General features: G+C 65.1%; 52 protein-coding genes (2 of these 52 only partly in view). 29 read left to right on the top strand and 23 right to left on the bottom strand.

Annotated features, from left to right (window positions below; all coding sequences use genetic code 11):
* Positions 1 to 2,065, top strand: the 3' portion of a protein-coding gene (gene uvrD / locus Q5Z11_RS00860; RefSeq protein ID WP_303748276.1) for a DNA helicase II. Its footprint begins 131 nt before the window's first position; only the last 2,065 of its 2,196 coding nucleotides appear in the window; the start codon falls outside the window, past its left edge; it ends in the stop codon at positions 2,063 to 2,065.
* Between the two features lie 98 nt (positions 2,066 to 2,163).
* Here the strand turns inward: uvrD and rtcR are convergent, their stop codons facing one another.
* Positions 2,164 to 3,765, bottom strand: a complete 1,602-nt coding sequence (gene rtcR / locus Q5Z11_RS00865; RefSeq protein ID WP_303748277.1) for an RNA repair transcriptional activator RtcR — start codon at positions 3,763 to 3,765, stop codon at positions 2,164 to 2,166.
* Positions 3,766 to 3,952: 187 nt separating this feature from the next.
* On the opposite strand from rtcR, the gene Q5Z11_RS00870 reads away from it, so the two are divergent.
* The 4 genes from Q5Z11_RS00870 (at position 3,953) to Q5Z11_RS00885 (ending at position 9,024) form a co-directional block, all read left to right on the top strand.
* Positions 3,953 to 5,500 (top strand): vWA domain-containing protein, encoded by a 1,548-nt coding sequence (locus Q5Z11_RS00870; RefSeq protein WP_303748278.1) that lies wholly within the window; start codon positions 3,953 to 3,955, stop codon positions 5,498 to 5,500.
* A gap of 693 nt (positions 5,501 to 6,193) precedes the next feature.
* A complete protein-coding gene (locus tag Q5Z11_RS00875; RefSeq protein ID WP_303748279.1) occupies positions 6,194 to 7,420 on the top strand; it encodes an RtcB family protein in 1,227 nt (408 codons plus the stop codon).
* Between the two features lie 6 nt (positions 7,421 to 7,426).
* Positions 7,427 to 8,485, top strand: coding sequence for an RNA 3'-terminal phosphate cyclase (gene rtcA, locus Q5Z11_RS00880; protein WP_303748280.1), 1,059 nt, complete (start codon positions 7,427 to 7,429; stop codon positions 8,483 to 8,485).
* 89 nt (positions 8,486 to 8,574) lie between these two features.
* Positions 8,575 to 9,024, top strand: coding sequence for a universal stress protein (locus Q5Z11_RS00885; protein WP_282270134.1), 450 nt, complete (start codon positions 8,575 to 8,577; stop codon positions 9,022 to 9,024).
* A 223-nt stretch (positions 9,025 to 9,247) separates the two neighbouring features.
* Here Q5Z11_RS00885 and Q5Z11_RS00890 read toward each other — a convergent pair whose 3' ends face one another.
* Positions 9,248 to 9,529, bottom strand: coding sequence for a DUF2782 domain-containing protein (locus tag Q5Z11_RS00890; RefSeq protein ID WP_303748281.1), 282 nt, complete (start codon positions 9,527 to 9,529; stop codon positions 9,248 to 9,250).
* Positions 9,530 to 9,607: 78 nt separating this feature from the next.
* On the opposite strand from Q5Z11_RS00890, the gene polA reads away from it, so the two are divergent.
* Both polA and Q5Z11_RS00900 read left to right on the top strand, forming a co-directional pair.
* Complete coding sequence (gene polA, locus Q5Z11_RS00895; protein WP_303748282.1) at positions 9,608 to 12,376, top strand: DNA polymerase I; 2,769 nt, start codon at positions 9,608 to 9,610, stop codon at positions 12,374 to 12,376.
* A 400-nt stretch (positions 12,377 to 12,776) separates the two neighbouring features.
* The gene (locus tag Q5Z11_RS00900; protein WP_303748283.1) at positions 12,777 to 13,259 is read left to right on the top strand and encodes a DUF421 domain-containing protein; all 483 of its coding nucleotides are present in this window, start codon (positions 12,777 to 12,779) and stop codon (positions 13,257 to 13,259) included.
* A 196-nt stretch (positions 13,260 to 13,455) separates the two neighbouring features.
* Here Q5Z11_RS00900 and hemF read toward each other — a convergent pair whose 3' ends face one another.
* From hemF to Q5Z11_RS00925, 5 genes are all read right to left on the bottom strand, one after another.
* A complete protein-coding gene (gene hemF, locus Q5Z11_RS00905) occupies positions 13,456 to 14,358 on the bottom strand; it encodes an oxygen-dependent coproporphyrinogen oxidase (protein WP_303748284.1) in 903 nt (300 codons plus the stop codon).
* Between the two features lie 46 nt (positions 14,359 to 14,404).
* Positions 14,405 to 15,961, bottom strand: coding sequence for a hypothetical protein (locus tag Q5Z11_RS00910; RefSeq protein ID WP_303748285.1), 1,557 nt, complete (start codon positions 15,959 to 15,961; stop codon positions 14,405 to 14,407).
* Between the two features lie 16 nt (positions 15,962 to 15,977).
* Positions 15,978 to 16,556, bottom strand: coding sequence for a hypothetical protein (locus Q5Z11_RS00915; protein WP_303748286.1), 579 nt, complete (start codon positions 16,554 to 16,556; stop codon positions 15,978 to 15,980).
* Between the two features lie 40 nt (positions 16,557 to 16,596).
* Positions 16,597 to 17,028: an NUDIX hydrolase gene (locus tag Q5Z11_RS00920; protein WP_303748287.1), complete on the bottom strand. Its 432-nt coding sequence runs from the start codon at positions 17,026 to 17,028 to the stop codon at positions 16,597 to 16,599.
* 179 nt (positions 17,029 to 17,207) lie between these two features.
* Positions 17,208 to 19,574 carry a S9 family peptidase gene (locus Q5Z11_RS00925; RefSeq protein ID WP_303748288.1) on the bottom strand — a complete coding sequence of 789 codons (2,367 nt, stop codon included), beginning with the start codon at positions 19,572 to 19,574 and terminating at the stop codon, positions 17,208 to 17,210.
* A gap of 338 nt (positions 19,575 to 19,912) precedes the next feature.
* Here Q5Z11_RS00925 and Q5Z11_RS00930 point away from each other — a divergent pair, with 338 nt between their 5' ends.
* The 3 genes from Q5Z11_RS00930 (at position 19,913) to Q5Z11_RS00940 (ending at position 23,780) form a co-directional block, all read left to right on the top strand.
* Positions 19,913 to 21,307 carry a cytochrome ubiquinol oxidase subunit I gene (locus Q5Z11_RS00930; protein ID WP_303748289.1) on the top strand — a complete coding sequence of 465 codons (1,395 nt, stop codon included), beginning with the start codon at positions 19,913 to 19,915 and terminating at the stop codon, positions 21,305 to 21,307.
* A gap of 1 nt (position 21,308) precedes the next feature.
* Positions 21,309 to 22,322, top strand: coding sequence for a cytochrome d ubiquinol oxidase subunit II (cydB, locus tag Q5Z11_RS00935; protein ID WP_303748290.1), 1,014 nt, complete (start codon positions 21,309 to 21,311; stop codon positions 22,320 to 22,322).
* A 111-nt stretch (positions 22,323 to 22,433) separates the two neighbouring features.
* Entirely contained in the window at positions 22,434 to 23,780 is a 1,347-nt protein-coding gene (locus tag Q5Z11_RS00940; protein WP_303748291.1) for an AMP-binding protein, read from the top strand.
* A gap of 42 nt (positions 23,781 to 23,822) precedes the next feature.
* Here the strand turns inward: Q5Z11_RS00940 and Q5Z11_RS00945 are convergent, their stop codons facing one another.
* Entirely contained in the window at positions 23,823 to 24,833 is a 1,011-nt protein-coding gene (locus tag Q5Z11_RS00945; protein WP_303748292.1) for a chorismate transformation enzyme, FkbO/Hyg5 family, read from the bottom strand.
* A gap of 196 nt (positions 24,834 to 25,029) precedes the next feature.
* Here Q5Z11_RS00945 and Q5Z11_RS00950 point away from each other — a divergent pair, with 196 nt between their 5' ends.
* The 8 genes from Q5Z11_RS00950 (at position 25,030) to fabG (ending at position 31,426) form a co-directional block, all read left to right on the top strand.
* Positions 25,030 to 25,299, top strand: coding sequence for a phosphopantetheine-binding protein (locus tag Q5Z11_RS00950; protein WP_303748293.1), 270 nt, complete (start codon positions 25,030 to 25,032; stop codon positions 25,297 to 25,299).
* Positions 25,300 to 25,304: 5 nt separating this feature from the next.
* On the top strand, positions 25,305 to 26,027 hold the full coding sequence (locus Q5Z11_RS00955) for a ketosynthase (RefSeq protein ID WP_303748294.1): 723 nt from the start codon (positions 25,305 to 25,307) through the stop codon (positions 26,025 to 26,027).
* Between the two features lie 50 nt (positions 26,028 to 26,077).
* On the top strand, positions 26,078 to 26,377 hold the full coding sequence (locus Q5Z11_RS00960) for a 3-hydroxyacyl-ACP dehydratase FabZ family protein (protein WP_303748295.1): 300 nt from the start codon (positions 26,078 to 26,080) through the stop codon (positions 26,375 to 26,377).
* Positions 26,374 to 27,321 (top strand): LpxL/LpxP family acyltransferase, encoded by a 948-nt coding sequence (locus Q5Z11_RS00965; RefSeq protein WP_303748296.1) that lies wholly within the window; start codon positions 26,374 to 26,376, stop codon positions 27,319 to 27,321. Before Q5Z11_RS00960 ends, Q5Z11_RS00965 begins: the two co-directional genes overlap by 4 nt.
* Positions 27,254 to 27,910, top strand: a complete 657-nt coding sequence (locus Q5Z11_RS00970) for a LolA-related protein (RefSeq protein WP_405051640.1) — start codon at positions 27,254 to 27,256, stop codon at positions 27,908 to 27,910. Before Q5Z11_RS00965 ends, Q5Z11_RS00970 begins: the two co-directional genes overlap by 68 nt.
* A 65-nt stretch (positions 27,911 to 27,975) precedes the next feature.
* A complete protein-coding gene (locus Q5Z11_RS00975; protein ID WP_303749940.1) occupies positions 27,976 to 30,246 on the top strand; it encodes an MMPL family transporter in 2,271 nt (756 codons plus the stop codon).
* On the top strand, positions 30,233 to 30,664 hold the full coding sequence (locus Q5Z11_RS00980) for a phosphotransferase (RefSeq protein ID WP_303748297.1): 432 nt from the start codon (positions 30,233 to 30,235) through the stop codon (positions 30,662 to 30,664). Before Q5Z11_RS00975 ends, Q5Z11_RS00980 begins: the two co-directional genes overlap by 14 nt.
* 30 nt (positions 30,665 to 30,694) lie before the next feature.
* On the top strand, positions 30,695 to 31,426 hold the full coding sequence (fabG, locus tag Q5Z11_RS00985) for a 3-oxoacyl-ACP reductase FabG (RefSeq protein ID WP_303749941.1): 732 nt from the start codon (positions 30,695 to 30,697) through the stop codon (positions 31,424 to 31,426).
* A 6-nt stretch (positions 31,427 to 31,432) separates the two neighbouring features.
* Here the strand turns inward: fabG and Q5Z11_RS00990 are convergent, their stop codons facing one another.
* From Q5Z11_RS00990 to Q5Z11_RS01000, 3 genes are read right to left on the bottom strand one after another with little or no spacing between them, the layout of a single operon-like run.
* Positions 31,433 to 32,221, bottom strand: a complete 789-nt coding sequence (locus tag Q5Z11_RS00990) for a glycosyltransferase family 2 protein (protein WP_303748298.1) — start codon at positions 32,219 to 32,221, stop codon at positions 31,433 to 31,435.
* Complete coding sequence (locus tag Q5Z11_RS00995) at positions 32,214 to 33,002, bottom strand: beta-ketoacyl synthase chain length factor (RefSeq protein WP_303748299.1); 789 nt, start codon at positions 33,000 to 33,002, stop codon at positions 32,214 to 32,216. Before Q5Z11_RS00995 ends, Q5Z11_RS00990 begins: the two co-directional genes overlap by 8 nt.
* A 5-nt stretch (positions 33,003 to 33,007) precedes the next feature.
* On the bottom strand, positions 33,008 to 34,207 hold the full coding sequence (locus tag Q5Z11_RS01000; protein ID WP_303749942.1) for a beta-ketoacyl-[acyl-carrier-protein] synthase family protein: 1,200 nt from the start codon (positions 34,205 to 34,207) through the stop codon (positions 33,008 to 33,010).
* A gap of 241 nt (positions 34,208 to 34,448) precedes the next feature.
* On the opposite strand from Q5Z11_RS01000, the gene Q5Z11_RS01005 reads away from it, so the two are divergent.
* Positions 34,449 to 34,724 carry a YcgL domain-containing protein gene (locus Q5Z11_RS01005; RefSeq protein ID WP_303748300.1) on the top strand — a complete coding sequence of 92 codons (276 nt, stop codon included), beginning with the start codon at positions 34,449 to 34,451 and terminating at the stop codon, positions 34,722 to 34,724.
* On the top strand, positions 34,717 to 38,052 hold the full coding sequence (locus tag Q5Z11_RS01010; RefSeq protein WP_303748301.1) for an ankyrin repeat domain-containing protein: 3,336 nt from the start codon (positions 34,717 to 34,719) through the stop codon (positions 38,050 to 38,052). Before Q5Z11_RS01005 ends, Q5Z11_RS01010 begins: the two co-directional genes overlap by 8 nt.
* A gap of 66 nt (positions 38,053 to 38,118) precedes the next feature.
* Here Q5Z11_RS01010 and Q5Z11_RS01015 read toward each other — a convergent pair whose 3' ends face one another.
* Positions 38,119 to 38,547, bottom strand: coding sequence for a hypothetical protein (locus tag Q5Z11_RS01015; RefSeq protein ID WP_303748302.1), 429 nt, complete (start codon positions 38,545 to 38,547; stop codon positions 38,119 to 38,121).
* Between the two features lie 143 nt (positions 38,548 to 38,690).
* Between Q5Z11_RS01015 and Q5Z11_RS01020 the strand changes: the two genes are divergently transcribed.
* The 4 genes from Q5Z11_RS01020 (at position 38,691) to Q5Z11_RS01035 (ending at position 41,276) form a co-directional block, all read left to right on the top strand.
* Positions 38,691 to 38,939, top strand: coding sequence for a hypothetical protein (locus tag Q5Z11_RS01020; RefSeq protein ID WP_303748303.1), 249 nt, complete (start codon positions 38,691 to 38,693; stop codon positions 38,937 to 38,939).
* Positions 38,940 to 39,058: 119 nt separating this feature from the next.
* Complete coding sequence (locus Q5Z11_RS01025) at positions 39,059 to 39,973, top strand: bestrophin family protein (RefSeq protein ID WP_303748304.1); 915 nt, start codon at positions 39,059 to 39,061, stop codon at positions 39,971 to 39,973.
* Positions 39,974 to 40,003: 30 nt separating this feature from the next.
* The gene (gene hemB, locus Q5Z11_RS01030; protein ID WP_303748305.1) at positions 40,004 to 40,993 is read left to right on the top strand and encodes a porphobilinogen synthase; all 990 of its coding nucleotides are present in this window, start codon (positions 40,004 to 40,006) and stop codon (positions 40,991 to 40,993) included.
* 1 nt (position 40,994) lies between these two features.
* A complete protein-coding gene (locus Q5Z11_RS01035) occupies positions 40,995 to 41,276 on the top strand; it encodes an SHOCT domain-containing protein (protein WP_303748306.1) in 282 nt (93 codons plus the stop codon).
* A gap of 130 nt (positions 41,277 to 41,406) precedes the next feature.
* On the opposite strand, the gene Q5Z11_RS01040 is transcribed toward Q5Z11_RS01035, so the two are convergent.
* Entirely contained in the window at positions 41,407 to 42,285 is an 879-nt protein-coding gene (locus Q5Z11_RS01040; RefSeq protein WP_303748307.1) for a TolB family protein, read from the bottom strand.
* A gap of 52 nt (positions 42,286 to 42,337) precedes the next feature.
* Between Q5Z11_RS01040 and aroE the strand changes: the two genes are divergently transcribed.
* From aroE to Q5Z11_RS01060, 4 genes are all read left to right on the top strand, one after another.
* On the top strand, positions 42,338 to 43,186 hold the full coding sequence (gene aroE / locus Q5Z11_RS01045) for a shikimate dehydrogenase (RefSeq protein WP_303748308.1): 849 nt from the start codon (positions 42,338 to 42,340) through the stop codon (positions 43,184 to 43,186).
* An 8-nt stretch (positions 43,187 to 43,194) separates the two neighbouring features.
* Positions 43,195 to 43,551 carry a hypothetical protein gene (locus Q5Z11_RS01050; RefSeq protein WP_303748309.1) on the top strand — a complete coding sequence of 119 codons (357 nt, stop codon included), beginning with the start codon at positions 43,195 to 43,197 and terminating at the stop codon, positions 43,549 to 43,551.
* A 74-nt stretch (positions 43,552 to 43,625) separates the two neighbouring features.
* Positions 43,626 to 45,725 (top strand): ATP-dependent DNA helicase DinG, encoded by a 2,100-nt coding sequence (dinG, locus tag Q5Z11_RS01055; protein WP_303748310.1) that lies wholly within the window; start codon positions 43,626 to 43,628, stop codon positions 45,723 to 45,725.
* A gap of 77 nt (positions 45,726 to 45,802) precedes the next feature.
* Positions 45,803 to 46,231 (top strand): hypothetical protein, encoded by a 429-nt coding sequence (locus tag Q5Z11_RS01060; RefSeq protein ID WP_303748311.1) that lies wholly within the window; start codon positions 45,803 to 45,805, stop codon positions 46,229 to 46,231.
* A 141-nt stretch (positions 46,232 to 46,372) separates the two neighbouring features.
* Here Q5Z11_RS01060 and Q5Z11_RS01065 read toward each other — a convergent pair whose 3' ends face one another.
* The 7 genes from Q5Z11_RS01065 to Q5Z11_RS01095 all read right to left on the bottom strand — a co-directional run bounded on the left by Q5Z11_RS01065 (position 46,373) and on the right by Q5Z11_RS01095 (position 52,802).
* Positions 46,373 to 47,038: a LysE family translocator gene (locus Q5Z11_RS01065; protein ID WP_303748312.1), complete on the bottom strand. Its 666-nt coding sequence runs from the start codon at positions 47,036 to 47,038 to the stop codon at positions 46,373 to 46,375.
* Positions 47,039 to 47,041: 3 nt separating this feature from the next.
* On the bottom strand, positions 47,042 to 47,779 hold the full coding sequence (locus Q5Z11_RS01070) for a 2OG-Fe(II) oxygenase (protein ID WP_303748313.1): 738 nt from the start codon (positions 47,777 to 47,779) through the stop codon (positions 47,042 to 47,044).
* A 674-nt stretch (positions 47,780 to 48,453) separates the two neighbouring features.
* The gene (locus Q5Z11_RS01075; protein WP_303748314.1) at positions 48,454 to 48,834 is read right to left on the bottom strand and encodes a DUF1761 domain-containing protein; all 381 of its coding nucleotides are present in this window, start codon (positions 48,832 to 48,834) and stop codon (positions 48,454 to 48,456) included.
* Positions 48,835 to 48,964: 130 nt separating this feature from the next.
* Positions 48,965 to 50,146 carry an NO-inducible flavohemoprotein gene (gene hmpA / locus Q5Z11_RS01080; protein ID WP_303748315.1) on the bottom strand — a complete coding sequence of 394 codons (1,182 nt, stop codon included), beginning with the start codon at positions 50,144 to 50,146 and terminating at the stop codon, positions 48,965 to 48,967.
* Between the two features lie 265 nt (positions 50,147 to 50,411).
* Positions 50,412 to 50,678, bottom strand: a complete 267-nt coding sequence (locus Q5Z11_RS01085) for a hypothetical protein (protein WP_303748316.1) — start codon at positions 50,676 to 50,678, stop codon at positions 50,412 to 50,414.
* Positions 50,679 to 50,741: 63 nt separating this feature from the next.
* Positions 50,742 to 51,326 carry a YdeI/OmpD-associated family protein gene (locus tag Q5Z11_RS01090; RefSeq protein ID WP_303748317.1) on the bottom strand — a complete coding sequence of 195 codons (585 nt, stop codon included), beginning with the start codon at positions 51,324 to 51,326 and terminating at the stop codon, positions 50,742 to 50,744.
* A gap of 93 nt (positions 51,327 to 51,419) precedes the next feature.
* A complete protein-coding gene (locus Q5Z11_RS01095) occupies positions 51,420 to 52,802 on the bottom strand; it encodes an amino acid permease (protein ID WP_303749943.1) in 1,383 nt (460 codons plus the stop codon).
* A 135-nt stretch (positions 52,803 to 52,937) separates the two neighbouring features.
* On the opposite strand from Q5Z11_RS01095, the gene Q5Z11_RS01100 reads away from it, so the two are divergent.
* Entirely contained in the window at positions 52,938 to 53,675 is a 738-nt protein-coding gene (locus Q5Z11_RS01100; RefSeq protein ID WP_303748318.1) for a hypothetical protein, read from the top strand.
* A 60-nt stretch (positions 53,676 to 53,735) separates the two neighbouring features.
* On the opposite strand, the gene Q5Z11_RS01105 is transcribed toward Q5Z11_RS01100, so the two are convergent.
* From Q5Z11_RS01105 to Q5Z11_RS01115, 3 genes are all read right to left on the bottom strand, one after another.
* Positions 53,736 to 54,305, bottom strand: coding sequence for a hypothetical protein (locus tag Q5Z11_RS01105; protein WP_303748319.1), 570 nt, complete (start codon positions 54,303 to 54,305; stop codon positions 53,736 to 53,738).
* A 253-nt stretch (positions 54,306 to 54,558) separates the two neighbouring features.
* Positions 54,559 to 55,701 carry a nitrilase-related carbon-nitrogen hydrolase gene (locus tag Q5Z11_RS01110; RefSeq protein ID WP_303748320.1) on the bottom strand — a complete coding sequence of 381 codons (1,143 nt, stop codon included), beginning with the start codon at positions 55,699 to 55,701 and terminating at the stop codon, positions 54,559 to 54,561.
* A 326-nt stretch (positions 55,702 to 56,027) separates the two neighbouring features.
* Positions 56,028 to 56,490: the 3' portion of a hypothetical protein gene (locus tag Q5Z11_RS01115; protein WP_303748321.1), read on the bottom strand. Its footprint extends 44 nt past the window's final position; the window shows 463 of its 507 coding nt (coding positions 45-507); the start codon falls outside the window, past its right edge — the gene reads right to left on this strand; it ends in the stop codon at positions 56,028 to 56,030.

Genomic DNA, 56,490 nt, shown 5'->3' on the forward strand with positions numbered 1-56,490 from the left:
CTGGCTCACCGAAGTCTGCGGTGTACCTGCGCACGGCATTTTCGCGGTCACCTTCACCAACAAGGCGGCCGGCGAAATGCGCCACCGCATCGACCTGCAGCTGAGCAAGGGCAGCCGCGGCATGTGGATCGGTACCTTCCACGGCCTGGCCCATCGCCTGCTGCGCCTGCACTGGGCCGATGCCAAGCTGCCCGAAGCCTTCCAGGTGATGGATTCGGACGACCAGCTGCGCATGGTCAAGCGCGTGGTCCAGCAGCTGGAGCTGGACGACAGCAAGTACCCGCCCAAGCAGGTGATGTGGTGGATCAACACGCAGAAGGATGAAGGCCGACGTCCGCAGCACATCCAGCCCGAGCCGCACGACCAGTGGGGCGAAACCCTGCGCCAGGCCTATGCGGCCTACCAGGAGCGCTGTGATCGGGCGGGCCTGGTCGACTTCGCCGAACTGCTGCTGCGCGCGCATGAACTGCTGCGCGACAACCCGGCGCTGCTGGCGCATTACCGCGCCCGCTTCCGCGAGATCCTGGTCGACGAGTTCCAGGACACCAATGCCATCCAGTACGCCTTCGTGCGCGTGCTGGCCGGCGACAGCGCGCATGTATTCGTGGTCGGTGACGATGACCAGGCCATCTACGGCTGGCGCGGTGCCAAGGTCGAGAACGTGCAGCGTTTCCTCAAGGATTTCCCGGGCGCGCAGACCATTCGCCTGGAACAGAACTACCGCTCCACCGCAAATATCCTTGGTGCCGCCAATGCGGTGATCGCGCACAACCCGGACCGCATCGGCAAGCAGCTGTGGACCGACAGCGGCGACGGTGATCCGATCGACCTGTTCGCCGCCTACAACGAGATGGACGAGGCGCGTTACCTGGTCGAGCGTGCGCGGCAGTGGGTGCGTGATGGTGGCAGCTACGGCGATGTCGCCGTGCTCTATCGCAGCAATGCGCAGTCACGGGCCTTCGAAGAAGCGCTGCTCAGCGAGCAGGTGCCATACCGTGTATACGGCGGCATGCGCTTCTTCGAGCGTGCTGAAATCAAGGACGCGTTGGCCTACCTGCGCCTGATGACCAACCGCAACGACGATGCCGCCTTCGAGCGTGCGGTGAATACGCCGACGCGCGGCATCGGCGAGCGTACCCTGGATGAAGTGCGACGCATTGCGCGCCAGCAGGCGCTGCCATTGTGGGAAGCGGCGATGCTGGCCACGCAGGGCACCGATCTGACTTCGCGCGCGAAGAACGCGCTGGCCGGTTTCATCAATCTGGTGCAGCAGATCACCGCCGAAACCGGCGAGATGGATCTGTCCGAGCGTATCGATCACGTGCTGTCGCGTTCGGCGCTGCGTGAGCACTGGGGCAAGGAGAGTCGCAACGCGCTGGATTCGGAATCGCGCACCGACAACCTCGACGAATTGATCTCGGTGGCCTCGCGCTTCGTGCGTCGCGAAGACGATATCGAAGAAGGCGCCGAGGACATGAGCGAGTTGGTTGCGTTCCTCTCCTACGCCTCGCTGGAAGCCGGCGAAGGCCAGGCACAGGCGGGAGAGGAAGGCGTGCAGCTGATGACGTTGCACTCGGCCAAGGGCCTGGAATTCCCGCTGGTGTTCCTGGCCGGCATGGAAGAGGGCCTGTTCCCCAGCGCACGTTCGCTGGAAGAAAGCGGGCGCCTGGAAGAAGAGCGCCGTCTGGCCTATGTCGGCATTACCCGCGCGCGGCAGAAGCTGGTACTCGGCTATGCCGAATCGCGTCGCATCCACGGCCAGGACAACTACAGCCTGCCGTCACGTTTCCTGCGCGAGATCCCGCGCGAGTTGCTCAACGAAGTGCGCCCCAAGGTGCAGGTCTCGCGCCCGGCCTCGCTCGGCGCAAGCCGCACGATGGGTGGTCACGCCAACATCGAGAAGCCGCCGATCAAGCTCGGTGCGCTGGTCAATCACCCGAAGTTCGGCGAAGGCATGGTCACCGATTACGAAGGCAACGGCCAGCACGCGCGCGTGCAGGTCGAGTTCGCTGACGCCGGCAGCAAGTGGCTGGTGATGGCGTATGCGAATTTGACGGTGATCTGATCAAGCGTTGAGCCATGTAGCCCGGGTAAGCGCAGCGCACCCGGGGAATGGTCGGCGTACTAGCCTGTGCGCGAAAGGCTGCCGAGCATGGCTCGGCACTACGGTTGGGTTGCGTGATTCCTCAGCTGCTCCCAGTCCAGATCGAACTTGGCCAGGTACTTGCGCAGGCGGTCGGCGTCGTTGGTGCTGGCGCGCTGGGTGCGGGATACCGCGAACAGCTCGCGGCCGGCGGCTGACAGGCTTTTCGAGCGCAGGCAGACGCGCACCACTTCTTCCAGCTGCACGCGGTCGAAGCGGTCCAGCTGGTTTGCCGCATCGCCGAGCAATGCCTGCAATGGCGATGCATCATCGCCGCCATGCCATTGCGTGCGCAGGCGGTTGATTTCTTCATCGACGCCGTCGGTCTGGATGCGGCCGGCATTGGCCAGCGTCGCCATGCGTACCACGCTGGCACCCAGGTCGCGGAAGTTGCCGCGCCATGCGGCTTCGCTGCTGGTGGCGAAGTTCAGATAGCGGCTGCGCGCTTCGGTATTGAAGCGCACGCGTTCGTGCTGCTCGCGTGACCAGCGCTCCAGTTCAAACTCGAGGTTGGGTTCGATGTCTTCGCTGCGTTCGGCAAGGCCGGGGAGTTGGTAAGTCCACAGGTTCAGGCGTGCCAGCAGGTCCTCGCGGAAGCGGCCTAGTCGTACGTCCTGCTGCAGATCGCGGTTGGTGCCGGCAATCAACTGGAAGTCGCTCTCCACCTCGCGGTCGCTGCCCACTGGCAGGAAGCGCTTCTCTTCCAGTGCGCGCAGCAGCATGGCCTGTTCGTCGGCACCCAGCTCGCCGATCTCGTCGAGGAACAGCAGGCCTTGGTGGGCCGAGCGCAGCAGGCCGGCGCGGTCACTGCTGGCGCCGGTATAGGCGCCCTTGGTGTGGCCGAACAAGGTGCTCATCGCGCCATCGCCACGCAGGGTGGCGCAGTTCACCTCGACGAAGCGACCTGGCAGCTGGTGCTTGAGCTTCTTCAGCTCGAATACGCGCTTGGCCAGCTGGCTCTTGCCGGCACCGGTGGGGCCGGTCAGCAGCATCGGTGCGCGCGAACGCGTGGCTACTTTCTCGATCTGCTCGATCATCCGGTTGAAGGCCGGGTTGCGGGTGGCGATGCCGCTCTTGAGCAGGTCGCGATCCTGCAGCTGCTGTTGGGCGAAGCGCTGGGCGATGTGGTCGTAGCGCGACAGGTCCAGGTCGATCACGGTGTGGCTGCCGGGGTCGCCATTGGCTTGCTTGCGCGGCGGCGAGGTCTGCAGCAGGCGGCCGGGGAAGTGGCGGCTCTCGGTCAGCAGGAACCAACAGATCTGGGTGACGTGGGTGCCGGTGGTGATGTGGACGTAATAGTCCTCCTCGTCCGGCTGGAATGGATAGGCCGCGAGAAAGTCATGCAGGCGTGCGTAGACGCCTTCGAATTCCCAGGGATCGACCAGGTAGGTGTCGTGCAGGCGCAGCTCGGTACCGGGTGATACCAGTGCCAGATCTTCCTGCACCAGTTTGGCCAGCCGGCTGAAGCGGCGCTCGTCCAGCATCAGCTCGATGCGATCGGGCTGGAAGTCTTCATGCATGCCCAGGGCTACGGTGGGCCGCCATTTTTCCCAGCGACCGGGGCCGCTGCCCGAATCGAGCTGGGTGCCGAGCATGCCGAAGATGACCTGCCGCTTGGACATATCCATTCCTATAAAAAGCGCGCTCAAAGTATACGTAAGTTCGCAATGCGGATGCGCGAATCGTCTCCTGGAAATCAAAAATACCTTTGTGAATCAACGAGTTGATCGAGGAACGGAAAAGTTGGCACGGCCATTGCGTTTATAGGGGCAAGACAAGTGGCGGGCAGTTCCCGCCAAGGAGTACGAAATGGCCAACGCAAACCTGTTCGCTTCCTTCCGCGGCGCCCTGCTGCCGAAGGCCACGGTCCGCAACGAAGCCGGTGGATCGGCCTATGCCCGTGACCCGCGTGCGGCCTTGGCTCTGTTCGCCGCCACCGGTTGCTTGAACAGCACCTTCTACGCCAGCGCCGATGCGCAACTGGAGCAGGTGCAGGCGCTGTGCAACGAGGTCGATGCCGGCTTCATTGCCCGCACCGCCGCCTATGCCCACGGCGTGGCGCATATGAAGGACGTGCCGGCGCTGCTGTTGGCAATGCTGAGCGTGCGTGATGGCGAGGCCTTTGCCGCAGCCTTCCCGCATGTGATCGACAACGGCCGCATGCTGCGCACCTTCGTGCAGATCATGCGTAGCGGTCGGGTGGGTCGCCGTTCGCTGGGCTCGTTGCCGAAGCGCCTGCTGCGGCAGTGGCTGGAGCAGGCCTCGCCGAAGGCGATCATCCGTGCTGCGATCGGCAACCAGCCGTCGCTGGCCGATGTGATCCGCATGGTCCATCCCAAGCCGCAGGATGCCGCGCGTGAGGCGCTGTATGCCTGGGTGATCGGGCGGCCCTACGACGAAACCTTGCTGCCGGCAGAGCTGCGTGCCTACGAGGCGTTCAAGCGCGATCCGCGCGGGATGCTGCCGGACCTGCCGTTCCAGTACTACAGCGCGCTGGCATTGGTTGCGACGCAGTGGTCGGTACTGGCACGCAACTCGAGCTGGCAGCAGCTGCGGATGAACTTGAACACCTTTGCCCGTCACGGTGTGTTCGAGGACGAATCCATGGTTGCAGAAGTGGCTGCGAAGCTGCGTGACCCGCAGCAGATCGCCCGCTCGCGGGTGCTGCCTTACCAGCTGCTGATGGCTTACCACGCCGGTGCGGCACTGCCGCGTCCGATCCTGGACGCGCTGCAGGACGCGATGGAAGTGGCGACCGCTTCGGTGCCGGCATTGCAGGGCAACGTAGTTGTGGCGGTGGACGTCTCCGGTTCGATGCAGTGGCCGGTGACCGGCTATCGCAAGGGGGCAAGCTCGGCGGCGCGTTGCGTCGACGTGGCGGCCCTGATCGCGGCCTGCGTGCTCCGCGGTCACCCGCAGGCGCAGGTGCTGCCGTTCGATACCGAGGTGCGTCCGCAGCAGTTGAACCCGCGTGACAGTGTGATGACCTTGGCACGGCAGTTGGCGATCAATGGTGGCGGTACCTCGGTAAGCGCACCGCTGGCCTACCTCAACCGCAAGCGGGCGCAGGTGGATCTGCTGGTGCTGGTGTCGGACAACGAAAGCTGGCGTGACACCCGCGGCCGCCAAGAGACCGCAACCATGCGTGAGTGGGCCGCGCTGAAGGCGCGTTGCCCGCAGGCGCAGCTGGTCTGCATCGATCTGCAACCGGTGGCCAGCAGCCAGACGGTAGAGCGCGAGGACGTGCTGCATATCGGCGGCTTCAGCGATGCGGTGTTCGAGTTGCTGGCCAATGCCAGCCTGCCGCCGGCACAGCGCCCGCGCTGGGTGGAGCGGATCGCGGCAATGGATTTGTAAGGGCGATACGGATGTCGCCGATGTGATGCCCGGCCGGCAATGGGGCCGGCCGGGCCTGGAGACTATTTCATGGGAGAAGGCGGATGCCGGCCTGACTACATTGGTTGTTCATTCCGGTTCGAATCCGGAGAGTCAGTCCAACCCTTGCCGTCTGCTCCCACCCCTCAATGTCGGCATGTGCGAATGCCGATGGAACTACAGCCTTTCACGCTCCAGGTCGCGGGTTCGATTCCCGCCCGATGCCGCAATGCATCGGTAGCTCAGTGGATAGAGCAGGATCGCCGCCTTGCCCTCGTGGCACAGCGGTGAAACGTTCCATCATTCTTGTCGTACTTGCCGGCACCTTTTCATATTACTTCGTGCTTCGGCATGAAAGCGCATCAACGTCGGCATGCACGAATGCCGAAGGAACTACAGCCTCTTAAGCTCCGGGTCGCGGGTTCGAATCCCGCCCGTTGTGGAAACGCAGCGGTAGCTCAGTCAGGTAGAGCAGGATGTTCCTTCAAACCTCGTCGTGCACGCCGGCACCTTTCGTAGATGTTTCATGCGGTGAATGCAGGTGGAACTACATTGGAAGCCCTTCGGGGTCGGGTTCAAGTCCCGGCCGCCTTGCCAGACCTGTTCTGGCATTGCGGACAGTTCCACCCCCTTTGTCACCGCACCTTTGATTTGAAGATGACAGGAAAGCCATCAATGAACGACACCAATTACAACGTGATCCAGGAGCATGGTGCGGCACCGATCAAGCTGTGGACGCGCGGCGTGCCCTTGGAAGACGAGGCCCGTGAGCAGCTGAAGAACATCGCGCGCCTGCCCTTCATCCATCAGTGGGTTGCGGTGATGCCCGACGTGCACCTTGGCAAGGGCGCAACCGTGGGCTCGGTGGTACCGACCATCGGCGCCATCATTCCGGCTGCGGTTGGCGTGGATATCGGCTGCGGCATGATCGCCACCCGCACAACGCTGACCGCCAGCGACCTGCCGGACAATCTGTCGGCCCTGCGCAGCGCGATCGAACGCGCAGTGCCACATGGCCGCAGCGTGACCCGTGGCGGCCGCGACAAGGGCAGCTGGGACACCGCGCCGGAGCTGGCGGTGGAAGGCTGGTCGCAGCTTGCTGCTGACTTCGCCCTGATCTGCGAGCGCCACCCCAAGCTGAAGAACACCAACAACCTCAAGCATCTGGGAACGCTGGGTACCGGCAACCACTTCGTCGAGGTGTGCCTGGATGAAGAGCAGCGCGTGTGGTTCATGCTGCACTCCGGTTCGCGTGGCGTCGGCAATGCCATCGGCACCTACTTCATCGAGCTGGCCAAGCAGGAAATGCGTCGCTGGATGATCAACCTGCCCGACCAGGACCTGGCATACCTGCCGGAAGGCAGCGCGCATTACGGCGACTACGTGTTCGCGGTGGATTGGGCACAGCGTTTCGCCCGCATCAACCGTGAGGTGATGATGCGCAACGTCGTGGCCGCCGCACGTACGGTGATCAGCAAGCCGTTCGAGGCGCAGGCCGAGGCGGTCAACTGCCACCACAACTACGTCAACCGCGAGCACCACTTCGGCAAGGATGTGCTGGTGACACGCAAGGGCGCAGTGAGTGCGCGCAAGGGCGAGATGGGCATCATTCCGGGCAGCATGGGCGCCAAGAGCTTCATCGTGCGCGGGCTGGGCAACGAGGACAGCTTCCACAGCTGCAGCCACGGTGCCGGCCGCGTGATGAGCCGCACCAAGGCGCGCAAGCTGATCAGCGTGGATGACCACATCAAGGCCACCGCGCATGTGGAGTGCCGCAAGGACGCCGAGGTGGTGGATGAGTCACCGGCCGCCTACAAGCCGATCGAGGCGGTGATGGAGGCGCAGCGCGATCTGGTTGAGATCATGCATACCCTGCGTCAGGTGGTATGTGTGAAGGGATAAGGCAAGATGGCGCTCCACTGCGGTGGGGCGCCACAGGAAGGCAAGACAATGGAAATGATCGAGATAGATGGAAGCCAGGGCGGCGGGCAGTTGCTGCGCTCTGCGTTGAGTTTGAGCCTGTGCACCGGGATTGGCTTTGCCATGCAGGACATCCGTGCCAAGCGCTCACGGCCCGGCTTGATGCGCCAGCATTTGACCGCGGTCAACGCTGCGGCGCGGATCAGCAATGCACAGGTGGAAGGCGCAGCCCTGGGCGCGACCACGCTGCGTTTCGTGCCTGGCATCGTGCAGGCTGGCGACTACCACTTCGCCATCGGCAGCGCTGGCTCGGCGACGTTGGTGCTGCAGACAGTGCTGCCCGCGCTATGGCAAGCCTCCGCGGCATCACGTGTGCGCCTGGAAGGCGGTACGCACAACCCGATGGCACCGAGTGCCGACTTCATCAGCAGCTGCTATCTGCCGGCACTGGCGCGCATGGGCGTGCAGGCCGACTTGCAGCTGCATGTACCGGGCTTCCATCCGGCCGGTGGCGGTGTGCTCGAGGCCATGGTGCAACCGTGCCCGCAACTGCAAGCACAGGAATTCAGTGTGCGCGGGCCCTTGCAGGCGCTGGAAGCGCAGGTGCTGGTATCGGGCCTGCCCGCCGCCATCGGCCAGCGTGAGCTGGATGTGCTGGCAAAGCGCTTCGGTGTGGACGCCCATCCGCGCCATGTGCAGGTGGTGCGGCCGGCCTTGGGCCCGGGCAATGTGGTGTCGATGACGGTGTGCCATGACCAGCACGTGGAACATTTCGACAGCCATGGCGAGCGCGGGCTGGCTGCAGAAGGCGTGGCCGGGCGGCTGGCCGATACCGTTCAGGCCTACCTGGATGGCGGTGCCTGCGTGGGCGAGCACCTGTCCGACCAGTTGCTGTTGCCGATGGCACTGGCCGGCGGCGGCCGCTTCACCACCGGCACGCTCAGCGACCACCTGCGCAGCAATGCGCGGCTGATCGAGAAGTTCCTGCCGGTGGAATTCGACTGGCAGCAGCGCGGACCACACTGGGAGGTATGGGTCAGCGCCTGATCGGCCCGGTTTGATCTTGCGCAAGGCATGGGGGCAACATCGGGTGTGCAATGGTGTCACCACCACCCTTTCCTGCAAGGAGAACTGCCATGTACAAGCGCATCCTGATCGCCACCGACGGTTCCGAGCTTTCCGCCAAGGGCCTGGCCAAAGGCTTGGAGCTGGCCGCCCAGCTGGGCGCGCATGCCGACATCGTCACGGTTTCCGAGCCGTGGGCGGTGGGCATGTATGACGCCATGGGCTGGAGTGCCGGTTACGAGGCCAGCCCGGAGTACAAGAAGGACCGCGAGGAAGCCGCGCAGAAGATCCTGCAGCCGGCGCTGGCAGCCGCACACGCGGCCGATGTGGCCGATGTGCAGACCCACCACGTGCTGGACCGCTACGCCGCCGACGGCATCATCGACACCGCCAAGGCCTGCAACAGCGACCTGGTGGTGATGACCTCGCATGGTCGCCGTGGCGTCACCCGGGTACTGCTGGGCAGCCAGACCTCCGAAGTGCTGGCCCGCAGCACGGTACCGGTGCTGGTGATCCGCTGAGGCCTTGAGCTCCCTCCCTTTTGCCGCAGGCAGAGGGGAGGGTTGGGGAGGGGGGCTTGTTGCTGTGCCCCCAAAGAAACCAGAAGCCAGAATCAGCAAAGCCCTCAAGCGAGGGCTTTGTCGGAGCAGGTTAAAGGGCCGGCTGCCATTCACGCTTGGCTGCCAAAAGCACCCCTCCCCAACCCTCCCCTCCGTGCTGCGCACGCAAGGGAGGGAGCCCGGATCACCAGCTATACAGCTTCCAGTACACCGGCTTGGTGCCGTCCTTGTCGCTGTCCATGCGGCCGTCGCCGTCGCGGTCGTACATGTAGAACGGTGCGCCGCGCGACGGGGTCACCTTGACCATGCGCAGGGTGCCGCCGACCCGGTATTCCTCGATGGTGTCGCCGTTGTCCATCGACTTGCGCGTGATATCCGCACCTTTGACATCTACCGGAGGCGCGCCGCCGCCGAGGGAGGCGCAGCCGGCCAGGGCCAGCAGGGGAATCAGCAGCAGGGATTTCATGGGGTCGCTTCCTTCGGTGGGAATGGTTCGATTATGCCTGTCCACATGCAGCAACGGTCCGCCGCGTAGAATCAGCGCATGAGCAGATTAGTCCTTATAGACGGTTCCAGTTACCTGTACCGCGCGTTCCACGCGCTCCCGCCACTGACCAATGCCAATGGCGAGCCGACCGGCGCGCTGTTCGGCGTGGTCAACATGCTGCGCTCCACGCTGAAAGAGAAGCCCGAGTACGTCGCCTTCGTGGTCGATGCGCCGGGCAAGACCTTCCGCGACGACATGTATGCCGACTACAAGGCCAATCGCCCGCCGATGCCCGATGACCTGCGTTCGCAGGTGCAGCCGATGTGCGACATCGTGCAGGCGCTGGGTATCGACATCCTGCGCGTAGACGGCGTCGAAGCTGATGACGTGATCGGCACGCTGGCGCTGGCCGCTGCCGCGGATGGACTGGAAGTCACCATCTCCACCGGCGACAAGGATTTCGCCCAGCTGGTGCGCCCTGGCGTGGTGCTGGTCAACACCATGACCGGCAGCCGTACCGATTCGGACGCGGCGGTGATCGACAAGTTCGGCGTGCGCGCCGATCAGATCATCGATTACCTCGCGCTGATGGGCGACACCGTCGACAACGTTCCGGGCGTGGAGAAATGCGGCCCCAAGACCGCTGCCAAGTGGCTGGCCGAGTACAACGATCTGGACGGCGTGATTGCTGCCGCCCCGGGCATGAAGGGCAAGATCGGTGAGAACCTGCGCGCCGCACTTCCGCGCCTGCCCTTGAACCGCGATCTGGTCACCATCCGCACCGACGTGCCGCTGGAACAGGGACCGCGCGACCTGCAGCTGCGCGAGCAGGACGTGGAGTCGCTGCGTGGCCTGTACGCGCGCTACGGCTTCACCCAGGCGCTGCGCGAGCTGGGCGGTGTGGCCGCACCAGACGTCGCTGCCGACAGCAAGCCCAGCCTGCGCGGCACCGCCGCCGGCTATGCCAAGGCCGCCGACAGTGAGCCGGTTGCTGGTTTGGATCCGGCGATGGCGGCCAAGGGCGAATACGAAACGGTATTCACCAGTGAGCAGTTGCAGGCCTGGGTGGAACGCCTGCAGGCCGCCGACGAATTCGCCTTCGATACCGAAACCGATGCGCTGGATGCAATGCGCGCCAACCTGGTCGGCATCAGTCTGGCGGTAGAGGTCGGCAAGGGCGCCTATATCCCGGTAGGCCACATCTATCCGGGTGCGCCGGCACAGCTGCCGATGCAGCAGGTGCTGGATGCGCTCAAGCCGCTGCTGGAAGACGCCGGCAAGAAAAAGCTCGGTCAGCACGGCAAGTACGACATCCATGTGCTGCGCCGCCACGGCATCGAGGTGCAGGGCTATGCCGATGACACCATGCTGGAAAGCTTCGTGCTCAATTCCACGGCGACCCGCCATGACATGGACTCGCTGGCGCAGCGCTACCTCGGTTACACCACCACCAAGTTCGAGGACGTGGCCGGCAAGGGTGCCAAGCAGATCTCCTTCGCCCAGGTAGGCATCGACGAGGCCGGTGCCTACGCCGCCGAAGACGCCGATATCACCTTGCGCCTGCATCGCGTTCTGGGCCCGCAGCTGGCAGCGGTGCCATCGCTGCAGAGCGTGTACCGCGATATCGAAATGCCGCTGGTGCCGGTGCTTGCGCGCATCGAAGCCAATGGCGTCCGCATCGATGCGGCCGAACTGAAACGGCAGAGCAATGATCTGTCCGCACGCATGCTGGCCGCGCAGCAGAAGGCCACCGAGCTGGCTGGCCACACTTTCAACCTGGATTCGCCCAAGCAGCTGCAGGCGGTGTTGTTCGACGAGCTTGGTTTGCCCGCGCTGGTGAAAACGCCCAAGGGCCAGCCCAGCACCAACGAAGAAGCGCTGGAGGCGATTGCCGAGCAGCACGAGTTGCCGCGCGTCATCCTCGAATACCGCGGCCTGACCAAGCTGCGCAGCACCTATACCGACAAGCTGCCGGAGATGGTCAACCCGGATACCGGCCGCGTGCACACCAGCTATCACCAGTCGGGTGCAGCGACCGGACGCTTGTCATCTTCTGATCCCAACCTGCAGAACATCCCAGTGCGTACCGAGGATGGCCGTCGCATCCGCCAGGCTTTTGTCGCACCGCCGGGGCGCAAGCTGATGGCCTGCGATTACTCGCAGATCGAGCTGCGGATCATGGCCCACCTGTCGGAAGACCCGGGTCTGGTGCGTGCGTTCGAACAGGGCGCCGATGTGCACCGAGCCACTGCTGCCGAAGTATTCGGGCGCGCGCTGGACGAGGTGACGCCGAACGAACGCCGCGCAGCCAAGGCGATCAATTTCGGCCTGATGTACGGCATGAGCGCGTTTGGCCTGGCCAAGAACCTGGGCATTGATCGCGGCCAGGCGCAGGATTACGTGGCGCTGTATTTCAGCCGCTATCCGGCGGTGCGTGACTTCATGGAGCGCATGCGCGTGCAGGCGCGCGAGCAGGGCTATGTGGAAACCCTGTTCGGTCGTCGCCTGTACTTGAACGACATCAACGCCCGCAACCAGGGCCTGCGTGCCGGCGCCGAGCGTGCCGCCATCAATGCACCGATGCAGGGCACCGCGGCGGACATCATCAAGCGCGCGATGGTCAGCGTGGACGCGTGGCTGCAGGAGCATAGCGACAAGGCCAGGATGATCCTGCAGGTGCACGATGAACTGGTGTTCGAGGCAGATGACGCATTCATTGACACCTTGCGTGCCGAAGTCGAGCAACGCATGGCATCCGCCGCGAGTCTGCGTGTGCCGCTGGTAGTTGACACCGGAATCGGGGAAAACTGGGATCAGGCACACTGAATTTCTATTTTCTTAACCAGAAAGTATTAGTAAATGAGACAATGCGTCGCGTTACATCGCATTTAATAAATGCCAGCGATATTGAGCTGATGAATCTGTCCTTAATTCTTTTGAAAGAGCGACAGAATCTTCACGATCCATCAAGGTTGGGAATGCTCATATAGTCCGCGACAGACGCAACGTCTGTCGCGGATCTCTCCCATCCCCTGGAGCAGATCTCGGAGCGGGGATTCCTCCCCAAATGCCCGCTCCCCGGCCCCGTCGACCCCCCCCTGGTCGGCGGGGCTTCTTTTTTGTAGCAAATGAAACTATTTCCGCCGCGCTTGTTGCCGGCGAGTTTCTCGCACCATCTTTATCCGCGTTGGCCGACGATGGCGCCATCGAGTGGTGGAGGGGAATCATGTCCGACCTGTTCGCACTGGCGATGCCGTGGTGGGAGTTCATCCTGCGCGCGGTGATTGTCTATGTCGTGGTGCTGGTGATGGTGCGGGTTGCGGGCAAGCGCACGTTGGGGCAGTTCACCCCGTTCGACATGTTGTTGCTGGTGCTGTTGGGCAATGCCGTGCAGAACGCCTTGCTGGGGCCGGACACCTCGTTGGGTGGTGGCCTGTTGCTGGCAGCCACGTTGATCGCGCTGAACTACATCGTAGGCTGGATCACCACCCGCAGCGCGTTGATGGAACAGGTGATCGAGGGCGAGCCGGTGGTGTTGGCACGCCATGGCCATGTGCTGCAGAAAGTGTTGCAGCGCGAGCTGGTCAGCAAGGCGGATTTCGCCAAGGCGATGCGCGATGCAGGTTGCGATCAGGTCGATGAAGTAGATCTGGCGCTGCTGGAAACCAACGGCCACATCACCATCATTCTCAAGAAAGACAAGATGTAGTGCCGAGCCATGCTCGGCAGAGGCGTTACCAGGAAACCAAACTTGTGGGAGCGGCGTAAACCGCGAAACTCGTGGTCGATCCGATTGCAGGCTTTGCTGCAGCTTCATTGCTGTCGGTTTCGCGGCTTACGCCGCTCCCACAAATCTGTCGGGTCTCAGGTAAAGCCCCTTGCCGAGCATGGCTCGGCACTACAGGTCAGGCGTCCAGCCAATCGCGCGGGACCAGGTATTCGGCCAGGCGTGCTTCGTCGCTGCCGGTGTCGGGGCTGTAGCCGTACTCCCAGCGCACGCGCGGTGGCAGGCTCATCAGGATGCTCTCGCTGCGGCCGCCGCTCTGCAGGCCGAACAGGGTGCCGCGGTCGTAGACCAGGTTGAACTCGACGTAGCGGCCGCGGCGGTACAGCTGGAACTCGCGCTCGCGTTCGCCATACGGCGTGTCCTTGCGGCGTTCGACGATGGGCAGGTAGGCATCGAGGAAGCCGTCACCAACCGCCTGCAGGTAGGCGAAGTCGGTTTCGAAGTCAGCGTGCAGGTCGTCGAAGAACAGGCCGCCCACGCCGCGCGTTTCATTGCGGTGCTTGAGGAAGAAATATTCATCGCACCAGCGCTTGTGCGCGGCGTAGCGCTCTTCTCCGTAAGGCGCGCATAGCTCGCGGGCAACCGTGTGCCAGTGCTGCACGTCTTCGTCGAAGGGATAGAAGGGGGTCAGGTCGAAGCCACCGCCGAACCAGGCAGCCACCGTCTTGCCGTCCAGTTCGGCCTGGAAGTAGCGCACGTTGGCGTGCGTGGTCGGCAGGTAGGGGTTGCTGGGGTGGAACACCAGCGACACGCCACAGGCGCGCCAGGACGCGCCTGTGAGCTCCGGGCGGTTGGCGGAGGCGGAAGGGGGCAGGCGGGTGCCGGCGACGTCGGAGAAGCCGATGCCGGCCTGCTCGAACACCGCGCCATCGCGCAGGATGCGGGTGCGGCCACCGCCGCCCTCGGCGCGCTGCCAGCGGTCTTCGATGAAACGGGCCTGGCCGTCGGCCTGCTCGATGGCGGCGCAGATGCGGTCCTGCAGGCCGGTCAGATAATCGCGTACGCGGTCGAATTCGTTCATGCGCGTACTGTAGCGCAGGCCGCTGCCGCGGCCTGCGCCTTGGTGCTTATTTGCGCAGCGACTTGCCCTTGCTGGGGGCCGCCGGTGCTTCGGCTTCGTCTTCGTTGTCGAGGTCTCCGGCGGCACGCATCAGCTGTGCGCCCAGGCCGGCCATTGCCCAGTTGGTGGTCTCGTAGACATCGCAGGCCACATGGGTGCCCTTGCCGTCGCGCTTGCCGATGGACAGCAGCTTGCCGGGAATATCTTCGTCGGCGGTGTTCTCGTAGACGCTGCGCAGGTTCTCGCAGCCAACGCGGACGCCGGCCTGGCACAGCTTCTGGTAAGCCGGGGCGGCGGCCTGCCAGTCGCCGGCCAGCGCATTGCGGTGGCCGAGCGTGTTGCAGCCCTGCAGCTTGCCGCTGTCGCAGCAGGCCTGCGGGTCGCTGCCCAACGGGCAGTCCTGCGGCAGCGGCAGTTCGACGAATACCTTCGGCGCGCTGCATTGCGTGCTGCCGCCGGTGCGCTGGTAGACGGCGTAGCGATTCCATTCGTCGACGCCAAGCAGGCCACCATTGCGCAGCGGCTTGAGCACGAAGTCGCCGCCCTTGTCGTGGCGGATATGGATGGCACCATCCTGCAGACGTGCGCGCATCTCACTGCCCATGCCTACAGTGACCAGGCCATCGTTGCCGAAACCCAGTTCGTCCATCAGCCCGGTGCTGGCCTTGTAGTCGCCGCAGGGCAGGGCGCTGGCCTGCTCTGCATCCAGATCGGCGGCGCTCAGTGCGGCCAGGCTTTGGGCACGTTGGCAGGTGATTTCATCGGCGCCGGACTTGCAGGCCAGCTGCAGGGCTTCCCGTGCGGGGAAGTAACGCGAAGCATCCCAATGCGCGTCGGCAACCTTGCCGCAGAAGCCTGCGTCCGGATGGCTGCGGCACAGCTGCAGCAGCTCGTTCAAGCGTGGCTCGGGCAGGATCACCGTGCTGCTGCTCAAGGCGCCGGCCAGCGCCTTGGCCATGGCGATGCCGAGCACTTCCTTGGCCGCTGCCAGACAGGCGGCTTCGTTGTACTGCGGATTGCCCTCCTTGCAGACTGCAGGCTCTTCCAGGTCCGGATCAGGCAATGCTGCCTGTTGTGCGTCCTGGGCTTCAACGCGGTAGCTGGACAGCAGGCGCTCGCAGGCGAAGGGCAGGTCTTCCCGGCACCACTGGCTCAACTGCTGCGGCGTCGCCGTACGGGCGTTCTCGACGCAGCTGTCGATATCGGCACGGCAGCTGTTCGCGGCCGGCGCGGGCGAGGTCTTGCAGCTGTTGCTTGAATCAAGCACGTAGCCGCCCAGGCTGCCGGTGATGCGCTTGCCATCGCGGCTGAGGCTGTACTCGGTGCTGAAACCATTGGAGACATCGGCGGCGTGCAGCGTGTTGCCCTGCTGGCGGATCACGTACTTTGTGGGTGCCAGACCCTGGTAGCGCATCGTGGCCTGGCTGCTGCTTTCAACCACAAAGCGTGCCGAACCCTCTTCGGCGGTATAGCTGCCGCAGCTCAAGGTGGCGGCAGCCGCTGGCAGCACAGTCAGCGCCAGCAGGCCGCTGGCAACGGCGCACAGAAATCGTGGGACAGACATGGATACTCCGGGGGATTCAGCGAAACAGGGCGCGCACGTCTGGGCGACGCAGCTTGATCACCAACCATCCGTGCAGCACGGCCAGGGCCAGTGCGGCGGCGGCGCCGGTGATCAGCGAGGTCCACAGGCCGACACGCAGTTGCACGCGCATCTCCAGGCCCTGTGGTGAATTGAGGAAGTCTGCAGGCACCATCGCCTGCATGCTTTCGAACATGCCGTGGATCAGCGGCAGGAAGGCGAAGTTGGCCACCGCCACCAGCACCAGGAAGACGATGAAGCCGATCCGGCCCCATTCGCGGTGCCTGAGCAAGGCCCATGACACCGCAAGGAACGCGATCGAGAGCAGCAGGCCGAGCACGCTGAGCGAGAGTGCGTGCTTGCCGAGCCAGATCACACCGGCCGGCACCGGCAAACCCTCGCTCTGCATCGCTGCGATGATGTCCAGGCGGCCCATCAGTGCTACCACCAGTAGTTGCAGCAGGCTCCAGACAATAGCCAGCGCCGCCATCACCAACGACAGTTTGGCGGTAACTGCGATGAACGAGGCCGCGGCGGAGGGCGTGGCCGTAGAGGTCGGGAATTGAGGCTGGTTCACAATGGCTCGTTGCGCGTTTGAGGGTGGGCCATTGCCGATGTCAGTCGGCTTTCGCGGCGGGGAACAGCGCGGCATACGCTGCGGGCAGTACATGCAATGCGCTCAGCGGTGCCAGTTTCACGCCATGCGGTGCCTGCAACGGGATCCATGCCAGTTCGGCAATTTCTGCCTGTACCTGCGGCATGCCGGTGATGCTTACCAGGAAGGATTCGCCTTGTACGCGGCGGCCGGGTTCGTTGACGGCGACGTCTTCGAAGCTGCCCAGTGCAACTGCGTTGCTGCTGTCGACGTGTACGCCGAGTTCTTCGTGCAGCTCACGTGCCAGGGTCTGCAGCGCGTCTTCGCCTGGCTCGCGCTTGCCACCGGGCTGGATGAAGGTATCCGAGCCATGTTTACGCACGACCAGCACGCGTTGCTGCGGATCGAGGATGACGGCGGTGACGATGCGGATGGGGTTTTCAGTGGCTGACATGTGCTTCCAGCGGGTAGGGCTCCGTGTGGGAATGGTACTGGAGGCTTGGGTGGTGATGTGGTTCTGCGTAGGCAAGGGGAAAAGCAAAAGCACCCCTCCCCAACCCTCCCCTGCGCTTTGCGCAAGGGAGGGGGCGGTCTTCAAACAACAAGGGCGCCTTACGGCGCCCTTGTTGATGCTTACTTCAGTTCCTGCTCGAACAACTTGAGGATGCGCTTGTACTGGTCCAGCCAGGAATCGGCACGCGTATAGCCGTGGCGTTCCAGCGGGTAGGGTGCGATCGACCAGTTGTCCTTGTGCAGCTCGATCAGCTTCTGCGTCATGTTGACCGAGTCCTGGAAGAACACGTTGTCATCCATCATGCCGTGCGCGATCAGCAGGTTGTCCTGCAGGCCTTCGGCATATTCGATCGGCGAGGAGATGCGGTAGGCCTCCGGATCGATGTCCGGGGTGTTGAGGATGTTGGCGGTGTAAGCGTGGTTGTACTGGTGCCAGTCACCCACCGGGCGCAGTGCGGCACCGGCCTTGAAGGTGCCCGGCGAGCGGAACAGCGCCATGTAGGTCATGAAGCCGCCGTACGAGCCGCCGTAGATGCCGGCGCGGGCGCGGTCACCCTGCTTGGTCTCGACCAGCCAGTCCAGGCCGTCCAGATAGTCCTCCAGCTCCGGGTGGCCCATGTTGCGGTAGATGGCGGTACGCCAGTTGCGGCCATAGCCCTCGCTGCCGCGGTAGTCCATGTCGAGCACGATGTAACCCTTCTGCACCAGCAGGTTGTGGAACATCTGCTCGCGGAAGTAGTTGGAATAACGCGCATGCACGTTCTGCAGGTAACCGGCGCCGTGCACGAACATGGCGATCGGGTACTGCTTGCCCGGCTCGAGCTTTTCCGGGCCGTAGTACTTGGCCCAGACGTGGCCGGCGCCGTGCTTGGACGGCACCTGCACCATCTGCGGCTGCACCCACTCGCGGGCCTTGAACTCGGCGCTGCGGGTATCGGTGAGCTTGCGTGCTTCGCCGCCGCTGACCGGCAGCACGGCGACCTGGGCCGGCAGATACGGCGCGGAATAGCGCACCAGCAACTGCTGGCCATCCGGCGACAGGCTGAAATCTTCAACACCATCGAGCGCGGTCACTTCGCGCACGGCACCGCCGTTGGCGTTGACGTTGCAGACCTCGTAATCGCCCGGCCACTTCTGGTTGCAGACGAAGTAGAAGCTGTTGCCGTCGGCACTGACCACCGGCGCCGAGGTTTCCCAGTTGCCGGAGGTGATGGCCTTGGGCTTGCTGCTACCGGTCTGCGTGTACAGGTGCGAATAGCCGGATTCCTCGGACAGCAGCCACAGGGTGCGGCCGTCCGGCATCCAGCCGTAATCGTTGAAGCCCCAGTTGATCCAGCCGCCGTCAGTCAGCCGGTGGCGGCTTTCCAGGCGCGCGCTGGTTGCGCTGGTGGTGGCGATCCAGCGGTCCTTGTTGTCGTTGGCACGCAGCATCAGCGCGGCCTGGCTGCCGTCGGCATTCCAGCGGATGCCGCCGCCCATGAAGTCGCTCATCAATTCGAGCGGACGGTTGCCCTTCAGCGCGTCCTTGCCGGCCTTGCGGCGCAGCTCGGCCAGCGGATCGGTGGCGATGCCGGGCAGGTTGTCCAGCGACAGCGGCTCGACCTTGCCGGTGGCGGCATCGGCCAACCAGAACGCATGCGGTTCGGGATTGTTGCGGCCGACGCGGGTGCGGGTGTCTTCGGCTTCTTCGTAGCCGGACTCGGTGACGTACAGCGGCATCTTGCCGCCGCGGCCTTCCTCGTAACCCTTGGGCTTGGTGACCACGATCAGGTGGCGGGCATCGGGCGACAGCGCGCTGTCGACGATCTCGACATCGGCGCCAAGGAAGATCGGTGCCGGTGCGCGGGTCGGGTCGGCCTGGCGCCAACGCTCGCCCTGCTCGCGCAGCTCTTCGCGCTGGGCGCGATCAGTGCGCAGGGTGGACAGGGTGCGCATCTGCTGGTCGCGCAGTACGTCGGCCTTGGGCGCGTCGGCCGGGTTCTTGTCGGCCTTGAGCTGGGCGACCTGGCTGGTGATGTTGTTGCGCGGATTCCAGTGGAACCAGTTGTTGCCCACTTCCCAGATCACGCCGCCATCGCTGGCGAAATTGACGCCGCTGGCGCGTTCATTGCTGCGGGTCAGCTGGGTCAGCGTGCCGTTGCGCAGGTCGCGCACGAACACGTCGCCATTGCGGACGAAGGCCATGCGCTGGCGGCTGCTGTCATAGACGCGGTCGGCGGCATCGAGGGTGCCGCGCTGGTCATCGGCGACCTGCTGGCCGACGCCGCCACTCACCGGCAGGCGGAAACTGTCGCGCACTGCGCTGCCCTGGCGCTTGAGCGTGTATTCGACCTGCTGGCCGTTCCACGACCACCAGGCCGATTCCACCGGCGGCCCGATCCAGTCCGGGTTGGCCATTGCCTGCTCGATGGTGATCGGCGTGGGCGCGGCATGGGCGTTGCCGAAAGCGGTCAACAACAGCAGGGACAGGGGCAGCAGCTTGGGCATCATTCGGCACCGGTGAAAGGGAACCGAACAAGGGTAGCAGCCACCAACTGCGCGGGGCTGGGCCACAGGTCATGGAGGCGGGGTTCGGCGGCTGAGCTGCCGGAATCGGCAATGTTTTGCGCCCTCCCGTTGGCGCAGCCAGGGAAAAGGGAAGAAGCGTAGTGCCGAGCCATGCTCGGCAGAGGCTTTACCGGTAAGGCCCCTGCCGAGCATGGCTCGGCACTACAGGGGGCAGGAGCCGCTGCGACTTTTTGACGCACTGCGACAACCGGTCACATCCGTTCTTAACCAATACCGGACCAGAATCGCCCCAATTAAAAAGTTGCGGAGAAGCGGCCGTGGAAGCGCTGCTGTTGTCCCGGATCCAGTTCGGATTCGTGGTGAGTTTTCATGTGCTGTTCCCGGCCTTCACCATCGGTACGGCCAGCTGGTTGGCCTTCGTTGAATGGCGTTGGCTGCGTACCCGCAACCCGGTCTGGCGCGAGCTGTTTTTCTTCTGGCAGAAGATCTTCGCCGTGTCCTTCGGCATGGGCGTGGTCAGTGGCATCGTCATGGCCTTCCAGTTCGGCACCAACTGGCCGCGCCTGAGTGAAGTGGCCGGCACGGTGATCGGGCCATTGCTCACGTACGAGGTGTTGACCGCGTTCTTCCTCGAGGCGAGTTTCCTCGGCGTGATGCTGTTCGGTTGGGAAAAAGTCTCGCCGCGCCTGCACTTCTTCTCCACCTGCATGGTGGCGTTGGGCACGCTGTTTTCCACGTTCTGGATCCTGTCTTCCAACAGCTGGCTGCACACGCCGGCCGGCTACGCGCTGGTCGATGGCATCGTGCACCCGCAGGACTGGTGGCAGATCGTGTTCAACCCGTCCTTCCCTTACCGACTGGCGCATATGGCGCTGGGTTCGTTCATCACCACGTGCTTTGTCATCGGCGGTGTCGGTGCCTGGTATCTGCGTCGTGGTGTGCATGTGGAAGCTGGTCGCAAGATGCTGGTGGCAGCCGTCGCATTCGCCGCGTTGACGGTGCCGGTGCAGATCTTCGTTGGTGACATGCATGGCTTGAACACGCTGGAGCACCAGCCGATGAAGATCGCCGCGATGGAGGCGCACTGGCATGAGAGCAAGCCCGGCGAAGGCGTACCGCTGGTGGTGTTCGCCGTGCCGAATGAAAAGGAAGAGCGCAACGATTACGAGATCGCCATTCCCAAGCTCGGCAGCGTGATCCTGACCCACAGCACAGACGGTACCTTCGCGCCGCTGACCTCGGTGCCGGCCAGTGAGCGGCCGCCGGTGGTGCCGGTGTTCTATGCGTTCCGCATCATGGTCGGGATCGGCACGTTGATGCTGGTGCTGGCGTGGATCTCGGCCTTCCAGCTATGGCGTGGGCGTCTGCTGGAATCCAAATGGCTGCTGCGCGGATGGAACTGGATGTTGCCCAGTGGCTTCATCGCGCTGGTATCGGGTTGGTTCGTTACCGAGATGGGCCGGCAACCCTGGGTGGTTTACGGGTTGCTGCGTACTGCCGATGCGGTCGGTACGCAGAGTGTGTGGATGACGGTGCTGTCGCTGACTGTTTACGTGATCGGCTATCTGTTCGTGTTTGGCTGGGGCATCTGGTACCTGGTCAAGATCATGCGCAGTGGCCCGGCGCCACATGGGCAGCCGCCGCGCGACGACGGCATGCACACCCCGGCGCGGCCGCTGTCCGGCGTCAATGAACCGCTGGAGGAGCGCTGACATGGAGATGACAACCTGGCTGCCGGTGGCATGGTTCGCGGTGATCGGCTTCGGCGTGCTGATGTATGTGGTGCTGGATGGCTTCGTGCTCGGCATCGGCATACTCGCGCCGTTTGCCGAGGACGAGCAGCAGCTCGACGTGATGATGAATACCGCTGCGCCGATCTGGGACGGCAATGAGACCTGGCTGGTGCTCGGCGGCGCCGGTCTGATGACGGCGTTCCCGCAGGTGTATGCGGTACTGTTGTCGGGCCTGTATCTGCCGGTACTGTTGTTGGTGATGGGACTGGTGTTCCGTGGCGTGGCCTTCGAGTTCCGCTTCAAGGCGCACCGTTCGCGTGCGCTGTGGAGCGTGTCGTTCGCGCTGGGCTCGCTGCTGGCTTCGTTCGCGCAGGGCGTGATCCTCGGCGCGCTGGTGCAGGGCTTGCCGATGCAGGACGGGCAATACAGCGGCGGTGCCTTCGGCTGGTTCAGTCCGTTCTCGATGCTGACCGGTGTGGCGGTGGTCACCGGCTACGCGCTGCTTGGCAGCACCTGGCTGATCCTCAAGACCGAGGGTCGCGAGCAGGCCTTGGCACGCTCGCTGACGCGGCCGTTGATGGTGGCAGTGATCGTGTTCATGGGCCTGGTCAGTACCTGGCTGCCGTTCCTGCAGTCGCGGGTGATGGAGCGCTGGTTCAGCGATGGCAACTTCTGGTGGCTGTCGCCGGTGCCATTGCTGACCCTGGCCGTGGCGGTGGCGCTATGGCGCAGCGCCATGCACCCGCGCCGCGACCTGCCGCCATTCCTGCTGACCCTGGCGCTGTTCGTGCTCGGTTTCGTCGGCCTGGTGCTGGGCATGTGGCCCTACCTGTTGCCGCCGCACCTGACCCTGTGGCAGGCCGCTGCGCCGGCGTCTTCGCTGGGTTTCAGCATGGTCGGGCTGGTGCTGCTGTTGCCGGTGATCCTCGGCTATACGGTGTGGTCGTACCGGGTGTTCCGCGGCAAGGTGACCGCCGAAACCGGCTATCACTGAACCGTGGCGACATGGCCCGGCTTGCCAGCCGGGCCGCCCGGGGCCAAGCTGGCCGCCCGTTGTGGCCGCCGCCGTGATGGGCAGTCCATCGAACGAGGTCATCGTAGTCGCATGTCGGTTGTTCCCGAGCAGTTGCCAAGTCCTTCCCGTCATCCATTGGCCAATGGTGAGCTGCGCCGCTTGCTGGCGGTGGGCAAGGATCGTTCGGTCGATCTGCAGACCTTCTTCGCGCATGTGCGCGGCGTGGCCGCGCTGCTGCCGGCGGCTGAGCATGCAATCAACCTCTGCGATGACCGCTATCGCTTCCTGGTGGCGTTCTGCGCGGTGGCCTTGCGTGGGCAGGTGAACCTGCTGCCTTCGTCGCGTGCAGCTGCCGTCGTCGCCGATGTACAGCAGCGCTATGCGCAGACGTATTGCATCAGCGACGACGCGCTCGAGCAGTTGCCAGCGGACAGCTTCGTGTTGCCCGCGGAGCTGCCGCAGCTGAACGGCGATCTGCCGCAGCTGGCCAGCGACCAACTGGTGGCGATCGGCTTCACGTCCGGGAGCACTGGTACGCCCAGTGCCAACAGCAAGACCTGGGGTTCGTTCCTGGCCAGCACCGCGCAGAACCTGCAGGCGTTGCAGAGCCTTTGGGGTGATGCGCAGCCAGCGCTGGTGGCGACGGTGCCGTCGCAGCACATGTACGGCATGGAGATGGCGGTGCTGCTGCCCTTGCTGGCGCCGGCGACCTTGCAGGCCGGACGTCCGTTCTTTCCGCAGGACGTGGTGCTGGCACTGCAGCAGGTGCAGGCGCCGCGCGTGCTGATCACCACGCCGGTGCACCTCAAGGCGCTGGTGGAATCAGGTGTGGAATTGCCGCCGCTGGCCGGTATCGTCACCGCCACCGCGCCGCTGTCGCAGGAACTTGCGGCGGCTGCCGAGCAGGCATTCGCCACCGAGGTGCGGGAGATGTTCGGTTCCACCGAGACCTGCATCTTCGCGCGTCGCCGCACCGCCAGTGAGTTGGCCTGGAGCCTGTTGCCCGGGGTGCGGCTGGAGCCGCAGCCCGATGGCACGCGGGTGCATGCGGCGCATCTGTCCGCGCCGGTATGCCTGGCCGATCTGGTCGAACTGCTGCCAGGTGATCGCTTCGTGCTGCGTGGCCGCCGCGCCGACCTGCTGGAAATTGCCGGCAAGCGCGCCTCGCTGGGCGACCTGACCCGCAAGCTGCAGGCCGTGCCCGGTGTGGTCGATGCGGTGGTGGTGCAGTTGGCGCCCGAACCCGGCCATGCGGTTGGCCGCATCGCCGCGCTGGTGGTGGCGCCAGATCGTGAAGAGGTCGATATCCTGCGCGAACTGCGTGAGTTCATGGATCCGGTGTTCCTGCCACGGCCGCTGCGCAAGGTGGCGGTGTTGCCGCGCAACGATACCGGCAAGCTGCCGCGTGACGCGGTGCTGGCATTGCTGGGGCACTAAGCCGCAGCGGTTTGGCCAACGTGTTGCCGACGTGGCCGCAGATCAGGCGTCGTGGACGCCGTCGATCTCGACCCGCAGGTCGCGCCGGCATACCGCTGCATGCAGCACGATATACGGCACCTGTGGCGGTAGGTGCGAGGCCAGGGCTGCGCGCACCTCGGCAATCTCGGCCGCATCGCGCACATAGACCTTGAGCCGGCTACCGTCGCCGAACTGGGTTGGCAAACCCGGCCGATGCGCACGTGCCGCGCCAATCAGCGCTTCGAAATTGGCGAAGGTTTCCTGCAACTGGCGCTGGGTGCTGTCGCCGTGCAGGGTGGCATGGCCGACCACGCTGGCGGTGCCTGACAGCAGCAGCGGCAGGCGGCTGCCGTTGGCGGCCAGCATGGCACGGGCGAAACTCGGTGATTGCCGGCCGTACTGGCGCGGGTAGCGGTAGGCGCTGACCTGACGCGGGTTTTCCAGCGGAGTGCCGGCCTCACGCGCGGCCAGCCAATACACCTGCAGCACGCGCACGCCGTCGACGCGACCGATGGCGGTGGCAGCTGGCAGGGTGCTGGTGTCGATGGCACCGATGCCACGGGCACGGCCCACGCAGAACTCGCGGTAGCGTTCGCTGTCGCCTTCGCCGTCGGTGATCGCGTCCAGGTAGTTCCAGATCCGCAGCAGGTGCGGATAGGCATGCGCAGGCAGGGCTTCGAGCATGCGCGCATAGGCGTGCTCGGAGGCGCCGATGATGCCGCCGTGCTGGTGCTCATCCACCTGCAGCGCACCGAACATCAATGCACCATCGCTGGCCCAGGCCACGCCATTGGCGTCGCGGCCGCTGCTGACCGGCTTGTCGCTGCGCCATACTTCCAGCTGGGCCTCGCCATCCGGCTGCAGGCCGACCTGCAGATAGCGCGGGTCATCGCTGGCTGCGGTGCCGTCGCCGGCCTGGAAACCGACGATGGCCAGCACCTGCGGATCGGCCAGCAAGGCGTTCAGCTGCGAAGGATCGGCATAGTCGATCTGCAGCGCGGCAGCCGCTGCCGGAGATGTCAGGGCATTCATCTCAGGCCCCCGTGACATTGGCGGTCAGGCAGGCGGAGCAGGGCTGGCGGCGGCGGGAGTGGAGCAGGAACGTCATTGCACGGCGTATCGGGCATCGCAGAGACGGCAATGATACCCCGCGAGTCTGAACTGTCATGCTTGCGCAACCGTCGGCGATGCCGGATCGTTGCGGGTCTGATTGGCAGTAGGTGTGGAAATGTCGCAACAAAATGATGCCGAGCGCGAGCTGGCCGGGCTGCTGGTCGAGAGCCTGAACCTGGAAGACGTGGACCCGGCCCAGATCGACCCGGAAGCAGCGTTGTTCAATGATGGCCTGGGCCTGGATTCGATCGATGCGCTGGAGCTGGCCTTGGCCATCAGCAAGCGCTACGGCTTCCAGCTGCGCTCGGACAACGAGGACAACCGCCGCATTTTCGGTTCCCTGCGTGCCCTGTCGGCACATATCCAAGCCAACAAGACGGTCTGAACGGCGTGACTGCTGCCAGCCCTGAACCCGGCCACGGGCCGGTGGCGCTGGCGCTGCGGGTGATCCTGCTGCTGGCCTACCCGGTGCTGTCGCACGTGGCCAGCCTGCGCAATGAAGGCATGTGGGCTGCCGCCGCTTTGGCTGGGCTGGTCCTGCTATGCCTGCTGGAACCGCTCGCGCGGCGCCAGCCATGGGCGTTCGGCGTGCTGGCGGCGAGCTGTGCGCTGCTGTGGTGGCTGGGTGGATCGAGCTGGGCCTGGATGCTGCTGCTGGCACCGCCGGTGGTATTCCCGTTGCTGGTGGCCTGGGGCTTTGCCCGTTCGCTGCTGCCGGGGCAGGTTCCGCTGATCACCCGCATCGTGCGGGCGCTGTATGCGCGGGCCGAGATGCCGCTGACGGCGAAGCTCGAACGCTATACGCGCCGGCTCAGTGCTGCCTGGGCCCTGGTGCTGGTGCTGCTGGCACTGATCAACCTGGGCCTGGCGATGAGCGCGGTACCCGACGGCCTGCTGGCGGCGTTCGGCATCCAGCCGTGGTGGCCGGTGACCCATGAACAATGGTCGTGGTGCGCGAACATCGCCGATTGGGGGCTGATCGGCGGCTTCTTCGCGCTGGAATACGCGGTGCGCTCGCAGTTGTTCCCGCAGCGCCCTTACCGCAACGCCTGGGATTTCATGCGCCAGATGGGCCAGCTCGGGCCGGCGTTCTGGCGCGACCTGCTGCGCTGAAGCACAGGGCTGCCGGTATCCTGTCTGCACAAATCGCCGCCAGCGCAGCCATGTACTTCAGCATTCCTTCCGATCACCCCTGCCTGCCCGGCCATTTCCCGGGCCGGCCGCTGGTGCCCGGGGTGGTGGTGCTGGAACAGGTGCTGCAGGCGGTGGCTGCCGAGTGCGGACATGCGGTCGGCGCGCTGCGCCTGCCGCAGGTGAAGTTCATGGCACCCCTGCTGCCGGATGAGCAGGCGCGGATAGAACTAGAAGGACAGGCACCGCGCTGGAAATTCCGCGTGCTGCGCGCTGACCAGCTGCTGGTGCGTGGCGAGCTGGTGTTGGCCGAAGCTGACGCGCGGGCATGAACGCGCCCGACTGGAAGCATCGACCTGAAGGCGGCGGACGCTCCGCGGTCCGCCTGATCGGCGGCATTGCCCGCCATGGCGGGCGCGGCATTGCCCGCGCCTGCCTGTATCCGATCACCTGCTATTTCTACTGCGTGCGTGGTGAAGAGCGGCGTGCCTCCGCCGACTACCTGCGGCGCCTGTTCGGGCGCCCGGCGCGTGCGCTGGAAGTGGCACGGCACATCCACACCTTCGCCGCCACCATCCTGGATCGGGTGTTCCTGCTGGCCGGCCGCACCGCTCTGTTCGACATCCGCAGCAGCGGCACCGAGCCGCTGCTGCAGTTGCTGGACCAGGGCCGCGGGGTGCTGGTGTTCGGCTCCCACCTGGGCAGTTTCGATGCGCTGCGGGTGCTGGCACGGATGCGCCCGGACCTGAAACTGCGGGTGCTGATGGACCGTGCGCACAACGCCGCCATCACCGAGCTGCTGGCCGAGCTCGACCCCAAGCTGGCCGACTGCATCATCGATGCCGCGCAGGATGGCACGGCGATCGTGCTGGCCATCCAGCAGGCCTTGGCGGAAGGGGCGATGGTGGCCTTGCTGGTGGACAGGGCACGCCCGGACGAGCCCGCCATCGCGGCACCGCTACTGGGCAGCGCAGCAGCCTTCCCGACCGCACCCTGGTTGATCGCCAATGCACTGAAGGCGCCGGTGGTGCTGGCATTTGGCCTGTACCGTGGCGGCAACCGCTACGACCTGCGCTTCGAGTCGTTTGCCGAGGCGGTGGACATTCCACGGCGCGGCCGCGCCGAGTTGTTGTCCGCGCTTATCCACCGTTACGCCGGCAGGTTGGAGCATCACCTGCGCGACGCCCCTTACAACTGGTTCAATTTCTATGATTTCTGGCATTCCCAAGACCCTGCGCCCACTGCTGTGCCTGCTGACGAGCCTGCTGCTCAGTAGCCCTGCGCTGGCCAATGGCGTCGATGCGGCGTGGATACTGCGGCAACTGGCGCAGCCGGCGCCCAGCCAGACCAGCTTCCTCGAACTGCGTGGCTCGGCGCTGCTGAAGGAGCCTCTGCGGGTCGAAGGCCAGTACCGTCGCCCGGATGCCGGCACGCTGGTTCGTGAAGTGCGCGCGCCGTATGCCGAGACCACCACGATTGCCAGTGGCCAGGTCAGCATTGCCCGCGCCGGCAAGCCACCACGCGTGTTCGCGCTGCAGCGTGTTCCAGAGCTGGCCGATCTGCAGGCCAGCTTCGGTGCGATGTTGTCCGGTGACCTTGCCGCCCTGGAACGCAGCTACCGGCTTCAGGCCTCCGGCAGCGCCCAGCACTGGCAGCTGCAGCTGACGCCCAAGGCAGAGGCATTGGCGCGTCGCGTGCGCGCCGTGACCCTGCATGGCCAGAACGCGGAACTGCGCTGCATCGAAACCCAGCCGGCGAAGGGCGATGTGCAGCGCACCCTGCTCGGCACTGCCGCCACCGCAGCGGCTGCTGTACGCGATGCCGCTGCATTGAACGGCCTGTGCAATGCGGGCGGAACCCGTTGAAGCTCTCGTCGTCGCATCGCATAGGTCTGGCCATAGTCTGGTTGCTGCTGCTCGGCGTGCTGGGCATGTGGATCAGCAGCCGCATCCAGGTCAGCGGCGACCTGCGCAAGTTCATGCCTGATGCACGCACGCCTGCACAGAAACTCTTGCTGGATGAACTCGGCGAAGGCCCTGGTGCACGCTTGTTGCTGGTCGCGCTTTCCGCTGCCGCACCAGAACAGCTGGCGCAGCAATCGCGCGCGCTGCGTGAAGCGCTGGCTGCCGATGCACAGTTCGAGTTGGTCGCCAATGGCGAGCAGGCCGGGCTTGAAGCATTTCCCGAACGTCTGCTGCCCTACCGTTACCTGATTGATGCACTGCCGGCAGATGCGTTCTCCAGCACCACTCTCAGCGAGGAGCTGCAGGCGCGCCTGCAGGACCTGGGGTCGCCGGCAGGTGGTTTGATCGAACCCTTGCTGCCCTCCGATCCCACCTTGCAGGTGCTGCGCGTGGCCGAAGCCCTGCAGCCCGCCAATGCACCGCAGCGTATCGACGACGTCTGGTTCGACCGCGCAGGCAAGCAGGCATTGCTGCTGGTGCAGACCCATGCCGCCGGCTTTGATCCCGGTGCCCAGCAGTTGGCGGTGGATACGATCAACCACCAGTTCACCCGCATCGCCGCAGGCAGTGGCAGCCGCATCGAGTTGAGCGGGCCGGGGGCGTTCTCGGTGAAGATCGGCAACCGCACCGCCAGCGAAGCAAGCATGATCGGCACGCTGGACACCATCGGCATGATCCTGTTGCTGTGCTTCGCCTATCGCAGCTGGAAGATGCCGATCCTCGGCTTCCTGCCGCTGGCCAGCGCCGGGCTCGCCGGCCTGTGCGCGGTTGCAGTGGGCTTCGATGGCGTGCATGGCATCACCATCGCATTCGGCTTCACCTTGATTGGTGTCGTGCAGGATTACCCCATCCACTTCTTCAGCCACCAGCGCCCGGGCCGCTCGGCCTGGGACAACGTGCGCGCGCTGTGGCCGACCTTGGGTACCGGCGTGATCGCAACCTGCATCGCCTACCTCACCTTCCTGTTCTCCGGCGTGGATGGCCTGAAGCAGCTGTCGGTGTTCACCATCACCGCGCTGGCGACGGCGGCATTGGCCACGCGCTATCTGCTGCCGGCATTGATCGATCCGGCAACGCGCGATTTTGCCGACTCCGCGCGGCTGGCGCGGCTGTGGAAACACACCCAGCGGCTGCCACGACCACGTTGGTCATTGGCCGCGCTTGCCGCAGTTGCGGTGGCGGTCATGCTGCTGGCGCCCGGCGCGTTCTGGCAGAACGACCTTGGCCGCCTGACCCCGGTCGACCCGCAGGACCTGATGCGCGACGCGCAACTGCGCAGCGAACTGGGCGCGCCCGATGTGCGTTATCTGATCACCGTGCGTGGCAGCGATGCGCAGGCGGCGCTGGCCGCCAGCGAACGATTGCGGCCCGCCCTGGATGCGCTGGTCGCCAATGGCGAACTGGAACGCTATGACATGGCCGCACGCTACCTGCCCAGCGCGGCCACCCAACACCAGCGCCAGCAGCAGCTGCCGGACGAAGCCACGTTGCGTGCAGCGGTGGCCTCCGCCGTTGCAGGCACGCCCTTCGTCGAAGATGCCTTCGAGCCCTTCGTCAAGGATGTGATGCAGGCGCGTAGTGCACCGGCACTGCAGGCAGGAGATCTGCAGGGCACGCCGCTGGCGACGGCGGTGGGTGGCTTGCTGGTGCAGGGCCAGGATCACGCTATCGCGCTGGTCTCGCTCAGTGGTTTGAATGACGTGGCAGCGGTGGCCAGTACCGCGCGCCTGCACGGCGCCGAGTTGCTGGACATGAAGCAGGCCTCCGAATCGCTGGTGGCCGACTACCGCAGCCGCGTGCTGATGGCGCTGGCCGTCGCGGTGCTGTTGCTGGCGCTGACCGTGGGCCTGGCATTGCGTTCACCCCGGCGCGTGCTGCGGGTGCTGCTGCCGATGGTCCTGACCACCTTGCTGGTGCTGGCGGTGTTGCGTGGTCTGGGCGTGGAGTTGAACCTGTTCCACCTGATCGGCCTGATCCTCGCTGCCGGGCTTGGCCTGGATTACGGTCTGTTCTTCGAGCATGCCGGCGACAGTCATGCCGACCAGCTGCGGACCCTGCATGGCCTGCTGGTATGCAGCGTGATGACGTTGTTGGTATTCAGTCTGCTTGGGCTGTCCTCGATCCCGGTGCTGCGTGCGATCGGCAGCACGGTGGCGCTGGGTGTGGTCTGCAATTTCATCCTGGCGTTGTTGATCTCGCGCCATCCAAGCCAGGAGCTCGGCCATGCTGGGGCGTGAGGACATCCTCAAACTCGTTCCGCATCAGGGCAGCATGTGCCTGTGGGACCAAGTGGTGGACTGGTCGGCGCAGGAGATTACGCTGCGCGCCTTCAATCACCGCGATGTCCTGCATCCCCTGCGCTGCGACAAGCAGCTGCGCGCGATCCATCTATGCGAGTACGGCGCACAGGCGATGGCCGTGCATGGCGGCCTGCGCGGGCGCGAGCGCGGCGGTGCGGTAATACCGGGCGTGCTGGTGGCGCTGCGCGATGTGCAGTTGCATGTGGCGCGCATCGACGACCTGCCTGATGCACTGGAGGCCGCGGCACAGGTATTGGCCGAAGGCGAGGGCAGCCAGCAGTACAGCTTCCGCATCCACCATCGCGAGCAGCTGCTGGCCGAAGGCCGCGCCGCGGTGATGCTGCAGTTGCCGTGAACAATCAATGAGACATAGCGGAGCAGATCCATCATGAGCAAGCAACGACGTGCGCTGGTAACCGGCGGCAGTGGTGACCTTGGCGGCGCGATCTGCCGCAGGCTGGCCGCCGATGGCGCGCATGTGATCGTGCATGCCAATGCCAACCTGGCGCGTGCCGACGCGGTGGTCGCGCAGATCATTGCTGACGGCGGCAGTGCGCAGGCGGTGGCCTTCGATGTCGCCGACAACGACGCGGTGAGCGCTGCACTGGAAGGCTTGCTGGCGGATGGCCCGATCCAGATCGTGGTCAACAATGCCGGCATCCACGATGACGCGCCGATGGCCGGCATGGATGCGCAGCGTTGGCAGCGGGTGATCGATGTCAGCCTCAACGGCTTCTTCAACGTGACCCAGCCGCTGCTGCTGCCGATGGCGCGTACCCGCTGGGGCCGCATCGTCAGCGTGTCGTCGGTGGCTGCAGTGCTTGGCAATCGCGGCCAGACCAATTACGCCGCGGCCAAGGCCGGCCTGCATGGCGCCAGCAAGTCATTGGCACGGGAAATGGCCAGCCGTGGCATCAGCGTCAACGTGGTCGCGCCCGGGGTGATCGAGGGGCAGATGGCCGCCGATGCGTTTCCACCGGAGCTGATCAAACAGACCGTGCCCGCGGCGCGTGCCGGCAAGCCGGAAGAAGTAGCGGCCTTGGTGGCTTTCCTGTGCAGCGATATGGCCGGCTATATCAACGGCCAGGTGATCGGCATCAACGGCGGCATGGGCTGAGCTGTCTCAGCCTGCGGCGTCGGTGCTGTCGATGATCGGCGGATTGGCGCGGATGCTGCGGTAGACGCGCCAGATGTGGCCGTGGCGCAGGGCCAGCAACACGATGTGGCTGGTGATGTTGTACAGGTCCTGCAGCGGCTTGAAATGGCTGGGCCGGAACGGCTCGTCGCTGTCGGCGCAGCGGTAGCGCGATTCGATCGGCACCGATACGCAACGCGTGCCCAATTGCCGCGCCGCCGAGATCACCACCTGCGCTTCGAACACGAAGCCTTCGGCGGAGATCTCGCGCAGGGCGATCACCTCGGCGGGGTAGAAGCGCTGGCCGCTCTGGCTGTCGGCCACCTGGTAATGCGTGCCCCAGGCGATGCCCCAGTCGCCGAACTCGTTGGCCAGGCGCCGGTACAGCGGTTGCGATGCGCGTTTGCGCAGGCGCGCGCCGATGATGATGCAACCCGGGTGGCGATTGGCGCTGGCCAGCAGGCGCGGCAGGTCGGCGGCGAGATGCTGGCCGTCGCCATCCAGGGTAAGTACGCCGCGCAGGCCGCGGCGGTTGGCTTCGGCAAAACCGCTGCGCAGCGCCTGGCCCTTGCCCATGCGCTGCGGGTGGCGCAGCACGGTGACGGGGAGATCGGCGATGCAGTCGGTGGTGCGGTCAGTGGAACCGTCATCGACCACGATCACATGCGGGAAGTACTGCAACGCGCCCTCGACCACCTGGCGGATGCGCAGTTCCTCGTTCAGCGCCGGAATGACTACGGCGACGTTGTCGGCACAGAGCGGTTGCTGGTCATTCATGGAGGATGTCGATCTCCAGCCACTGATCAGTGCCTGAGCGCATCCATACTTTTTCCAGATCCATTGCCAAGGCTTCCAGCAGCGGCAGCGCCGGGTGCATCGCGTTGTCAGCGTACAGCTGCAGCAACGGGCCTTGTGGTGTGTCCTGCGACGGCGGCGGCTGGTCATGCAGCCTGAGCTGCAGGCCGGGCAAGCCGGCACAGGCCGTGCGTGACAGCACGAAGGCTGCTCCCAGCAGCCCGGTGCTTGGTGATACCTCGGCGGCCGGGCCACTGGCATTGCCGTCATAGGCAACCAGCAACACCGCCTCTTCGCCGGCATGCAGCTGCACCATCGCTTCCAGCAGACCCTGCGCGAAGCTGTGGCGGCCGGCGCTGATGGCGGTGGCGGCGACGTGCGCACCCGCACCGATGGTCCAGTAACCGGCGGCAGCGTTGTGCACCGAGTTGTGGAACTTGGTCGGCGAGATCGCGCAGGGGTCGTCCGCCAACGTGGCGCACATGTAGTCGGTGATGGTCAGCTCGCCATGGGTGGAGGTGAACACCGCCGGCAAGGTCGCCGGCGCGCGGTCGGCCGCTTCACAGGCTGCCAGCGCGGCTTCAAGCGCCACTGCCACGGTGCCCGGCGCGCGGCGCCGTTCATTGGCCGCCAGCAGCTGCGGCGAGGGACGGGCTGGTGGATCCAGCGGGCGTTCGCCCTTGCGCATCCAGACACAGGCGCTGTCCCAGTCGGGTAGACCTGCGCCCCAGAAGCCGATGCCTTCCAGTGTTGCTTCCAGCATCGTGCTCATCCTGCCTTGCCGAAGACCAGCGAGCAGTTGTTGCCGCCGAAGCCAAAGGAATTGTTCATTGCGTAGCTGATCTCGGCCTGCGTGTTCTCGAAGCGGATCTGTGGACCGCAGGCCGGGTCGGGAATTTCGCTGTTCAAGGTACCCGGCAGCAGGCCGTCCTCCAGTGCCAGCAATGCGAATACCGATTCGACGATGCCGGCTGCGCCCAGGGTATGGCCGGTCCAACCCTTGGTCGAGCTGGCATGCAGGCTGGGCGGGAACAAGGCGGCCACCGCTGCGGCCTCGATGCTGTCGTTGGCCGGGGTGGAGGTGCCGTGCAGGTTGAGATAGCCCACGTCGCCGGCGTCGATGCCGGCGCGCTGCAGCGCGGCTTGCATGGCCAGGCGCGCACCCAGGCCTTCGGGGTGCGGTGCGGACATATGGTGGGCATCGCTGGATTCGCCGTAGCCGCGCAGCTGCAAGCCCGTGGCCGGGCCCGCACCGGCACGTTCCAGCACCGCGTAGCCGCCGGCTTCGCCCAGCGACAGGCCGACCCGGCGTGCGTCAAACGGCTGACAGGGCGTTGGTGACACCAGCTGCAGCGAGTTGAAGCCGTACAGCACGCTGCCGCACAGGGTATCCACGCCGCCGACCAGGGCGGCATCGGCCAGGCCGGCGTTGATCAGGCGTGCGGCCTGGGCGAAGACCTTGGCGCTGGACGAGCAGGCGGTGGCAACGGTGATGCAGGGGCCGCTCAAGCCGGTGGCCACCTGCACGAAGTCGCCCAGCGAATGCGGGGTATGAATGCGCGGGCGCAGCATGTCCGGCGGGAAATGCAGGTTGCCGTCGGCGTCTGCTTCAAGCCGCGCATAGGCTTCTTCGGTGGCGCCGATGCTGGAGGTGGAAGTGCCCATCACCACCGCCACCCGCGATGCGCCGTGGCGTTCGCGCACCTGCTGCAGCGCGGCCAGCACCTCATCCTGCTGCAAGGCGAGCCAGGCCAGCTGGTTGTTGCGGCAGGCGAACCCGGCAAGCTCCGCTGGCAGGGCCAACTGCTCCAGGCCGTCCACCCGGCCAATCCAGCACGGCAGGGGCTGGTCGCCGAAATCGTTCTGCCGCAAACCGCTGTGGCACCCGCCCAGGCCTCGCCTTTGCGCATCCAGACCCGCACCCAAGGCCGTGGTGGCGGTGTGCGCGAGTATGTTCAGCGGCGCCAGGCGCGGCGGTGATGCAGGCGTCACGTTATCTTCCAGGGCTTCGACGGGGCGCGAGTATATCGGCAGCTGGCTGTCTGGCGTTTCGACACGCGATGGCTGGACGGCCGGGGCAACGGAATCTTGATGTAGATGAATGTACAGAAGCCTGGTCGATCCGCGTGCTTATTGGCCCGCCGCCTTTCAACAGCGCCAGATTTCCGACACAATCTCTGACTCCCGATGCAGGGCAAAGCCCGCTGGCATGCAAGCTTACGTCTATAAAAGCCAACGCAAGCAGGACACCTACGTGTACCTCGCCAAGCGTGATGATTTCGATGTGATCCCGGCAGTGCTGGGCAACACCTTGGCGCCTTACACCTTCGTGCTGGAGGTGGCGCTGACCCCCGAACGTCGCCTTGCCCAGGCCGATGCCGCGCTGGTGCGCGCAAATCTGGCCGAGCGCGGTTTCCACCTGCAGGCACCGCCCTTGCCCTTGGCACCGGTGAAGATCGCCCGCATCGACGGTCGCGATGACTGAAGCATTACGTAGCCGCGTTGTCGCTGCCGCGCTGGGACTGGGGGTGTTGTTGACCCTGGCCACGGCGTTAGGCGGCGTGGCCGCGGCTGTGTGTGGCGTGCTGGCGCAGCCGAGCTTCGCGCTGGCAGTGTCGTGGTGGCGGCGCACCCGTACCGTGACCCCGTCGCCGGCACTGTTCAAGCGTGAACTGCCTGGGCTGCTGGGCTTGTGGGCCGGCGGTGCGGCGATCGTCGCGGTATTGGTGTCCTGGCCGCTGGCGGCGCTGCATGACAGCGGCAGCCTGGCGGCGGTATTGGCGTTGAGCATCGCGGTGAGCGTGGCGTTGCTGGCGCTGTGGCGCACCTGGCCGCTATGGCAGGCGATGGAGCGCGAGGACAGCTCGCTGCGCAGCCAATGGCAGGCCTTGAGCGGCCGCAGCCTGGATTCCTGGCATGGCCTGGGCGCGGCAGCCGTGGTCCTGCTGCTGTGTGCGGCGATTGTCGCTGCGGCCTGGCCGGGGCTGGTCAGCAATGGCCTGCGTTGGCCGCTGGCCATTGCCACCGCGATTGCCGCGCCGTTGCTGCATCACCTGCTGCAGGCTATGCGCAGTGCGCCGGCGGCAGGCAGCGGCAAGACCAACAGGACGCAACAGCCTGCCTTCGATCCGTTCGCCGAGGCGCTGGCCGAACCGGCGCCGCTGGAGCCCATCGCCCAGCATGAGCTGGTGCCGCAGCTGTATGACGCTGCCCGTGGTGGTCGCATCGATCGTGCCCTGCAGCTGCTGGATGCGGGCGCCGACCCGCATGCAGCGGCGCCGGCCGAATCCCGTGACCAGCGCAGTCTGGCAGTGCTGGCAGCGGTGCTGCCCGATCTGCGCCTGTTGCGTGCGCTGATCAGCCGTGGCGTCGACGTCAACCAGGCCCACAAGGGCATGACCCCATTGCTGGCGGCCACTCGCGACAGCTGGCACGGTCGCCCGGAAGCGGTGATGACCCTGCTCGCCAATGGCGCCGATCCGCGTACGCCGGATGCCGATGGCAATACGCCGCTGCACCACGCCGCGCGCAGCTCCGACCCGGGCGTTGCAGCGCTGCTGCGCGATGCCGCCGCCGAGATCGACGCCCTCAACAACGATGGCCACAGCCCGCTGGCGGTGGCCTGCCAGGCCGGCAACTGGCGACTGGGCAAGTTCCTGCTGGAGCGTGGCGCCAAGGTCGAACCGACCGATGGCGTGCCGGTGCTGGTGCAGGCCGCGGCCACGGATGACGATGATCCGGCCGGTGTGCAGCTGTTGCTCAAGCACAAGGCACGGTTGGATGCGCGCGACCGCCAGCGTCGCAGCGCCTTGCACGAGGCCGCTCTGGCTGGCCACGTCGATATCGTCGAGACCCTGCTCAATGCCGGCGCCAACGTCGAGCCGCGTGATGCTGCCGGCCGCACGCCATGGCTGGATGCGGCCGCGCAGGGCAATGCCGCCGTGCTGGAGCGCCTGTTGGCGCACAAGCCTGACGTGCATGCCGTCGACGGCGAAGGCAGCAACGCCTTGCTGCTGGCCAGCCGCGCCGAACATGTATCGGCGGCGCTGATCCGCCGGCTGCTGGACCTGGGTATTGCCGCCGATGTGGTCGGCAGCGATGGCCGTCGTGCCATCGAGCACGCCGCCGCCGCAGGCCGCTGGAGCATTGTTTCCCTGCTCGACCCGAGCTATCCGCTGCCGGCTGCGGTCAGCGATGCGGCGGCTGCCAGTGGCGAAGATGGTGATGCCGCGCCGGTGCTCAATGACCGCGCGCCGCTGGCCTTGCTGCGCGAGGCACTGGTGTTCGGCAATGTCGACGGCATGGCGCCGTTGGCCAAGCTGTGTGCGGCCGACGAGCTCGGCAGCCTGCTGCATGATCCGGAGCTGGCCTTGCAGCCGCGCGTAGTGGATTGGCTGCTGGCGCACGGCGCCGCACCAGAAGTCCTGGATGCCTGCGGAGATACGCCGATGTTCGCGCTGTTGTCGCGTGGCGTCGATGCGATCCCGACCCTGCAGGTATTGCTGCAGCACGGCGTATCGCCGGCCGGTCGCGGCGGCCTGACCCGTTTCCTCGCGGCCTGCGCCCAGCATGACCACGGTTCGCGCAGCACCGAGCAATTTGCGCTGGAACTGCTGGAACGCGGCGCCGATCCATTTGCCGCCTCGCCGGCAGGCGATCCGGCGCTGTCGCTGGCGGTGCGCCTGGGCTGGTTGAAGCTGCAGCAGCACCTGCTGCTCAATGGCGTCGACCGCGAGGCGCGCGACAGCCACGGCATGACCGCACTGCACCTGGCCACCGCGCTGGCGCGCGAATCCGCGCTCAAGCAGCTGGTGCTGCAGGGCGCATCGCCCGACGCGCGCGCCGCCGACGGACAGACGCCGTTGGGCGTGGCCTTGTCCAGCGGTCGTCGCGATCTGGCTGATCTGCTCGACTGGCGCGGTTGGCAGCTGCCACTGCGCGCACTGCGCGATGCCGACGTTGCCTCCGCCGCGATGGCCGGCGACGCCGACGCGGTGCGCCGCCTGCTCAATCTTGGTTTTGCCGTCGACGCGGTCGATGCGCAGGGCTGCACTGGCCTGCTGCGTGCGGCCGGTGGCGGTCATGCCGCGGTCGTGGACCTGCTGCTGTCGCGCAGTGCCGATCCGCAGCATGCGGCGGCCAGTGGTGCGACGCCGTTGTCGGCGGCGGTGAGCATGCGCCAGACCACGATCGTGGCCGCCTTGCTCAATGCCGGTGCCAAGCTCGAGCATCGCCTGCCTGGCGGTGTCACCGTGCTGATGCTGGCCGCTGCCTTGGGCTTGCCGGACATCGTCGCGCGCCTGCTCACTGCCGGCGCCGATGTGCATGCCGGCGACGACCAGCAGCTGGCACCGCTGCATTGCGCCGCCCTCTACGGTTTCACCTCGCGCGATCGCACCCGCCTGCTGGCCTTGCTGGACACCTTGCTGCTGGCCGGCGCCGAGCCCGACCAGGCCGCGGCCGGCACGGTGACGCCGCTGCTGTTGCTGCTCGGTGCGCGCGCCGAACCCGGCACCGCCTGCGACGAAAGCGTGGTGCTGGCAGCGGTGGACCGCATGCTGGACGAAGACGTTTCGCTGGACGTACGTGACCCGCGCGGCTTCGGCCCGCTGCACCTGGCGGCACTGCATGGCCTGCCGCAACTGGTGCAGCGCCTGCTGCGTGCCGGCGCCGATCCGGACATGCGCGACGCGATCAACCGTACCCCGCGCGACATCGCCATCATGCGCGGCTTCATCGACGTCGCCGGCGAGTTCGAACCTGCGGTACCGGGCGTATCGTCGATGGCCCGCTTCCTGCGCGACCACAACTGATCGCAGCAGCACTCATGACAAGGGCGCCGAATGGCGCCCTTGTTGCATCAGGACCAGCAGCAAGACTTACCTGCCAGCGCCCGGCGGCACCCAGATGGCCACGCCGGCGGCGCGCTTTTGCTGGGTGGGGATGCCGACGCTGAGGCCACCGGCGGTGTGGCGGCCGTAGCTGCCCGCGCCCACCGACATGCCAACCGGCGAGCCACCGGCGCCCACGCCCATCAGGATCACGCCATTGGCGCCGAGTGCGGCGGCCTCGCGCTTGAGCCGGGCAATGGCGGCATCGGTCTGGCCCTGGGTGCCGAAGCCGACTGCGCTGGAAGATTCGAGCTGGGCGATCTCCACCGAACCGGCTGGCGGGGTGGAATAGATCTGCACGCTGGCCGGGTCGACCGGTGCGCGGGCCTGGCCCAGCATGACCTTGGAGGTGCTGGCGCAGCCGCCCAAGGCCAGGGCAACGCCAAGCGAAAGTGCGATAGCGAGCGGAAGTTTCATGGTTTCACTCCCCGGTGATCGTTAATTGCGGATGATCCATGGCGCCGGCTGAATCTGTCGAGAACTTCCGGCCAAACAAGGGACCATTTGCTTGGCGCTGGTTCCCGGCTATCTTGCAGGCTGTACCTGATGGAGGAAAGCACATGGGGCTGATCAGCCTGGTTTGGGGAATTGTTGCCCTGTTGTGGATGGTGCTGGCCTTCATTCCGCTGCTGGGTTGGGGGAACTGGTTCCTGATCCCGTTTGCCGCCGTGGGCGCGATCATCGCCGCGATCGGCCTGCTGTTCACCCATGTCAGCAAGCGTGGCCGGGCCAAGACCGGCCTGCTGCTCAATGCCATCGTCATCGTGGTCGGGGTGATACGGCTGAGCATCGGCGGTGGCTTCATCTGAGTTCCAGCCGGCTGCGGGAGCATAGGGTCGGCGGGGTACAGCCGAGGGGCGTAAAATGAGCGGGCTGGCCGGAAGCCTTCCGGCGCCGTAGGCCTGTTGCAGGCGTTTTCCGCTTACCGATGATCATCCGCCCCCGTCCCACTGGCTGGCAGCTGCTGTACATCCTGCGCGGCTCCATCGTGCCGGCCATCGCCCCCAAGGTGTTGGCGATCGGTGTGCTGGCGGTGCTGGTGGCGGCGTTCAGCCGCAGCTGGCATCCGCTGGGTGGCAGCGGTCTGTCGGTGGTGCCGTTCACCCTGCTCGGGCTGGTGCTGTCGATCTTCCTGAGTTTCCGCAACAACGCCTGCCATGACCGCTGGTGGGAAGGGCGCAAGTTGTGGGGGCAGCTGGTCATCGAATCGCGCAGCTTCGCCCGCGAGGCCGCTGCGCTGCTGGCCGCCGAGCCGCAGCTGCGCGAGCGCGGCACCCGGCTGGTGATTGGTTTTGCGCATGCGCTGGCTGCACGCCTGCGTGGCCGTGACCAGGCCGCTGTTGCCGCGCCTTGGCTGCAGGCCGAGCAGCGCGCCGTGCTGGAACGGCAGAACATCGCTGACGGCATCTTGAACCAGCTCGCCAGCGAGCTCGCCGTGCCGTTGCGCGAAGGCCGACTGGATCCCTACCTCTATGCGCAGTTCGAGGCGCGCCTGCATGCCATGGCCAGCGTGCAGGCCGGCTGCGAGCGCATCTCCGGCACCCCGCTGCCGTTCGCCTATACCTTGCTGCTGCACCGCTGCGCATGGCTGTTCTGCGTGCTGCTGCCGTTTGGCCTGGCCGGCGCGCTGGGCTGGGCCACGCCGGTGGTATCGATGCTGCTGGCCTATGCCTTCTTCGGCCTGGACCAGCTCGGCGAAGAGATGGAAGACCCGTTCGGTACCGAACCCAACGACCTGCCGCTGGACGCCATGGTGCGTACCATCGAAATCGATCTGCTCGACGCCTTGGGCCACCGCCCGCTGCCCGAGCCGCTGCAGCCGCAGGGTTACCGGCTGCAGTAATCCCCGTTTTCAGTATCAAGGAGTACCGCGATGATGCACCCCCAGTACCGCCCGCGGCGCATGCGCCACGATGAGTTCTCGCGCCGTCTGATGCGCGAAAACACGCTGACCAGCAACGACCTGATCTGGCCGGTGTTCGTGCATGAACTGGAAGGCCGCGCGGCGGTGGCATCGATGCCGGGCGTGGACCGCATGTCCATCGACGAGCTGTTGCGCGAGGCCGAGCAGGCGCTGGAGCTTGGCGTGCCGGTGATCGACCTGTTCCCGGTGATCGACCCGTCGCGCAAGTCACTGGACGCGGCCGAGGCCTGGAACCCGGACGGCCTGGCGCAGCGTGCGGTGCGCGCACTGAAGCAGCGCTTCCCCGAGCTCGGCGTGATGACCGACGTCGCGCTGGACCCGTACACCACGCACGGCCAGGACGGCATCATCGACGACACCGGCTACGTGCTCAACGACATCACCGTCGAAGCACTGGTCAAGCAGTCGCTGTCGCATGCCGAAGCGGGCGTGGACATCATTTCACCCTCGGACATGATGGATGGCCGCATCGGTGCGATCCGCACCGCGCTGGATGACGCCCGCCATATCAACGCGCGCATCATGGCCTACTCGGCCAAGTACGCCTCGGCGTTCTATGGCCCGTTCCGCGACGCGGTAGGCAGCTCGGCCAGTCTCGGCAAGGCCGACAAGAAGACCTACCAGATGGACCCGGCCAACAGCGACGAGGCCATGCGCGAGATCGCGCTGGACCTGGACGAAGGCGCCGACATGGTGATGGTCAAGCCGGGCATGCCCTATCTGGACATCGTGCGCCGGGTGAAGACCGAGTTCGGCGTGCCGACCTTCGCGTACCACGTCAGCGGCGAGTACGCGATGTTGAAGGCGGCCGCAGCCAATGGCTGGCTGGATGAGCGCAAGTGCGTGATGGAGACGATGATCGGCTTCAAGCGCGCCGGTGCAGATGGCGTATTGACCTATTACGCGCCGCAGATCGCGCGCTGGCTGAAGGAGGCTTGAGATGAATGTTCCCGGTCTTGAAGGTTACAACTGGGCGGTATGGCTGATCGGCGTTCTGCTGTTCGCGGTGGCGATCGGCGTGTTCATCGCCGCCATCGTGCGCGCCGGCAAGCGTCCGCCACAACTGCACTCTGCTGCCGAGCGGCTGCAGCGTGAGGCGGCGCAGGGTGGCGATGTGGACGCCAGATTGCGAGCGCTGGAGCAGCGCAGGCAGGGTGGGCAGATAGGTGAGGCGGAGTACGAGGCGATGCGTGCTGCGGTATTGGCTGGCGCTAAAAGCTAAGAGCTTTAGAGCAGAAGCACCCCTCCCCAACTCTCCCCTTCGCTACGCGAAAGGGAGGGGGCGGATCGCTTCTCTCCCTCCCTTTGGCCGCAGGCCAAGGGGAGGGCTGGGGAGGGGTGAAGCTCTTGCCTCACCGACAAGAATCATCCCCATCAAGCACCGGCGCCTTCATCCGGTAAAGATCCATGCCGCCGGCCCGCGGTGAGCGCGCCTTGCCGCTGACCACCAGTTCGCCAGGCTTGTTCGCATCAATTACCGCACCGCGCGTATCGCCATCAGCGCTGTTGAACGACAAGCCCAGCAGCGTCGCCTCAGCCCATTGCCCCTGCCGGCACTGGGACAGCCACAGCTGTGCACCACCAGCCGCATTGGCGCGGGCAAACACCACCCCACGGCCACCACCCAGCCAACTCGCATCCAGCTCATTGGCGGCAGTATTGATGCCGACCATGGCTGCCGCAGCGGCAAAGCCGTCACCGGCAGCAGTTGCACGCCACAGATCCCAACCGCCGCTGCCACCGTTGCGATTGCTGGAGAACAGCAACCGACCATCGTCGGCCAGCGCAGGAGAGCGCTCGTCCTGCCTGCCGTTCACCGCTGGCCCCAGATTCTGCGGCTGGCCCAGACTGCCATCGGCAGCCACCGCCGCCCGGTACAGATCAAAGCCGCCATGGCCACCCTTGCGGTTGGAGGCGAAGTAGAGCCAGCGGCCATCCGTGCTGAGGAAGGGATCGACCTCGTCGGCGGAGCTGTTCAAGGCCAGTGGCTGCGGGTCCATCCAGCGCTTGTCCTGCAGGGTCGCCTGCCACAGGTCCCAGCCACCGGCGCCGCCCTCGCGGTTGCTGGCCCAGATGATGCGCTGCCCGTCCACCGACAGCGTTGCGCGGATTTCATCGGCGCGGGTGGAAACTACCCCCATGCCTTCGATGCCGAACTCGGAAAGCGCCGAGGCAACGGGGCTAAAGGGTAAACTCAGGGTCAGCGCGAGCAGTAAACGACGGGTCCGCATAGGGGTCCAGCAAGCAAGGTCGCGTCCAGTCTAGGTCATGCAGAGGATCACAATGAGCGCACCACGCTACGCAGTTTTCGGCCAGCCCATCGCCCATTCGCAGTCGCCGCGCATCCAGTCCGCGTTCGGCAAGGCGCATGGCATCGCCGTGGATTACCGCGCCATCGAGGCCTCGCCGGAAGATTTCGCGGCGGCGCTGGAGGCCTTTGCCGCCGATGGTGGCGTGGGTGCCAACGTGACCTTGCCGCACAAGGAAGCGGCGTTCGCGCTGTGCACGACGACCACCTCGCGCGCGCACCGCGCTGGTGCGGTCAACACGCTGCTGCGCAAGGGTGATCGCTGGCATGGCGACAACACCGACGGCATCGGCCTGGTGCGGGACCTCACCGGCCGCCATGGCCTGGACCTGCGTGGCCGCCGGGTGCTGCTGCTCGGCGCCGGAGGTGCCGCACGCGGCGTTGCTCCTGCATTGTTGGATGCCGGCATCCTCGAACTGATCGTGGTCAACCGCTCGCCCGAACGCGCCGATGCGCTGGTCGATGCGATGAGCGAACCCGGTCGCGCCATCTCTGCGTATTGGGAGGATCTGCGCGAGCAAGGCGACTTCGAGCTGATCATCAATGCGACCTCGGCCGCACGTGGCGAGGGCAGTGGTTTCAACCTGCCGCTGTCGCTGGTCAACAGCATGACCACGGCGGTGGACCTGAATTACGGCGAGGCCTCGATTCCGTTCCTGGCCTGGGCGCGGGCGGCGAACTGCCGCAACAGCTTCGATGGCCTGGGCATGCTGGTCGAGCAGGCCGCCGAGAGCTTCCAGCAATGGCACGGCATGCGTCCGGAGACCGATGCGATCTATGCCGAGCTGCGCGGTCGTGATGCGCTGCTGGTCACCGCGGACTGAGGCCGGGCATGGAACCCACTGAATTGCTGACCACCCTGCTGGTTTCCATCGGCTACCGCCTGCCGATCATAATTGCGCTTGGCGTCGCCGTGGTGATGCTGCTCGATACCCCGCGTGGCAAGGTGCGCAGCGTGGCATTGGGTGCGCTGTCGCTGCTGCTGGCCGTCACCCTGATCGGCGGCGGGCTGACGGCAATACCGCTGGTGCTCATCGCCACTAACAACTATTCAAGCATGGGCGGGATGAGCGCGCTGCTCAGCATTGGCCATGTTGGCTTGGCGCTGCTGGAAGCGGCCGGCTACATCATGCTGGCCTGGGCCCTGGTGCAGGCCCTGCGGCGGCCGCAGGCCCCCGGCAAACCCTGAGACCGCAACGCATTCGGTGAATGCGGGCGGGTATGGGAAAATGCCCGCCTTGATTGAGCTGCGGGCAGGTTGGCGTGACGGAAAAAGTAGAAGCACCACGGACACTGACCGAGGACATCAAAACCGGTATCCGTGATGCTTACAGCAAGCTGCAGGCAAACACGCCGGGCTTCAGTACGCGCCGCTCACAGAGCCAGATGATAGGCGTGGTGTCGCGCGCGCTGGGCACCGGCGGCGTCGGCGTGGTGGAAGCGCCTACCGGCGTCGGCAAAAGCCTGGGCTACCTCACCGCTGGTGTGCCGATCGCGCTGGCCAGCAAGAAGAAGCTGGTGATCAGCACCGGCACCGTGGCCCTGCAGTCGCAGCTGGTCGAGCGCGACATTCCCAACTTCCTCAAGTCCACCGGCTTGCAGGCCACCGTTGCGCTGGCCAAGGGTCGCACCCGCTACCTGTGCACCCGCAATGCGGCCGAGGCGCAGGGCGAGGGCGTGCAGGAAGGCATGTTCGGCGACGACGTGCAGCTCTACGACCGGCCGTTGGCGCCGATCGAGATGGACGTTGCCGAAAAGCTGACCAAGGCCTTCATCGAAGGCCGCTGGAACGGCGACCTGGACAACGCGCCGGAGAACGTCACCCCAACGCTGCGCATGCGCATCACCACGCCTGCCTCGGCCTGCGCCGGGCGTCGCTGTGCGTACTCCGCGCAATGCCCGGTACTGCGTGCCCGTACCGAAGTGCGTGATGCGCAGATCATCGTCACCAACCACGCGTTGTTGTTGTCTGCGTTGTCCTTGGGCGACAGTGACAGCGGCCAGCCGCTGATCGCACCGCCCGGTGAAATGCTGCTGGTGCTGGACGAAGGCCACCACATCGGCAACGTCGCCATAGACCAGGGCGCAGCCAACCTGCCGCTGGATGACATGGCCAAGCGCACCGGCCGCCTGCAGATCCTGATTGCCGGCGCCTACCGCGCCGTGGACAAGGACAAGATCGGCAACCTGTTGCCGAACGAAGCCATCGACGTCGCGTCACGCGTGAGCAAGCTGCTGAAGGCCTTCCGCGATGACATCGGCAATGTCTGGATTCCACAACCCGACGACCGCGAACCGATGTGGCGCGCCGCCAACGGCCGCCTGCCCGAATCGTGGCGCCAGCCCATCGAAGTATTGGCCGACGAAACCCGCACCCTGCTCAACTGGGCAACAGCGGCGGCTTCTGCCGTAGCCAAGGGCAAGCAGGATGATCCTGCGGTCGAACGCCTGCAGCGCAACCTGGGCATGGCCCAGGAAATGGTCGAGCAGCAGTACAACCTGTGGGCCGGCTGGCGCCGCGAGGACAAGGAAGGCCAGCCGCCGATCGCGCGCTGGGTAACCATGTCACGCGATGGCGACTACATCCTGCACTGCTCGCCGGTATCGGCCGCGATGGTGCTGCGCAAGCTGCTGTGGGACGAAGTGGACTCGGTGGTGATGACCTCGGCGACGCTGACCGGCGGCGGTGATTTCCAGTCGCTGGCCATCGACAACGGCATTCCCGAGGAAGCGGAGATGGTGTCGCTGGCATCACCATTCGACCTTCCGAACCAGGCTGAGTTGATCGTGCCGCAGTTCCCGGTGACGCCGGATGACCGCGAGCGCCATCCCAAGGAAGTGGCGAAGTATCTGGCCACAGAGCTGGATTGGGACAAGGGCAGCATGGTCCTGTTCACTTCACGCTGGAAGATGGAAAAGGTGGCCGAACTGATGCCGGCGACGCTGCGCAAGAAGATCCTGGTGCAGGGCGACGGCGCCAAGCAGAAGATGATCGACCAGCACATCAAGCGCACCAGTGAAGGCGAGGGCTCGGTGCTGTTCGGCTTGAATTCGTTTGGTGAAGGTCTGGACTTGCCGGGCGAGGCCTGCACCACGGTGGTGATCACCCAGGTACCGTTCGCGGTGCCGACCGATCCGCAGACCTCGACGCTGAGCGAGTGGTTCGAGAGCCGTGGTTTGAACTCGTTCAACCTGATTGCGATACCACATGCGCTGCGCACACTGACCCAGTTTTCCGGGCGCTTGATCCGCACCTCGACCGATACCGGGCGGGTGATCATCCTGGATTCGCGCCTGCTGACGCGCAGGTATGGCAAGCGCATCATTGATTCCCTGCCACCGTTCAAGCGGGTTATTGGTTGAGCAAACGGGTAGCTCTGCGCTGGAACAACCCTGCTCCAACCCGTAAAGTTCGCCACCTTCCATCATTCCAGAAAGCCATGGCTACCGCTCCCGCAACCTTCCCTTGGACACAGCAACTGCAGCGTCTGCAGCAGCGCGATGGCGCACTGGCGCTGTTGGCTACGCACGCGATGTTCGCTGCCGAGGGTCAAGCACTGACGGCCGCAGGTTCGGCGTTGGAGCAGCTGTTGGTGGCAGGTGAGAGTCAGCTCAAGGCTGACAGTGACGTTGGCCTTGTCGCCGATGAGCTGCGTCGCTACCAGAAGTTCGCACCGCCGGGACGGCCGTCTGTGCAGATCGTGCAGCTGCGTCGACAGCAGTCGACGGTGCAGCAGGCGCAGCGTATCGCGCGTCGGGCGTTCATTCGCAATGCTGATGGCTTTGCGCGGGCCATCGGCCTTGACGTGCCGCAGAAGCTGGGCGTGGTGGAAACGGTGATGCGCTGGTTGCGTACGAATCTGATCTAGCTTGCTTCGTACGGGGGCAGTGGAGTCCGGGATGGGTCAGCCTGCCCGGACTTTTCGTTTGTGGCCGGGGCAGGGAACTTTGTCATCCAACAGCGCGGGCAGCTTTTTTGGAACTACGCGCTCCTGCATGCCAGAGGTAGCTCACCGGCCGACGAGCAATGGCAGGCTGCTGGCGACCTCCCACAGCAGGCGTCCGGCGAAAACAAGGAAGACCATGGCCATGGCACCCTCCAGCCAGCCACCCATGCGCAGGAACCGGTCACGCACTGCCTGTTGGGTAAACAGTACGCTCACCAATACAAACCAACCGGCATTGACCAGGCACATCCAGATTCCATAGAGCACCTGGACCTTCAACGGTGTTCCGGCGCTGACCACCGTGGTAAAGATCGCGAGGAAGAACAGCGTCGCCTTGGGGTTGGTGGCATTGGTGATGAAGCCAAGCAGGAAAGACCTGCGCCAGCCCAGTGCGGCAGGGTTGCCGGCATCGTCGAGCTTTCCGGTGGAGCTGGAACGTCCAGCACTTCGCAGGAACGAATACACCAGATAGAGCAGATAGGTCGCGCCGAGAATCCTGGTGGCGGTCATCAGCAGTGCATTGGCGTGCAGCAGCGCGCCGACGCCGAGCAGTGTGTAGAGGACATGCACGGAAATGCCGGCGCCAATGCCGATGGCTACCTGCACCCCCGCCCATCTGCCGTGCCTGACACTTTGCCGCACGGTGACGGCAAAGTCGGGGCCTGGTGCAATGACTGCAAGCAGGTGGATGAGGGCCAAAGATACGAATTCGTGGAAGTGAGCGCTCACCCATCAGCTCCAGAACGTCAAGGGGCTGGCCACGCCGCGGTAGCCGACGAAGCAGGACAGGCTCAAGCGCGGCTTGTCCGATCCGGGTGTGACAGCATGCATGCGGCGCGAGTTGAACAGGACAAGGTCGCCTTCCTCGGGTTGGATCTGCAGTGTCGGTTTGCCGAGGAGCGATGGATCTATGCCGTAGCTGTCGCCGCGCATGCCATCAAACTCCGCAGCGGAGATCGGCGACTGCCAGATATGCAGTCCGCCGCCATCTGTCGGCATGGTGAGGTAGATGTTTGCCGCCAGCTGCGAGGTGAGACTGTGCGAACGGAAGGTCTCGGGTGCATCCTTCGCGAGAATATCGTGGTGCGCGAGGAACTCCACCACGGGTTGGACGATCCGCGACAGGCCTACATACGCCTTGCGCCCATACAGATGCTCCAGTTGGGCACCGGCGGGCCACATTTCATCCAGCGTGCAGCGAAGCACATCGATGGGTGAGGCGTACGGCACGCACCGCTTGCGGAGCGCATCGATATTGTCCAACGCTGCGTCGAAGTAGGCGTCGAGACGGGCAGGAATGTTCTCTGCCTCGTACAGCGCCATGCCTATCCTGCCGATATCGGGTGCATTGACGTAGCTGTCGAATCCTTGGCCCAGGATGCGTTGGCCAATCTCCGTCGCGGTTTCCCTGGGAATGAACTGCTTCACTTGTACTGCCAGAACCTCCTCGCATACCGCCTTCGCCAGCACGGCATCATCCAGTCGATCAGTTGTGATGAACAAATTTCTTCCTTGAAATGGCAGGTTTGGGTGTCACTGAAGATCCCAATCCGGCAATGGTGCTTGTACCTGAAAATCCGACAGAAAACCGCTTTCATCGGCTTTGGTGCGCCTTGCTTGCTGTCAATGATGCAGGGAACTCGATGCATGCATGCCGATGCCAGCAGGGTTGAAGAGTGCCGGAGCGCGGTTACGTAGCACTCGGCAATCACTCAACTGTTTGGCTGTTGAATCTGTCAGCAGGTGAGGTCGCTTGAGCGTGCTTTCGAACGTCTGTGCAGAAAGCGAGGGGATTTTTGCCCGCGAGGCTCCAGGTGACAAATTCTGTTTCTACATATGGAGCAGATCTGCGAAATGAACGTCGTCATCGACAGTGGTGTGGCAGCGTGGATGTTTCTTGCCTGCGTTCTTCCACGTCTCTCTTGCGCAGCAAAGGTGCCAGTGAAAAGAATCCGAAATGCGATGTGCAGGGATGCACGTCGGCTCATTGGGGTTTGCCGTCAGATCCGTTGTTGCGAAAGGGCACTCGCGGGCGGAAAGCCGCAGCAATGGAAACTGCAGAAGCTACCCCTCCCCAGCCCTCCCCTGCGCTTTGCGCAAAGGAGGGGGCTGGAGCAACAACAGCAACAGCTGCTGCTACGGGCTTAGTGCCATAGTCCCAGGATCAGGCCGAACAGCAGGAACTGAGCGGTGTGATAACCGCCGTCGATCGCCCACAGTTTTCCACTGCGCTGGGCGAACTGGTAGTTGATGCCGAAGCTCGCCGCGACCATGCCGAAGCCGGCGACCAGACCGCACAGCAAGGCCTTGCGCAGCTCTGGCTGGGGGCCGACAAACCATGCGAAGGCAAACGCCGCTACCAGCGAGAACACGAAGGCCACGCCAAACACCTTGCCTGGATGGCCTTGTGGCACTTCGCCGCCGTTCTCGCGGTTCCAGGCGCGGCCGAACAGGACCGGTGAGTACCACAGCCCACCCAACAGGAAACTCGATACAGCAGCCAACACCACGGCATAGACGTTCATGCACTTCCCCTTGGCAGTGAGCGATGGCGCATCCTAGCGCTGCCGCGGGCGCTTGCGAAGCTGCACAAAAAAGAAGACCGGCGGGTTTCCCCGCCGGCCTCCTACCTCGCACACTTTGCTATGACGCGGCTCAGGCTTCCAATGCCGCGGCCGGGCCAAAGAACTCGTAACGGCTCTGCGCTTCCGGCACGCCTACGTCACGTAGCAACTTCTTCACCTGCGCCATGAACGGCTTCGGGCCGAGGAAGTAGGCGTCCACGTCGCGCTCCGCCGGCAGCCACTGCTCCAGCAGCTCGCGGCTGAGGAAGCCTTCGGCGTCGGCGGCATCGCCCGGCAGCGCTTCGCTGTAGCAGGTGTAGCTGTGCAGCTGCGGGTGCTGCTTCTGCTTGGCGGTGATGAAGTCGCGGAAGGCGTGGACCTGGCCATTGCGCGCACAATGGATGAAGTGCACTTCACGGCCGCTGGCCAGGGCCTGCTCCAGCATCGGCAGGGTCGGGGTGATGCCGACGCCACCGCTGATGAAGGCCACCGGGCGCTCGCTGGCAACCAGGGTGAAATCGCCGGCGGGGGCGAACAGTTCCAGCGTGTCGCCCACCTGCACATTGTCGTGCAGGTGATTGGAGACCTTGCCCTTGCCTTCGCGCTTGACGCTGATGCGGTAGCCGACGCCGTTGGCGGCGCGCGACAACGAATAGTTGCGGCGGGTTTCCTCGCCGTCGAGCTCCAGCTTCATGCCGATGTACTGGCCGGGCTTGAAATCCACCACCGCGCCGCCGTCGACCGGGACCAGGTGGAACGAGGTGATTTCCGCACTCTCGGGCACCTTCTCGGCAATGCGGAACGTGCGCGCACCGCGCCAGCCGCCAGGGGCCTTTTCATTGGCTGCGTAGACTTCTTCCTCGGCACCGATCAGCAGGTCGGCCAGCATCTGGTAGGCAGCGCCCCAGGCGTCGATGATCTCGTCGGTGGCGATATCCGGGCCCAGTACTTCGCGGATCGAGGCCAGCAGGTGGTGGCCGACGATCGGGTAGTGCTCCGGCAGGATCTGCAGGGCAACATGCTTGTTGACGATCTGTCCCACCAGCGGACCCAGTGCCTCCAGACGGTCGATGTGCTTGGCGTACATCAGCACCGAGTTGGCCAGCGCACGCGGCTGGTCGCCGCTGCTCTGGTGCGAGGGGTTGAACAGCGGGCGCGCCACGTCGCTCTGGCTCAGCATCCGCCCGTAGAAATGCTTGGTCAGGGCTTCGCCGCCGGTCTCCAGCAATGGCACGGTGGCTTTGATGAGGTCGCGTTGGGTGGGGCTGAGCATGGTGCGAAGTTTCCTGCTTCGGGGGTAGCTCCATGTTCCCCGCACCGGGCCTGCTTTCTCGATGACTAATATCAAGAAGCCGCCCGATTGTAGTGCCGAGCCATGCTCGGCAAAGGCTTTACCGGCAATGCCCCAGCTGTAGTGCCGAGCCATGCTCGGCAGGGGCTTTGCCGGGAATGCTCCAGCCGAGCATGGCTCGGCTCTACAGTTGAGGCGGTACCGGGAATGCTCCAGCCGAGCATGGCTCGGCTCTACCTCGGTTTGCTTAGTCCGACTCGGGGCGGTTCAGGGCCGAGGTCAGGGCTGCGGCGTCTTCGCGGCTCAGGAACAGGTACTCCAGCTCGGCGCTGCCGAACTTGTCTTCCAGCTCCTGCTTGCGCACCGGATGGTTGCCGAAGCGGTAATGGGTGCTGCCGTCATCGATGTTCTCGATGGCATACACGCCGAAGGACGGCGGATTTGTCAGGGTGCCTTCCAGCTTCACGGATGCCGGGTCGATGGCGCGCTGGATGAGGTCTTCTAGGTCGATCATGGCGTAGCAACAGGACTGATGGGGGGATGTTTTGGGGAAGTGGAATCGCTGGGGCGTTCCACGTCAATGTGTCTCGTGTTTCCAGTGGCGGCGCTTGCCATCAGACAACCACTCGATGGCCTGTGCGATACGCTGCTGGCGGGTGCTCTCACGTTTGGCTTCACCTATCCATTCCAGATAGTCGCGCTGGTAGCCGGTGCTGAACCCGTCAAAGTGTGCCTTGGCTGCGGCGGCACCGGCCAAGGCCTCGGCAAATGCCGGCGGCATCGGCAGCGGCGCCCGCTGTGCAGCTTTGGGCCGGGTTACGCCTGCATCGATACGTTGCATGGAGGCGTGTAGCTGGCTGGTGAATTCGCGCTTGCCAGGCAGGTCGGCAAGCGACACCAGGCGGCCGTACTGGCCCATGGCCGTATCGTCACCGCTGGCCGCGTCGCGCTGCCAGAAGCCCAGTGTGGCGTGTGCCTTGAACGCGGCCATGCCACACAGCAGCTTGCCCTTGTACAGGAACGCCGGCATGCCCCATTTGATGGCTTCCTCCGCCAGCTCGCAGCCACCGTGCACACGCTGGCGGATCTCGCGCAGGATTGGCTGCGCGAAAGTGGCGGCATTGGCGATGTAGGCGTCTACGCGGGGGTCTGGGGTTGGCATGGCTGGCCTCGGATGGGCGCAGCCTGCCGTTAGTTTCGCGTTAAAACAAGCCCGCCATGGTCGTAGGCGGGCGAACAGCCTGTTCCGGCATGGTCAGGCGCCGCGTGCGCGCCTTGCCAAGCCGCTGAACAGCGCGATGAAAGCGGTGAACGCCGCCATCGACAGGAACTGCAGGCGGGTTTCCGGGGTGGTCAGCAGCAGCGCGAAGATCAGCGCCAGGATGGCCAGCGCCAGCACCGTCAGATACGGGAAGCCGGCCATGCGGAACGGCAGCGGCGTGCCCAGGCGGTCGGCGCGGCGGCGCAGGATCAGCTGCGACACCAGGGTGATGGTCCACACCAGCAGGCAGGTGGATCCGACCACGTTGAGCAGCACCGGCAGCACCTTGTCCGGGTAGATCAGTTCGAGCACGGTGGCGGCGAAGCCGAACAGCACGCTGGCCAGCACCGCGATCACCGGGACCTGGCGGGTATTGGTCAGGCCCAGCCAGCGCGGGGCTTCGCCGCGCTCGGCCAGCGAATAGATCATCCGCGAGGCGCCATAAAGGTTGGCGTTGAGTGCCGACAGCAGGGCGATGACCGCGATCAGGGTGATGGCGGTGGCGGCACCGGGGATGTTGGCCACCTGCAGCACCGCGGCAAACGGCGACTTGAGGGTGGGGCTGTTCCATGGCACCACCGCGATGATCACGCCGATCGAGCCGATGTAGAACACCAGGATGCGCCAGGCCACGGTACGGATGGCACGTGCCAGGCTGCGTTCCGGGTCCTGGGTTTCGGCCGCGGCCACGGCCACGATCTCGGTGCCGCCGAAGGCGAAGATCACCACCAGCAGCGCCGCGCCGATGCCGGTTAGCCCCTTGGGCATGAAGCCGTCATGGCCGGTGATGTTGGCCAGGCCGGGCGAGGGCACGTTCGGCAGCAGGCCCAGCAGCAGGGCGATGCCGATCAGGATGAAGGCGATGATGGCGCCAACCTTGAGGATGGCGAACCAGAACTCGAACTCACCGTAGTTGCGCACCCCCATCATGTTGATCACGGTGAACACCACCATGAACGCCAGCGAGGTCAGTGGTACCGACAATTGTGGCCATACCGTACTGAGCAGGCCGGCGGCACCCACCGACTCCGCAGCGATCACCACCACCAGCTGAGCCCACCACAGCCAGCCCACGGTGGCGCCGGCGGTGGCGCCAAGGGCGTCGGCCGCGTACACCGAGAACGCGCCGCTGGCAGGCCGTGCGGCGGCCATCTCGCCCATGGCGTGCATCATGATGATGACCAGGGTGCCGGCCACCAGGTAGGAGATCAGCACAGCCGGGCCGGCGGCCTGGATGCCGACACCGGAGCCCAGGAACAGGCCGGCGCCGATGGCGCTGCCCAGCCCCATCATGATCAGCTGGCGCGGCTTGAGCGCGCGTTCCAGTTTCTGCGAGGGGGCGCTGGCCGGGGCGGAAGAAGTGCTGGGCATCGGCAGGTTCATGGTCAAGAAGAGGGCGACACGATACCGCGTCCGCCCGCCGCAGTGGCTGTGCCGTTGGTGGGGATTGGCATGCTGCCGGTACGATGAAGGTCCCGGCGCTTATGTGCGCCTGCAGCAACGGGTGCGCGGATGCGTGGTCTGGATTTCAGTTCCTGGCAGGGCCTGCTGTCGACGCTGTTCGGTCTGGCGATCATCACCTTGATCGGTGTCGGTATCCGTCTGCTGGTGATGCAGGCGGTGCAGCAGAAGCGTGAGGCTGCCAATCGCCAGATCAATGAGCGGCTCAAGACCCTGATCGCCGCCTACAAGACGCTAGGCGGTTCCTTTACGGGTGACCTAACTGTTGACCCAAGCCATCTGCGTGACCTGCGCCGACGTGCCGCCGAGCTGGCGCAGGGCGAGGCCGTCACCACCGCCGAGGGCGCGCTGCTGTTGCCGACGCCGGACCCGGGCGAGGCCGGTGAGCGTGCGCGGCGCATCCGCGATGCGGTGGAAGCGGCGCTGTCGGACGTGATCCTGCTCGGCACCGAGGACCAGGTGCGGCTGGCTGCGCGCGCTGCCACCGACATGGTCGACGGTCGCCCCATCCACACCGCCGAGCTGGTGGTGTCGCTGCGTGACTTCATCCGCAGCGTGCTGGACCTGGAGGTGATTCCGGCGGCGGTCGTGATACCCAGGCAAGGGCCGTCGCGCCCGGCCAGCAGCGGTGGCAACAAGGGCGGCGGCAAGGCCGCAGACAAGGACGGTGGCGGCGCAGGCAAGGGCGGTGCCGGCGGTGGCATGGGCGGGATGGGCGCCGGCATGGGCATGGGCGCGGGTCTGGGTTACGGCGCAGGGCGCGGTGCCGAGGACAACGAGACGCGTTAGCGGCGGGCGCCCGGGCAGGCAGGGAATCAGGCACGGCTTGGCCCCTGCCCGCGCAGCAACTCAGGCGATGCGTTCGACCCGGCATTGCCGGCACAGCGGATAGTTTTCCAGCAACGGCAGGATCGCCGCATGCATGCGCTCGAAGCTTTCGCCATACATGTACAGCGCGGTTTCGGTGGGCCCCTGCCAGTGGCTGTTGACCATGCCGATGCCTTGCAGGCGGCGCTCACATTCGTCATGCACGTGGTTGGAATCGCATACCTCGTAAATCTCCGCCGGTAGTGCAGTGCCATTGAGGTAGAGCGCCAGGCCTTCGTGCCGGCCCAGGGCGATGCGCTTGCAGTCCGAGCCGGCAACCATGTAAGAACCCTTCGGGGCCAGCATCGCCTCGAACAGACGGCCGACCATGGCGATCATCTCGGCGCTGAGATCATCCACGCGCACTTCGATGTCACAGGCAGCGACCTCGCCATTGTCGGCAAGCAAGGTGCCACCGCCCATGACTTCAGCACCAAGATCATGCGCATTGCAGGCGTCGCTGAACGCGTCCTCCAGATCTGCGCGATGCATCGGCTGCAGGCGCGCATTGAGCGTCACGATGACGACGCCCGCGGTTTTCTTCCTGAACATTCCCAACATTGCAAACTCCGGCGCACAAGGAACGGGCGTTCCCAGCCACGGCCGGTCAGCATCCCCCTGCGCGCAGTATGGGCAGGGGGATGTGCAGGCCAAGTGCAGAATTTGCGAACTGGTTCACAGTGGATTGGCCGTTCAGTCTCGCCAACCAGCTGCTGGGGCTGTCGTTGTGGATGCTGCTACGGCAGGTTGCCGTCCCCGCCGGAAGGGCGGGTTTTCCAGCCGCCAGCAATGCAGTTTGCCTTGCTTATTTCCAGCGCGACTTGCCGCGGATGTAGCGCGCCGCATCTTCCAACGAACTGGGCAGGTACTCCGACCACAGGTTTGGCGGATAGGCATTCTGGTAGGTGTCGTAGACGTCGCGGAACAGATCCATGTGCACGACAGGCTGGCGCTTGCGCGCACGCAGCTCGGCAATCGGCACGCGGCCCAGCACCAGCGTTTCTTCCTTGCTCTGCGCCTCGGCAACGATCTTTCCGCTGGGATCGTAAAGCGCGGTGCCGCCTGAACCCGGATCATCGAAGTACGGTCCGTTGTCCGGCGAGATCGAGTTGTTGACGATGGACGAGTAGACGCCGTTGTACATCGCGCACGCAGCGATATCCATGTCCGAGAAACCACCGGAGGCGGTGCGCAGGAACACCTCGGCACCCTTGAACGCCATTGCCCGGAACAGCTCCGGCTCACGCTGTGTCGAGCTGGTGCAGATATTTCCCAGCGGCGTGCGCGTCACCGGAACTACTGCATCACGGCCGTACATTTCCACGTAGCGATCAAGCACGTCGTAAGTGGTGGTAGTGAATAGTTCGAAATCCGGGAACGCACCCTTGAGGTTGCGCGCCTTCCAGTGCTTGTCCACGATCTCGCCCTTGTCATTCATGATCGTGGTGATCGACAACACGTGGCCCGGCCAATCCGGATCGGTGGCATAGGCACCGAACACGATCCAGGTGCCGTACTGGCGTGCCTTGGCGGCAATGGCTTCGGTTTCTGCACCGGGAATGGTGATCGCGAACTTGAGGATTTCGTCGCGGGTCCACTTGCGCCAACCGCTGAGCGGGAATTCGTGGAATTGCAGCAGGTCGGGTTTGGCGTGGTAGTGCGCCTTGTCGATGAGCTCGAGCATATGCGCCAGGTTGCGCTTGCTGCCGGCCTTCCACTCCCTGGCATCGAAGCTGTGCACGCGTGATTGCACCAGTCCAAGCGTCCATGCCGGCTTGGCCAGTTCAACCGTGGCGTAAGTGCCGTCGGTACGCTCGTTGAGCGCGTCCGGGCCCTTGCCCATGGCCGCCTGTGCAGGTGCTGAAGTGCTGAGCAGGGTGGGTCCAACAGCGCCGAGTGCGGCCAGGCCGGCGGCGCTGCCGAGGAAATGTCTGCGGGTGTTGCTCATTGCTTGCCTCAAAGGATGGGCGGCGTGGATCATCTTGGTTGCAGTTGCAGTTGCAGTTGCAGTTGCAGTTGCAGTTGCAGTTGCAGTTGCAGTTGCAGTTGCAGTTGCAGTTGCTTGTGCCGTTGCAGTTGCTTGTGCCGTTGCTTCTCCCGCTTGCGGGAGAAGGTGCCCCGAAGGGGCGGATGAGGGGAGCTTCAAAAGCTTCAAAAGCTTCAAAAGCTTCAAAAGCTTTCAAAGCGCTGGGTTCGCTTGCTAGAAGCTTCCCCTCACCCCAACCCCTCTCCCGCAGGCGGGAGAGGGGCTCAAGCAGCAGCTGCAGCTTCAGATCAAATCGCGTCGCCGTAAAAGCTCTCGCCCTTGATCTTCTGCCAGTCGCGGCTCACAAACTTCTCGTCAATCTGCGTGCGCTGTACCAGTACGCCGCGCTTGTACCAATGCCAGATGCGGTTGCGCAGCTGGCCGCAGTCGGACAGCTGGATCATTTCGTACAGCTCCAGGCCGTCCTCACCCTTGCGCTGCCAATACAGCATCAAGGTGCGGTGATGGTCGTCCTCCGGGATTTCGGTGCACCAACCGTAAATCAATTCATTGTCGAAAATGATGCGGCCGAACAGGTAGGACGTCGGGAAGTCACGTACTTCGGTCTTGCCGTCCGCCCAGCTGTAGTGATTGGTCTGGTGGTACGGCGCCTTCTCGTCGCCAGTAATGCGGCAGATCAGGCGCGATTTGTGCTCGTCAATCTTGTCGCCATTGGCATCGTAGTAACGGTACACGCCATCCCAGACGCCC

The sequence above is a fragment of the Stenotrophomonas sp. 610A2 genome (genome assembly GCF_030549615.1).
GTDB lineage: Bacteria > Pseudomonadota > Gammaproteobacteria > Xanthomonadales > Xanthomonadaceae > Stenotrophomonas > Stenotrophomonas pigmentata.

Coding starts and splice junctions, on each gene's coding strand:
- Q5Z11_RS00910 (WP_303748285.1), bottom strand. CDS start 15,961: ATGTCTGTCCCACGATTTCTGTGCGCCGTTGCCAGCGGCCTGCTGGCG.
- Q5Z11_RS01075 (WP_303748314.1), bottom strand. CDS start 48,834: ATGAACGTCTATGCCGTGGTGTTGGCTGCTGTATCGAGTTTCCTGTTG.
- Q5Z11_RS00890 (WP_303748281.1), bottom strand. CDS start 9,529: ATGAAATCCCTGCTGCTGATTCCCCTGCTGGCCCTGGCCGGCTGCGCC.
- Q5Z11_RS01105 (WP_303748319.1), bottom strand. CDS start 54,305: ATGTTCAGGAAGAAAACCGCGGGCGTCGTCATCGTGACGCTCAATGCG.
- Q5Z11_RS00990 (WP_303748298.1), bottom strand. CDS start 32,221: ATGAATGACCAGCAACCGCTCTGTGCCGACAACGTCGCCGTAGTCATT.
- Q5Z11_RS00995 (WP_303748299.1), bottom strand. CDS start 33,002: ATGCTGGAAGCAACACTGGAAGGCATCGGCTTCTGGGGCGCAGGTCTA.
- rtcA (WP_303748280.1), top strand. CDS start 7,427: ATGGCGCTCCACTGCGGTGGGGCGCCACAGGAAGGCAAGACAATGGAA.
- Q5Z11_RS00950 (WP_303748293.1), top strand. CDS start 25,030: ATGTCGCAACAAAATGATGCCGAGCGCGAGCTGGCCGGGCTGCTGGTC.
- Q5Z11_RS00970 (WP_405051640.1), top strand. CDS start 27,254: ATGATTTCTGGCATTCCCAAGACCCTGCGCCCACTGCTGTGCCTGCTG.
- Q5Z11_RS00920 (WP_303748287.1), bottom strand. CDS start 17,028: ATGTCAGCCACTGAAAACCCCATCCGCATCGTCACCGCCGTCATCCTC.
- hemF (WP_303748284.1), bottom strand. CDS start 14,358: ATGAACGAATTCGACCGCGTACGCGATTATCTGACCGGCCTGCAGGAC.
- Q5Z11_RS00875 (WP_303748279.1), top strand. CDS start 6,194: ATGAACGACACCAATTACAACGTGATCCAGGAGCATGGTGCGGCACCG.
- Q5Z11_RS00945 (WP_303748292.1), bottom strand. CDS start 24,833: ATGAATGCCCTGACATCTCCGGCAGCGGCTGCCGCGCTGCAGATCGAC.
- Q5Z11_RS01085 (WP_303748316.1), bottom strand. CDS start 50,678: ATGATCGACCTAGAAGACCTCATCCAGCGCGCCATCGACCCGGCATCC.
- Q5Z11_RS01010 (WP_303748301.1), top strand. CDS start 34,717: ATGACTGAAGCATTACGTAGCCGCGTTGTCGCTGCCGCGCTGGGACTG.
- Q5Z11_RS01035 (WP_303748306.1), top strand. CDS start 40,995: ATGAATGTTCCCGGTCTTGAAGGTTACAACTGGGCGGTATGGCTGATC.
- Q5Z11_RS01015 (WP_303748302.1), bottom strand. CDS start 38,547: ATGAAACTTCCGCTCGCTATCGCACTTTCGCTTGGCGTTGCCCTGGCC.
- Q5Z11_RS00940 (WP_303748291.1), top strand. CDS start 22,434: ATGTCGGTTGTTCCCGAGCAGTTGCCAAGTCCTTCCCGTCATCCATTG.
- Q5Z11_RS01090 (WP_303748317.1), bottom strand. CDS start 51,326: ATGCCAACCCCAGACCCCCGCGTAGACGCCTACATCGCCAATGCCGCC.
- Q5Z11_RS01050 (WP_303748309.1), top strand. CDS start 43,195: ATGGAACCCACTGAATTGCTGACCACCCTGCTGGTTTCCATCGGCTAC.
- Q5Z11_RS01110 (WP_303748320.1), bottom strand. CDS start 55,701: ATGAGCAACACCCGCAGACATTTCCTCGGCAGCGCCGCCGGCCTGGCC.
- Q5Z11_RS01100 (WP_303748318.1), top strand. CDS start 52,938: ATGCGTGGTCTGGATTTCAGTTCCTGGCAGGGCCTGCTGTCGACGCTG.
- aroE (WP_303748308.1), top strand. CDS start 42,338: ATGAGCGCACCACGCTACGCAGTTTTCGGCCAGCCCATCGCCCATTCG.
- cydB (WP_303748290.1), top strand. CDS start 21,309: ATGGAGATGACAACCTGGCTGCCGGTGGCATGGTTCGCGGTGATCGGC.
- Q5Z11_RS01005 (WP_303748300.1), top strand. CDS start 34,449: ATGCAAGCTTACGTCTATAAAAGCCAACGCAAGCAGGACACCTACGTG.
- polA (WP_303748282.1), top strand. CDS start 9,608: ATGAGCAGATTAGTCCTTATAGACGGTTCCAGTTACCTGTACCGCGCG.
- Q5Z11_RS00870 (WP_303748278.1), top strand. CDS start 3,953: ATGGCCAACGCAAACCTGTTCGCTTCCTTCCGCGGCGCCCTGCTGCCG.
- hmpA (WP_303748315.1), bottom strand. CDS start 50,146: ATGCTCAGCCCCACCCAACGCGACCTCATCAAAGCCACCGTGCCATTG.
- Q5Z11_RS00965 (WP_303748296.1), top strand. CDS start 26,374: ATGAACGCGCCCGACTGGAAGCATCGACCTGAAGGCGGCGGACGCTCC.
- Q5Z11_RS00960 (WP_303748295.1), top strand. CDS start 26,078: ATGTACTTCAGCATTCCTTCCGATCACCCCTGCCTGCCCGGCCATTTC.
- Q5Z11_RS00980 (WP_303748297.1), top strand. CDS start 30,233: ATGCTGGGGCGTGAGGACATCCTCAAACTCGTTCCGCATCAGGGCAGC.
- Q5Z11_RS01060 (WP_303748311.1), top strand. CDS start 45,803: ATGGCTACCGCTCCCGCAACCTTCCCTTGGACACAGCAACTGCAGCGT.
- Q5Z11_RS01020 (WP_303748303.1), top strand. CDS start 38,691: ATGGGGCTGATCAGCCTGGTTTGGGGAATTGTTGCCCTGTTGTGGATG.
- Q5Z11_RS00885 (WP_282270134.1), top strand. CDS start 8,575: ATGTACAAGCGCATCCTGATCGCCACCGACGGTTCCGAGCTTTCCGCC.
- Q5Z11_RS01025 (WP_303748304.1), top strand. CDS start 39,059: ATGATCATCCGCCCCCGTCCCACTGGCTGGCAGCTGCTGTACATCCTG.
- Q5Z11_RS00900 (WP_303748283.1), top strand. CDS start 12,777: ATGTCCGACCTGTTCGCACTGGCGATGCCGTGGTGGGAGTTCATCCTG.
- Q5Z11_RS00975 (WP_303749940.1), top strand. CDS start 27,976: ATGTGGATCAGCAGCCGCATCCAGGTCAGCGGCGACCTGCGCAAGTTC.
- Q5Z11_RS01040 (WP_303748307.1), bottom strand. CDS start 42,285: ATGCGGACCCGTCGTTTACTGCTCGCGCTGACCCTGAGTTTACCCTTT.
- Q5Z11_RS00925 (WP_303748288.1), bottom strand. CDS start 19,574: ATGCCCAAGCTGCTGCCCCTGTCCCTGCTGTTGTTGACCGCTTTCGGC.
- hemB (WP_303748305.1), top strand. CDS start 40,004: ATGATGCACCCCCAGTACCGCCCGCGGCGCATGCGCCACGATGAGTTC.
- rtcR (WP_303748277.1), bottom strand. CDS start 3,765: ATGTCCAAGCGGCAGGTCATCTTCGGCATGCTCGGCACCCAGCTCGAT.